The sequence below is a fragment of the Nitrosomonas supralitoralis genome (genome assembly GCF_003011925.2).
GTDB lineage: Bacteria > Pseudomonadota > Gammaproteobacteria > Burkholderiales > Nitrosomonadaceae > Nitrosomonas > Nitrosomonas supralitoralis.
Map to the genome: position 1 here is coordinate 1 of NZ_PXXU01000020.1, position 57,671 is coordinate 57,671.

At 45.4% G+C, this 57,671-nt stretch carries 43 protein-coding genes and 2 tRNA genes (1 of these 45 running past the window's edge); 22 read left to right on the forward strand and 23 right to left on the reverse strand.

The genetic code is table 11. The features are described 5' to 3' along the window. Window positions 1–196 precede the first annotated feature (196 nt). The 3 genes from C7H79_RS07985 to C7H79_RS07995 form a co-directional block, all read right to left on the reverse strand. Window positions 197–272 (reverse strand) — tRNA-Phe (locus tag C7H79_RS07985). A gap of 67 nt (window positions 273–339) precedes the next feature. Then, a tRNA-Arg gene (locus tag C7H79_RS07990) sits at window positions 340–416 on the reverse strand. 501 nt (window positions 417–917) lie between these two features. Then, on the reverse strand, window positions 918–1,679 hold the full coding sequence (locus tag C7H79_RS07995; RefSeq protein WP_106706762.1) for a DUF1499 domain-containing protein: 762 nt from the start codon (window positions 1,677–1,679) through the stop codon (window positions 918–920). A 207-nt stretch (window positions 1,680–1,886) separates the two neighbouring features. Here C7H79_RS07995 and C7H79_RS08000 point away from each other — a divergent pair, with 207 nt between their 5' ends. Further along, complete coding sequence (locus C7H79_RS08000; protein ID WP_242447201.1) at window positions 1,887–2,084, forward strand: hypothetical protein; 198 nt, start codon at window positions 1,887–1,889, stop codon at window positions 2,082–2,084. A 135-nt stretch (window positions 2,085–2,219) separates the two neighbouring features. Here C7H79_RS08000 and C7H79_RS08005 read toward each other — a convergent pair whose 3' ends face one another. The 3 genes from C7H79_RS08005 to C7H79_RS08015 are packed head-to-tail and all read right to left on the reverse strand — an operon-like array spanning window position 2,220 to window position 5,243. Beyond that, window positions 2,220–3,422, reverse strand: a complete 1,203-nt coding sequence (locus C7H79_RS08005) for an ABC transporter permease (protein ID WP_106706763.1) — start codon at window positions 3,420–3,422, stop codon at window positions 2,220–2,222. Beyond that, window positions 3,409–4,092, reverse strand: coding sequence for an ABC transporter ATP-binding protein (locus tag C7H79_RS08010; protein ID WP_106706764.1), 684 nt, complete (start codon window positions 4,090–4,092; stop codon window positions 3,409–3,411). The genes C7H79_RS08005 and C7H79_RS08010 overlap by 14 nt, the downstream gene beginning before the upstream one ends. 2 nt (window positions 4,093–4,094) lie before the next feature. Further along, complete coding sequence (locus C7H79_RS08015; RefSeq protein ID WP_106706765.1) at window positions 4,095–5,243, reverse strand: efflux RND transporter periplasmic adaptor subunit; 1,149 nt, start codon at window positions 5,241–5,243, stop codon at window positions 4,095–4,097. Window positions 5,244–5,381: 138 nt separating this feature from the next. Between C7H79_RS08015 and C7H79_RS08020 the strand changes: the two genes are divergently transcribed. Then, window positions 5,382–7,016: a MutS-related protein gene (locus C7H79_RS08020; RefSeq protein WP_106706766.1), complete on the forward strand. Its 1,635-nt coding sequence runs from the start codon at window positions 5,382–5,384 to the stop codon at window positions 7,014–7,016. A gap of 359 nt (window positions 7,017–7,375) precedes the next feature. On the opposite strand, the gene C7H79_RS08025 is transcribed toward C7H79_RS08020, so the two are convergent. Then, on the reverse strand, window positions 7,376–8,731 hold the full coding sequence (locus tag C7H79_RS08025) for a porin (RefSeq protein WP_106706767.1): 1,356 nt from the start codon (window positions 8,729–8,731) through the stop codon (window positions 7,376–7,378). Between the two features lie 184 nt (window positions 8,732–8,915). On the opposite strand from C7H79_RS08025, the gene C7H79_RS17910 reads away from it, so the two are divergent. Continuing rightward, the gene (locus tag C7H79_RS17910) at window positions 8,916–9,092 is read left to right on the forward strand and encodes a hypothetical protein (protein WP_172592385.1); all 177 of its coding nucleotides are present in this window, start codon (window positions 8,916–8,918) and stop codon (window positions 9,090–9,092) included. 161 nt (window positions 9,093–9,253) lie between these two features. After that, complete coding sequence (locus C7H79_RS08030; protein WP_106706768.1) at window positions 9,254–9,628, forward strand: hypothetical protein; 375 nt, start codon at window positions 9,254–9,256, stop codon at window positions 9,626–9,628. An 87-nt stretch (window positions 9,629–9,715) separates the two neighbouring features. Here C7H79_RS08030 and C7H79_RS08035 read toward each other — a convergent pair whose 3' ends face one another. From C7H79_RS08035 to C7H79_RS08060, 6 genes are all read right to left on the reverse strand, one after another. Beyond that, window positions 9,716–11,092, reverse strand: a complete 1,377-nt coding sequence (locus C7H79_RS08035; RefSeq protein ID WP_106706801.1) for a porin — start codon at window positions 11,090–11,092, stop codon at window positions 9,716–9,718. Between the two features lie 134 nt (window positions 11,093–11,226). Beyond that, window positions 11,227–11,694 carry a hypothetical protein gene (locus C7H79_RS08040; protein WP_106706769.1) on the reverse strand — a complete coding sequence of 156 codons (468 nt, stop codon included), beginning with the start codon at window positions 11,692–11,694 and terminating at the stop codon, window positions 11,227–11,229. A 126-nt stretch (window positions 11,695–11,820) separates the two neighbouring features. Beyond that, a complete protein-coding gene (locus C7H79_RS08045; RefSeq protein WP_106706770.1) occupies window positions 11,821–12,477 on the reverse strand; it encodes a response regulator in 657 nt (218 codons plus the stop codon). Between the two features lies 1 nt (window position 12,478). Beyond that, window positions 12,479–14,920, reverse strand: a complete 2,442-nt coding sequence (locus tag C7H79_RS08050; protein WP_242447202.1) for a sensor histidine kinase — start codon at window positions 14,918–14,920, stop codon at window positions 12,479–12,481. A 371-nt stretch (window positions 14,921–15,291) separates the two neighbouring features. Further along, on the reverse strand, window positions 15,292–17,478 hold the full coding sequence (locus C7H79_RS08055; RefSeq protein ID WP_106706771.1) for a primosomal protein N': 2,187 nt from the start codon (window positions 17,476–17,478) through the stop codon (window positions 15,292–15,294). 91 nt (window positions 17,479–17,569) lie between these two features. Further along, window positions 17,570–18,979, reverse strand: coding sequence for an adhesin (locus C7H79_RS08060; protein WP_106706772.1), 1,410 nt, complete (start codon window positions 18,977–18,979; stop codon window positions 17,570–17,572). Between the two features lie 223 nt (window positions 18,980–19,202). Between C7H79_RS08060 and C7H79_RS08065 the strand changes: the two genes are divergently transcribed. From C7H79_RS08065 to C7H79_RS08095, 7 genes are all read left to right on the forward strand, one after another. Next, on the forward strand, window positions 19,203–20,315 hold the full coding sequence (locus C7H79_RS08065; RefSeq protein ID WP_106706773.1) for an aromatic ring-hydroxylating oxygenase subunit alpha: 1,113 nt from the start codon (window positions 19,203–19,205) through the stop codon (window positions 20,313–20,315). Window positions 20,316–20,358: 43 nt separating this feature from the next. Further along, window positions 20,359–21,213 (forward strand): DMT family transporter, encoded by an 855-nt coding sequence (locus C7H79_RS08070; RefSeq protein WP_106706774.1) that lies wholly within the window; start codon window positions 20,359–20,361, stop codon window positions 21,211–21,213. A 91-nt stretch (window positions 21,214–21,304) separates the two neighbouring features. Further along, complete coding sequence (locus C7H79_RS08075) at window positions 21,305–21,655, forward strand: SpoIIAA family protein (protein WP_106706775.1); 351 nt, start codon at window positions 21,305–21,307, stop codon at window positions 21,653–21,655. A gap of 138 nt (window positions 21,656–21,793) precedes the next feature. Then, window positions 21,794–22,276, forward strand: coding sequence for a hypothetical protein (locus C7H79_RS08080; protein ID WP_106706776.1), 483 nt, complete (start codon window positions 21,794–21,796; stop codon window positions 22,274–22,276). A 2-nt stretch (window positions 22,277–22,278) separates the two neighbouring features. After that, a complete protein-coding gene (locus C7H79_RS08085; protein ID WP_106706777.1) occupies window positions 22,279–22,662 on the forward strand; it encodes a SirB2 family protein in 384 nt (127 codons plus the stop codon). Window positions 22,663–22,701: 39 nt separating this feature from the next. Next, window positions 22,702–23,214, forward strand: a complete 513-nt coding sequence (locus C7H79_RS08090; RefSeq protein WP_106706778.1) for a GNAT family N-acetyltransferase — start codon at window positions 22,702–22,704, stop codon at window positions 23,212–23,214. A gap of 63 nt (window positions 23,215–23,277) precedes the next feature. Further along, on the forward strand, window positions 23,278–24,258 hold the full coding sequence (locus C7H79_RS08095) for a Kelch repeat-containing protein (RefSeq protein ID WP_106706779.1): 981 nt from the start codon (window positions 23,278–23,280) through the stop codon (window positions 24,256–24,258). Window positions 24,259–24,392: 134 nt separating this feature from the next. Here the strand turns inward: C7H79_RS08095 and C7H79_RS08100 are convergent, their stop codons facing one another. Continuing rightward, entirely contained in the window at window positions 24,393–25,622 is a 1,230-nt protein-coding gene (locus C7H79_RS08100; RefSeq protein ID WP_106706780.1) for an EAL domain-containing response regulator, read from the reverse strand. Between the two features lie 161 nt (window positions 25,623–25,783). Continuing rightward, window positions 25,784–26,236, reverse strand: coding sequence for a hypothetical protein (locus C7H79_RS08105; protein ID WP_106706781.1), 453 nt, complete (start codon window positions 26,234–26,236; stop codon window positions 25,784–25,786). A 213-nt stretch (window positions 26,237–26,449) separates the two neighbouring features. Here C7H79_RS08105 and C7H79_RS08110 point away from each other — a divergent pair, with 213 nt between their 5' ends. The 5 genes from C7H79_RS08110 to C7H79_RS08130 all read left to right on the forward strand — a co-directional run bounded on the left by C7H79_RS08110 (window position 26,450) and on the right by C7H79_RS08130 (window position 30,417). Continuing rightward, window positions 26,450–27,112, forward strand: a complete 663-nt coding sequence (locus C7H79_RS08110; protein WP_106706782.1) for a hypothetical protein — start codon at window positions 26,450–26,452, stop codon at window positions 27,110–27,112. 3 nt (window positions 27,113–27,115) lie between these two features. Further along, on the forward strand, window positions 27,116–27,406 hold the full coding sequence (locus C7H79_RS08115; protein ID WP_242447203.1) for a hypothetical protein: 291 nt from the start codon (window positions 27,116–27,118) through the stop codon (window positions 27,404–27,406). 176 nt (window positions 27,407–27,582) lie between these two features. Beyond that, window positions 27,583–28,179 carry a TetR/AcrR family transcriptional regulator gene (locus C7H79_RS08120; RefSeq protein ID WP_106706784.1) on the forward strand — a complete coding sequence of 199 codons (597 nt, stop codon included), beginning with the start codon at window positions 27,583–27,585 and terminating at the stop codon, window positions 28,177–28,179. Between the two features lie 60 nt (window positions 28,180–28,239). Continuing rightward, complete coding sequence (locus C7H79_RS08125; RefSeq protein WP_106706785.1) at window positions 28,240–28,512, forward strand: DUF4242 domain-containing protein; 273 nt, start codon at window positions 28,240–28,242, stop codon at window positions 28,510–28,512. Between the two features lie 156 nt (window positions 28,513–28,668). Next, window positions 28,669–30,417 carry a tetratricopeptide repeat protein gene (locus C7H79_RS08130; protein ID WP_106706786.1) on the forward strand — a complete coding sequence of 583 codons (1,749 nt, stop codon included), beginning with the start codon at window positions 28,669–28,671 and terminating at the stop codon, window positions 30,415–30,417. A 282-nt stretch (window positions 30,418–30,699) separates the two neighbouring features. Here C7H79_RS08130 and C7H79_RS18845 read toward each other — a convergent pair whose 3' ends face one another. Together C7H79_RS18845 and C7H79_RS08140 are read right to left on the reverse strand one after the other, a co-directional pair. After that, window positions 30,700–31,563: a PEP-CTERM sorting domain-containing protein gene (locus C7H79_RS18845; RefSeq protein ID WP_242447205.1), complete on the reverse strand. Its 864-nt coding sequence runs from the start codon at window positions 31,561–31,563 to the stop codon at window positions 30,700–30,702. Between the two features lie 695 nt (window positions 31,564–32,258). Next, window positions 32,259–33,788 carry an NAD(P)H-hydrate dehydratase gene (locus C7H79_RS08140; RefSeq protein ID WP_106706787.1) on the reverse strand — a complete coding sequence of 510 codons (1,530 nt, stop codon included), beginning with the start codon at window positions 33,786–33,788 and terminating at the stop codon, window positions 32,259–32,261. 86 nt (window positions 33,789–33,874) lie between these two features. Here C7H79_RS08140 and purL point away from each other — a divergent pair, with 86 nt between their 5' ends. From purL to C7H79_RS08155, 3 genes are all read left to right on the forward strand, one after another. After that, window positions 33,875–37,861, forward strand: a complete 3,987-nt coding sequence (gene purL, locus C7H79_RS08145) for a phosphoribosylformylglycinamidine synthase (protein WP_106706788.1) — start codon at window positions 33,875–33,877, stop codon at window positions 37,859–37,861. A gap of 76 nt (window positions 37,862–37,937) precedes the next feature. Then, window positions 37,938–39,131 carry a ChaN family lipoprotein gene (locus C7H79_RS08150; RefSeq protein ID WP_242447206.1) on the forward strand — a complete coding sequence of 398 codons (1,194 nt, stop codon included), beginning with the start codon at window positions 37,938–37,940 and terminating at the stop codon, window positions 39,129–39,131. 72 nt (window positions 39,132–39,203) lie between these two features. Next, window positions 39,204–41,189 (forward strand): M1 family metallopeptidase, encoded by a 1,986-nt coding sequence (locus C7H79_RS08155; protein WP_242447207.1) that lies wholly within the window; start codon window positions 39,204–39,206, stop codon window positions 41,187–41,189. 57 nt (window positions 41,190–41,246) lie between these two features. Here the strand turns inward: C7H79_RS08155 and C7H79_RS08160 are convergent, their stop codons facing one another. From C7H79_RS08160 to C7H79_RS08170, 3 genes are read right to left on the reverse strand one after another with little or no spacing between them, the layout of a single operon-like run. Continuing rightward, window positions 41,247–44,411: an efflux RND transporter permease subunit gene (locus C7H79_RS08160; RefSeq protein ID WP_106706791.1), complete on the reverse strand. Its 3,165-nt coding sequence runs from the start codon at window positions 44,409–44,411 to the stop codon at window positions 41,247–41,249. Window positions 44,412–44,413: 2 nt separating this feature from the next. Then, the gene (locus C7H79_RS08165) at window positions 44,414–45,586 is read right to left on the reverse strand and encodes an efflux RND transporter periplasmic adaptor subunit (protein ID WP_106706792.1); all 1,173 of its coding nucleotides are present in this window, start codon (window positions 45,584–45,586) and stop codon (window positions 44,414–44,416) included. Next, window positions 45,583–46,851: a TolC family protein gene (locus tag C7H79_RS08170; RefSeq protein WP_106706793.1), complete on the reverse strand. Its 1,269-nt coding sequence runs from the start codon at window positions 46,849–46,851 to the stop codon at window positions 45,583–45,585. The genes C7H79_RS08165 and C7H79_RS08170 overlap by 4 nt, the downstream gene beginning before the upstream one ends. Before the next feature lie 314 nt (window positions 46,852–47,165). On the opposite strand from C7H79_RS08170, the gene C7H79_RS08175 reads away from it, so the two are divergent. Continuing rightward, window positions 47,166–49,157: a di-heme-cytochrome C peroxidase gene (locus tag C7H79_RS08175; RefSeq protein ID WP_242447208.1), complete on the forward strand. Its 1,992-nt coding sequence runs from the start codon at window positions 47,166–47,168 to the stop codon at window positions 49,155–49,157. Window positions 49,158–49,207: 50 nt separating this feature from the next. Here C7H79_RS08175 and C7H79_RS08180 read toward each other — a convergent pair whose 3' ends face one another. Next, the gene (locus tag C7H79_RS08180; RefSeq protein WP_106706795.1) at window positions 49,208–49,600 is read right to left on the reverse strand and encodes a DUF3579 domain-containing protein; all 393 of its coding nucleotides are present in this window, start codon (window positions 49,598–49,600) and stop codon (window positions 49,208–49,210) included. A gap of 538 nt (window positions 49,601–50,138) precedes the next feature. Here C7H79_RS08180 and C7H79_RS08190 point away from each other — a divergent pair. Both C7H79_RS08190 and C7H79_RS08195 read left to right on the forward strand, forming a co-directional pair. After that, the gene (locus C7H79_RS08190; RefSeq protein ID WP_258577626.1) at window positions 50,139–51,230 is read left to right on the forward strand and encodes an aminopeptidase; all 1,092 of its coding nucleotides are present in this window, start codon (window positions 50,139–50,141) and stop codon (window positions 51,228–51,230) included. Between the two features lie 161 nt (window positions 51,231–51,391). Then, window positions 51,392–51,910, forward strand: coding sequence for an FxDxF family PEP-CTERM protein (locus C7H79_RS08195; protein WP_106706797.1), 519 nt, complete (start codon window positions 51,392–51,394; stop codon window positions 51,908–51,910). Between the two features lie 188 nt (window positions 51,911–52,098). Here the strand turns inward: C7H79_RS08195 and rluB are convergent, their stop codons facing one another. Then, complete coding sequence (gene rluB, locus C7H79_RS08200) at window positions 52,099–52,929, reverse strand: 23S rRNA pseudouridine(2605) synthase RluB (protein ID WP_106706798.1); 831 nt, start codon at window positions 52,927–52,929, stop codon at window positions 52,099–52,101. Between the two features lie 200 nt (window positions 52,930–53,129). After that, window positions 53,130–57,671: part of a beta strand repeat-containing protein coding region (locus C7H79_RS08205; protein ID WP_106706799.1), annotated on the reverse strand (this coding region is incomplete at its 5' end). The annotated region continues 792 nt past the right edge of the window; the window shows 4,542 of its 5,334 annotated nt.

The following is a 57,671-nucleotide window of genomic DNA, read 5'->3' on the forward strand; positions in this document are numbered from 1 at the left end:
AAAGCTTAAATTCCATCAAAACCTCCCGGATGAAAAATATACATCTAGAAAACAGCTTTAATTTACCAAAATATGCTTATTTATAACAGCTTATTCTAATGGCTTCCATTAGAAATCAAACCTAATGGGAAATCTGGATTTATTTGGAAATTTAAAAAGCACTTAGCCTATTTACATGCTAAGTGCTTTATTTATTTGGTGGCCAAGGGCGGAATCGAACCACCGACACAAGGATTTTCAGTCCTCTGCTCTACCGACTGAGCTACTTGGCCATTTGTGAAATGACTGGAAAAAGCGGATAAGTCTGTTTATTGAATTGTAATAGATTATTCGATGAGTTGGCGCGCCCGGCAGGATTCGAACCCACGACCCCTTGGTTCGTAGCCAAGTACTCTATCCAACTGAGCTACGGGCGCTTAAATACCATCGAATTACTTCCAGCTTGTTAAGCAACCGGGGGATTATATCAGATTGAAGCAAACACGGGATTCGAAGTTGTTGCATTTTGCTGCTGTTCCGGTGCTTTCAAACTGTAATCGACTAAGCCGATTGTTTCTCTTTCTTTATGAATCATCACAATTTCATTTTCGGGGGCGATAATGGTGTATTTAGCTCATCTTGTCAAGATTAAACTCCATTCTTACTGATTCTTGACAAGTCGTTGAGAACTGTCTGCATCCCTGTTGCGGCTTTAGAAAAGTGCTGAGAGCGCCTATTGATTAGCATAAATTGTGCATTTCCGTTTGTTTTTAATTTGCATCAACCTGTGCGAAAAACGTGCTTAACAATTTGCCAGGATTAGGAATAGTAACAAAAAGTGTGATCATCATGCACCAGACGTCGCTAACTTCAATGATATGTGTGCTGACGATAGTCGTTGATTGTGAATGTCACACTACTAAAGTTTTACATTTTAATTATGTTGCTACTTTACTGTTGAGGTCGGCTAAGAACGCTTTAATACGCGCAGCATTGGTACCCATGTCGCTAATGCCAATACGGGAAGCGGAACGCATATCTACGATCGTTTTATCGTCTTTAGCGGATACGCGAATCACAACATCATCCTTAAAGCCCATGATCCTGGTTGTATCAGTCGCTTCGATGATGCCATTTTCTGCAGAGTCAGTAATGATGTCCCAACCACGCGCCTTGACGAGTGCAACCGCTTCTGCAAAGACTAAACTCGGATCTTTATCGATCAACAAAGGGCCGAGGTCGGGGTACCCTGCTTGCTGAAGTTCAGTAAGATTAGCTGGAGTTTTCCGGTCAACCGAGTTGTGCTCCGTTGTTCGCAAAGTAAGAACGGTTCCAAAGCTGGGAGGATTTTGCAGGTCGGTGGTGATGTCGTGAATGCGCGGTACTTTATATCCCGCCTGAATGGTGAGAAAAACAGGCACCACAACTGCAAGGCCAAGCGCCAGTCCAGCGAGTGCCGATAGCGTACCCGTTACTTTGGTGTCGACGGCTGTAATGATGGCGAGAATGCTGACAATGGCGGAAAGGATGGCCATCATACCCAGCGCGGCTCCTCCGAGAATAATTATCAATGCCACCTGGTAATTCATCAGGCCAAAACGATATCCCATAACAGCCAGAGCTGCGATCGCAGCGGACAAGCACGCATGCTTGAAACTCCAGCGCGCAAACTCCGAACGTTCTCTTATTTTTGCTTTCATTTTTTAATTACCTCGAATTGACCCCGATACAAAATTATAACAGTCGTGATCCGACGGTTTCTCGCATTTCAGAAAAGCGACTGAATAGACAATATAATGATTGCTGCTGAGCAACTTATTCTGCTAAATATTTCCATATATTAAACAATAATTTCATATCTGCGACATAATTAGATTAAGCTAACGTTTCATGCGCAGGAGAATAAAATGATGATGATAAAATATTTATTCATGGCTGTACTATTTTCAACCTGGGTGCTTGCTGCTTGTAATGAACCAAAAAGAACACCTGATGGGCATCTGATGGATAGACCGAAAATGTCAGCCTATGGACCGGATGATGTTACAAAACATGATACAGATGCTTCTGGTGCTGACGGTGAATTGGCTGAGGACAAGCAGTGATTTTTATAATGGTGGGCAATGGGTTGATTAAGCTTGATCCAATTTTGTAGACGGGTAAGTCGCCGCTAAGATCGGCAAACTTTGAGCGTTGGGTTGACTGCCAACAAATAAAAAAGCGAAGCATGCCTATGAAGTTTATTTTTTCCCCAGTGCATTCACTGCATTCAGTTTGGCTGCTTTGCTGGCGGGCATCAAACTGGCCAGAACTCCGGTTATCAATGCGACCGTAATCCCTGCAATAGAAGCCCATGCTGGCGGCCAGGCGGGAAGCTGGGGAAACGCCAGACGTAACATCAAGCTGCCAAATTGTCCTAACAGAAATCCTAAAATAGCGCCTGCCAACGACAATAAAAGTGCTTCGGCAAAGAACAAGCGGCGGATATCTGCGGAGGTTGCTCCGATGGCTTTCAGCAGGCCGATCTCTGCGGTGCGTTGACTGACCGCAACCAGCATTACATTCATCACCAGAATACCGGCAACAATCAGACTGATCGCGGCAATCCCCGCGACTGCCAAGGTCAGTGCCTGCAGGATGCGGTCAAAGGTCGAGAGAATGGCATCTTGCGTAATCACGGTAATGTCTTCTTCTCCATCATGACTCTGTTTTACAGTCGCTAATATCGCTTGCTTCGCCGGCTCGATTTCGCTGTGACTCTTGGCTTCAATCAGGATGCGGAATAGTGAAGTAGTATTAAACATTGTCTGGGCATAGCCAATCGGGATAATGACTATTTCATCAGTATTGTATCCCATGGTTTCTCCTTGTGCCGTCAGAACACCAGAGACCAGGAATCGGCTATCACCCAGTCGAATGCGCTGACCGATGGCTTGAGTGCGAGGAAAGAATTCATTGGCTATTTTTGCGCCTAGAACGATCTGAGCATTACTCGCAGTGCCCTGCGCCAAAAAACTCCCTTGCGCTAGTTTCATGTGTCGGATCGGTATCAGGTTGGCGTTACTGCCGAGCACTGTCACTTCGCGCAGGCGATTGGCTGCAGATAGCTCTGCCTCGCCGACATTGAGCGGTGCATAGCGCCGTACTTGCGGCAAACGGCCGATCAATTGCGCATCTTTTAACGTCAGATCGCGCGGTGTCTGGCCTAGCACTGCGCCCAAGAAGGCTCCCGAAGTTTCTGCCCGCCCGGGTAATACCACCAGCAGGTTGGTACCGATGGAAGAAAATTGATTGATTACATAGTTTCTTGCGCCATCACCCAGTGCTGTCAACACCACTACAGCGGCTACGCCCAATGCCATCGCGAGTACGATCAGCAATGAGCGGATGCGATAGCTCAGCACTGTTTTAAATGAGACTTGTAAAGTATCAACCAGCGTCATCAGTTTGATCTGTCAAAATTTTTCCATCGCGCATGCCGATCTGACGAAGCGCACGCGCACCCAGTTCCCGATCGTGCGTAACGACAATTAATGTGGTTCCATGTTGATGCAGATTTTCCAAGAGTGTCATCACTTCTGCGCCGATTTGATGATCCAGGTTTCCGGTGGGTTCATCCGCCAGAATGACACTGGGCTGCATGATGGTTGCGCGCGCAATTGCTACGCGCTGGCGCTGTCCGCCGGAAAGCTCCGCCGGGCGGTGATGCGCGCGTTCTTTTAGCTCGAAAGCCTGCAATGCCTCATTAACACGGATTTGCCGCTGCTCATTTGGTATGCCGCTGAGTATTAATGGCAATTCGATATTTTCTGCGGCAGTCAGGCGTGGAACAAGATGGAACGATTGAAACACAAAGCCGATTTTTTCACGGCGGATTTGTGCTTGCTCGGTTTCTGATAAATCGGTAATCAATTTTTCATCCAGTTCGTAACGCCCGTTATCGGGTTTATCCAGTAAACCGAGAATATTCAGCAACGTGGATTTTCCCGAACCGGAAGGTCCCATGATCGAAACATACTCCCCAGATGCAATTTGCAGATTGATGTCATTCAGCGCATACACCGCCTGGTCACCCATATAAAATGTGCGAGTTATCGCGGTCAGGCGTATCATGATTATTGTGGCTTGGGTTGCACGGCAACGCCCGCTTTGATATCGTCCTGATCAAAGGACATCAGAACTTGATCCCCTGCTTTCAACCCGCTGCGGATTTCGGTAAAACTCCAATTGCTCAAACCGGTTTCCAGTGATTGCTCAACTAATCGATTTTTTTCATCCACCGTCCAGACTTTATTATTTTGCCGGATGGCTTGCGTCGGGATACGCAGGACATTTTCCTTGCGTTCAAGGATCACTTCCACATCGGCGCTGTAACCGACGAGCAAGGTATCCGTTGGAATCTGCAGAAAATCCATTTCGATATCCACCGTGCGCGCCTGTTTCTCGATTTCAGTCACATAAGGCGCAATGCGCCGTATTTTGCCGGGAAAGACTTTTTCCGGCATGGCATCCAGCGTGATGCGCGCTTCCTGCCCCACCCTGATTTTGGGCGCATCGACTTCATCCATCGGAGCGGTGACATACAGACAACTGTCATCGATCAGATCGATCGTCGGCGGGGTAGGGATACCGGGTGGCGAAGGCGTGGTGTATTCGCCTAATTCGCCGGAAATTTTTCCAATCACGCCGGAAAACGGCGCGCTGATAATAGTACGGTCAATTCCGGCCTGGGATACGTGAATCTGCGCTTCGGCACGCTTGATGTCGGAAATGGCCGCTTCGCAACTGGCCTGACGGGAACGTGCGTTGGCATTGGTATCGTCGGCGCGCTGCGAGCTGACAAAACCCTTTTCCACCAATTGTTGAGTACGGATTGATTCGCGTCGGGCATTTTCCGCCAGAATGCAGGTTTCGCGGCGACGTTCTTGCGCCATTGCTAGTTGACGTTGTGCCAGTTCGCGTTGTGCCAGCAGATCCTCATTCCATAATTCCAATAAAATCTGGCCCTTTTGCACATGATCGCCTTCTTTTACCCTGATTTTTGCGATCTGCCCACCCGTCATGGGTGCAAGGTTGGATCGCTGGCAGGATTTGATCGTGCCAGCGCGCGTGTTGACAATCGTGGTTTCTACATTGCCTTTGGCGATGAGGGCTAAATCCACCTCTAGTGGTTTAGGTCGGGTGTAATGCCAACTTGCAAACGCAATTGCGCTTGTTATGGCGATAAAACTGACCCATCGGAACGGTTTGTTAATGAATGGCATCGTCAGAAGCAATGTGTGGATAGACAGGAAATGTCATCGTGTTGTGTTTCACTGCAAAAATGCGTATTTTACACGTTCAGTTAGCGTTGCTCGCTGACAACTCATAAAAACCGATAAAACCTTTAACAGACATTCCGTATGATCAATATTTGGCGCAAAAAATTCATCTTATCCCATTCCGATCAGCCCACAACGGTCGAGGATATCCGTCCCACCGAAAATGATTATGAGACACTGGATGCAAAAACCTTTGAAGCAATTGAGGCGGAAGCCCTGTTTCATGCGATCAACCAAACCCAAACAGAGACCGGCCGGCTGACGCTGTATCGCTCCATCGCCCGTCCGGCTCAGGATGCGATAATGTTGCAACAGAAGCAGATAGCGTTGCGTGAAATGGAATCGGATCCGCAATTGTATGATGCGATCACAAAATTTGTGAGTAAAACGGCTTCTGGAGAAAAATCATTGAAATATCTGTTGTATGGTGAATTTGTCGGCGGCCTGACGACCGAGGATCCGAGCAGTCGCACGGATAAGCTAGAATTTGGCGGCTATGGTTATCGGCAATACGTCGACGGAACCGAATTTGCCGTGGATCTGGTTGAAGGCGCTGCACAAATTCCGCAACCACAATCTCCCTATTTGCGCACACTGCTGGATGCTTTTCGTGATTTCGGCCGATCGCGCATTTATGCTTTGATGCAAGGTCCGGCTTACGTCTCCGGCAGCAAGTTCAAGAGCCAAAAAGAAAAATCGGCTTTTGATCTGTTTTCACGTTTCCGGCCTTCATTGTTTAAACTCGTGCCAATAGTAACTTTTTTTGCTGCGTCGTATGGCATTCTGTTTTTCTTTCAAAACTTCATGCCGCAGTTCAATGTATCTTACATCGGTTATGGCATTCTGGCGCTAACCGTTCCGGTATTCCCGATTTTGCTGCTGGCGATGGGCGTATCCGACCGTGATTCGATTATTTATCCGTTGCGCAAGCAATTCCGCGAAAGCCCGGAACTGGCCAAGACTGTCGAAGCATTCGGCATGCTGGATGAGTTATTGTCTTTTTGTCGCTATGGTCAGTCGCTTGTCGGCGACAAGGTATTGCCGCAGATTCTCGATGAAAAACAGCACCGCCTGACCGTCATTCAAGCCCGAAACCCATTATTGATCAAAAGCATTCCGGATTACGTGCCGAATGATATTCACCTCGATCAGGCAGGGCGCGTACTGATTATCACCGGCCCGAACAGTGGCGGCAAAACGGCATATTGCAAGACCGTGGTGCAAATTCAGCTACTCGGGCAAATCGGCTGCTATATTCCTGCCACACAAGGGCAACTGGTTCCAGCGGAACATCTCTATTATCAAGTGCCCGACCCCGGCCAGCTCAGCGCCGCAATGGGGCGTTTCGGCCATGAACTCCAGCGCACCAAGGAGATTTTCTTTAATGCCACCGCGCTCAGTCTGGTGGTGCTGGATGAATTATCCGAAGGCACAACGTTTGAAGAAAAAATGACCATTTCGGAATATATCCTGAAAGGATTCCATAAACTTGGTGCCAGCACTTTACTGGTCACGCACAACCATGAGCTGTGCGAACTGTTGCAAAAAGACAGCATTGGCCGCTATTTGCAAGTTGAATTTATGCCGCAAGGTCCGACGCACCGAATGATTGAAGGTATCTCCAAAGTCAGTCATGCGGATCGTGTCGCCAGTGCGATAGGATTTAGTCAAAGGGACGTGGAAGCGCATTTGGAAAGGCAGGGGGGGAATCATTAAGGCAAAATATGATTTGTCAAAGATGAAGTCGCGTATTGAAATTTTTTACCAAAAGGATCTTCCCACTATCAGCTTTCGTAGGCATGATCCTTTATGTTTAGATCTAAAAGTTCGCTTGAGGTAGTGTCAACGGGACGGGAACTCTTGATCGGATTATCATGTATTATTAAGAATCCAAATAGAATAAGTATAGCCAGTCCGGAAAACGCCAAATCAGGTTCTTTATCTCTCTGCGGAAGTATCATCTTGTTACTCCTCTTTTAAGTGGCTCTTTTTTAAAATCAACTTACTTTATATTGACTCTGGAAGCAATAATCCGATTTTCCGAGCGGATACAGCAATGCCAGTTATTCCAATCCCTAAAAGGGCAGCAAAAAATCGAGTGAAAACAGGATCTGATCTTTGTTGCCGCCGAACGGCCGGTATGCGGTTGTATGATACGCATCGGCCCGGTCATAGCGAATGTTCGGGCGGATCGTGAGTTTTTTCAGTGCATTCCAGGTCAGTTTAAGCGTTTTGGCGGCTTTCCAGTTTAAACCGAGCGTCACGTTATAATAATCGGCCGGAGCTGAGGTGACAACGTTGGGATTGCCAGCATAGCTGACGGTAGTGCCATTCACAACATTGGTGGCAGCGGCGATTCGGAATGGCGAGGGGTTACGAAAGCCTTCTTCGTCACGATACCATTCGCCACGTGCGCCGATCGATACATTGTCGGTCAGGTCATAGTAGAGATGGATGAGGGCGCTGAACCATTCAGCATCTTTGATTACGTTGGTATATTTTAAGTTGTTCAGCAGCACGCCGCCAGCATGGCCATAGACATGGTGTAAAACCAACAAGGTTCTGGGGGTGATTCTGTGTTTAAAGACGATATTGTAGAACCCCCAGATTTCACTGCTGCGCGCGGAAGTTTCACCATAGGTGCCAGATAGATGTAATGAAGTGGCTTGATTGTCGCTGGTCCAGGTGAATCCTCCCAATCCACTCCAACTGCTTAGTTGCCTATCCCAGCCAGCATCCCAGCCACCCGTTGCGCTGCCTGTTAATGGGCCTCCGATAATTTGCCAATTTGCGTTAGCTTGATAAGTGGCCAGCATTCCCGTATGAGTGAAAGGTTCACCGACATTCAAGGTATAAGCACGTGTATAGAAAAAGTTGTCGGGTGCTGGAACGGTTTCGAAGCCGGTAGGGGTATAGAAGTGACCTAATTTTACGTTGAGCCCGTTACCAACAGGTACATATGCTTCAAAAAATGCTTGTGGCAGAGCTATACCGTAGGTGCGAGTAGAGGCGCAGCATAGGTTGAGGTCCCAATTATTTCTTTTGAGCGGCGTTCCATCATTGACATCAAACGCTGGTACGCCAAACGCTTGAGTGAAAATAGCATCAGTTCCGAACATAAAATCGAAACGCCCGCCAAAGTCCCATGCTTTGCCTTCAGAGACGACCGAACGCCGCATAAACAGGTTAAATTGATTCAACTGAAACTTGTTGGCCTGATCGGCAAAAATGACAGGGCCATTAAACCCTCCGGATTGGCTGGGATTTAACGTTGCGCCCCCATGAATCCAGCCGCCGAAGTCCAGTTTATGACGGGTAAGGAATTCTTTAAAGCTGCTGGCACAAAGATTATCAGAATAGATTGAGCAAAGAAGGATGCCGCTCGTCAAGGCGAATATCAGCCATCCTGAACATTTCAAGTTACATTTCATTTTAAGGGTTATTAAATTAACGTTCTGATAAATATTGTCTTTCTAATAGCTTTTGTCTGAAAACTATTGTAGTTACAAAGACAAGGTTAATGGTTTCCATTGATAGAAAACAATGGTTTTGCCCAATATACGCCTAGCGTTTACCAAACTAAGATGATGCCATACCGTAAAACAGGAGGTATTCATGATGAAAACGTTGAAATTGTCATTATTGGCATGGGCGCTAGCTATTCTGAGTGCTTGTGCACAAATGAATTCATCATTGGTTGCACCCAATGGGATAGCAAACAATGATCCTGAATATCAGCCATCCCGGGTATTCCAAGTTAGATTGCATACTGCAGCTATTTCTTCAAATTAGTTCGTTAAACGTGACATTGATTTATTCGTAGTGATTTCTACGAGAGGTATTGTAATCACTATGGTTAATGGTTTCCATTAATAAAAAACAATAGTTTTCCCAATATACACAAGGTACTGATCAAATTATGATAGTGCCATATGTTAGAGGAGGTATTCATTATGAAAGCATTGAAAATATCAATAGGAGTGATAGCGCTGGTTATTCTGAGCGCTTGTGCACAAATGAATGCATCTTTGATTGCCCCGACAGGGATCGCAAATAATGATCATGAGGCTTTGGTTAATTATTATGAAACCGTAGCTGAAGAAGCAAGATCAAGACTGCAGAAGAATAAAAAAATCCTTGAAGCATATGAAGCACGCCCATACTATTATGGAAGAAGAGGTCTGGATTTGCAGTCACATACATCTGCGAATATTCGTGCGCATGAAAAAACCTTGCAAGAAAGTATAAAATTTGCTGAATTTCATAAAAGAATGGCGACAAAAGAAAGGAACGCTCCAACCAGTAAAGAAAAGATCAATTCAAATTAGTAGCTTGATCTTAGTTTAGTCTGGAGTAGTAAAAGTTAAAGATAAGACTTGTATTCGCATGACTTGTGTTTCTAAGTTGTTGGATCGCTAAAAAGGAATTACGAAATCAAGCGAAAACAAAATCTGATCTTTATTGCCTGCAAAGGGTCGATAAGTAGCTGTATGCAAAGCATCGACCCTATCATAACGAATATTCGGTCGGATGTTGATTTTTTTCACCGCTTCCCATTTAAGCTTAAGTGTTTTAGCGGCTTTCCAGTTTAAGCCAATAGTGGCCGCATAGTAGTCGGCAGGTGTAATGGTGACGCTGCTGAGATTTCCGGCATAACTCGTGGTTATGCCGTTTACGATGTTAGTTGCAGCAGCAACTCGAAATGGAGAAGGATTGCGAAATCCATCGCGATCCCGAAACCACTCTCCGCGCATACCTATCGATAAATTCTCCGTAAGATCATGGTATAAGTGCGTTACAAAACCAATCCATTCAGCATTCTTTACTACATTGGTATATTTTAGATTATTTAATAATACGCCACCCGCATAGCCATGAACATGATGCAGTACCAGCAGGGTTTTAGGATTTATTTTGTGTTGAAATACAATATTGTACATTCCCCATGATTCGTCGCTTCGTGTTGAAATCTTGCCATAAGTGCCGGTAGCGTTGAGTGAGGTGGCCTGGTTATCACTGGTCCAGGTAATACCCGCAATGCCACCCCAATTGCCGAGTTGTCTATTCCATCCACTATCCCACCCACCGGTTGCGCTACCGGTAACAGCACTTCCGGAGATAGACCAATTGTTGTTGACTATATAGTTTGCCTGTAATCCGGTGTGTGTGAAGGGTTCTCCAGCATTAAAAGAGTAAGCGCGGGTGTAGAAAAAATTGTCAGGAGCCGGGACGGTTTCAAAACCGGTTGGCGAGTAAAAATGTCCTGCTTTTAGGTTGAGTCCGTTTTTTCCAATCGGCACGTGTGCTTCCAAGTAGGCTTGCGGGAGTGCGATTCCATACGTGCGAGTTGATGAACAACATAGATGAAGATCCCAGTTATTGCGTTTGAGAGCTTCGCCGGAATTGACATCAAAAGTTGGTACGCCAAAAGCTTGTGTATAAATCGCATCGGTTCCAAACAAAAAATCAAAACGCCCGCCAAAATCCCATGTTCTGGTTTCCGATATTACTGGGCGTTGCAGAAACAGATTGAATTGATTTAACTGAAATCGATTGGCTCGATCAGAAAAAGCAACAGGCCCATTATAACCACCCGCTTGGCTGGGGTTAAAAGTTGCACCACCGTGAATCCAACCACCGAATTCAATCCGGCTATCTTTAAAATATTTTTTTAAATTGTTTGCGTAAGGAGTGGTTGCGTATGAAAAGGAAAAAAACGTGCTTCCTATTATAAAGACGATCGACAGCCATTTCAGGAATTTTTTTTTAGAGTGATGGTACGGTTCATTCATACATACAAATAGAAATTGCCAAAGAGACATGGAACGTATATTAACATTCCATGTCTCTTTGGCAATATATTAACAGCGATACTAACTCAAAAATATGATCATAAATAAACCGCCTCTTAAAATAAGAAAACGCTTTAATTTCTTTTCAAGTCGCTAGGTTCAGAACTGAGTCTCGCTTTGACTTTACGGTTTTCTTTTTGGTTCGGGCTGTCAAATGATTGTGCATATTCACTTTTCTTAAGCTCGGCAGCGATTTTGCGATGATAACCCGCTTGCTGAATGGCATCTGTCGCTGCTTCTTGGTAGTAGCGAATATTAGCCAATGTGTGTGATTTATAATCCTGCCCACGTCTGCCATAATGATTGCTATGATCTTCGTATTGTTCTAACAATACCTTTTTCTCTTCAACTTTTGCTGTCATTTCATTGGCCAGCTTGTCGTAGTAATTGGCTAAATTTTCGTAGTCATTGGACGTTTTGGCTTCTGATACAATCTTACTGTGATCCATATTGCGTGCTTCCATTGGGCTCATTTGCGCGCAGGCAACTAACATAGAAAGCATCGGCAAAACTGCAAGATATTTTCCTAATTTAATGTTCATAATGATAATACTCCAAATGGAATTGCACATGAAAACATCTTACGGGGGTTAATACTGAAATAATATTGGGGAATCCATTGTTTTTAAATAAGGGAAACCCTTAGGATTGATTGCGCCGTCGGTGATCTAATGTTCTTCAGAAATCCAGCGTGTGGCGTAGCGGATTAAGTCGGCACCATCCTTTAAATGCAGTTTGACGCGGATATTGAAACGATGCGTTTCAATTGTTTTGATGCTGCGGCAAAGTAATTTGGCAATTTCTTGGCTGCTATGTCCTTGTCCGATCATGTGAAGTACTTCAAATTCACTGGGAGTTAGTGTGTTGATGAGTTGTTCTGGCTCGGAGTGTCCCGATGCGATACGCTTCAGCAATTTATCATGCATTTCCTTACTTAAATAAACGTTACCTTTGAGTACTTCATGAATTGCCGCCAGGAGTATCTCGCCAGGTTCCTGTTTCATCACATAACCGCGAGCACCGGCACGTAAGGCACGCTCTGCATAAACGGATTCATCGTGCATGGATACAAATAGGACAGGAAGCGAGGGTATCAGTGCATGCATATTTTTAATCACTTCAAAGCCGGATACTGTTTTAAGCGTGACATCTAATAAAACAATATCGACAGGGCCATTCTTTTTCAGTATTGCCAATGCTTCGTTGCCATCACCGGCCTCGGCAAATACCTCCATATCGGGTTCCATATTAATCATCATCGCCATGCCTCGTCTTAACATGGCATGATCATCCACTAGCATTACTTTGTATTTATTTGTAGACATCTTAAGTCATCCGCATTTCTAATCGAACTTCAGTACCGCCTTCGTTACGAGAGAGAAAATTCAATTTTGCACCCAGTTGTTTGGCACGATATTGCATTATTTTTATTCCCATCCCGGAAGTTGTTTGTGATGCTCTATCCGTTTCAGTAAATCCGCTGCCATCATCGGAAATTGACAAACAAAGTATTCCTTCATCAGAAGATAAGGACAGGGTGATATGCTGGGCTTTACCATGGCGAATTGCATTGTTGGCAGCTTCCTGGGCAATTCGATATAGATTAAGTGCCAAAGTATTATCATGAATGATAATGCTATTCTTACATGAAAAATTGCAAGAGATGCTGTAAGTCGTTGATATTCTATTTGCCAGAGCTTGTAATGCAGCAATCAAACCATTGGCTTCTATTTCAAATGGAAGCAGTCCTTGTGCCAGTTGTTTGATTTGTATTACTGAGATTTGCGCTTGTGAAGCAATAGAGGCGGCAACTGTCGCCATACTTGTGTTTCCTGTAACTACAATTTGCTTTTCCAGCGCTCTGGCTTGATAGCCAATAGCAGCTATTTGCTGTCCGAGATTATCATGCAATTCCTGTCCAATGGTGTGTGCTTGTTCTTCAGCCACGAGTACTAGAGCTTGTTCTAATCGCTTGCGTTCTAACCAGCTTTCCAAGTCGCTGGCGATCGCGTTGATGAGCTTATGCTCTTCCACTACCAGATAAGGGTGGTCTATCGGGTAATAAACGCGTATATGACCGCACACATTACCATTCACATGAATCAAGCAGCAGCAGGTACATGCAGGATCTCGATCTATGCGCCAGAAACCGGTTTTTCTGTTAGTGATTTTGGTTTTTGACTGTAATCGATTTCCGGTTTCTGAATCAAACTTTCCGGAAGAATATCGCCAGCCGTTTAGTTCGATCACTGCGCTTGCAATTTTAGGGAATTGCATTGCCGGTATCAAATGCTCAAAAATATTCAGGCAAACATTGTCTATCGACGATTCCATACCAATGCCACGGCGAATTTCATAAAGGCAAGTGATTTCTTTAAGGCGTTCATGCAATAACTCATCGACTTGTTTGCGCTCTAACCATCGTGCTAGATCACTGGTAATCGCATCAATAAGCTTTTGTTCTTCCAGAACCAAGAAAGGCTTGTCTTGAGGATAGAAAACGCTTAGTTGACCACATATCTTGCCGTTTACATTGATTTTAGAATTTAATCTGTGCGTCATATTTTGTGTCGATGTCGTGGAAGAAATATTTTGTCCATCGAGTTCAATCGTCACTGAGGCATGTTCGGGATATTGCATAGCAGGTATCAGATGCGCAATTATTTGCTGACAAGCTTTGTCGACAGATAGATCGAGTCCAATGCTGCGGCGAATCTCATACAAACAAGTAATTTCTTTCAGGCGTTCGCGCAGTTCAATTTCTTTATGACTCAGTTCGATAGAAATCTGTTCTGCGGTTTCTTTGGCGTTGCGTGATTCTCTTTCGGATTTAATCAGCTTGCGAACAAACCAATTCAATAACAATATCTCAGCAATTATTAATCCGACAAGATAAAGAACGATGACTATTAATTGATTATTAACCGGCTCGAATAATTCCTCCTGATCCAATTTTAGAATCATCCCTAAACCAATATTCTGGAGTGGTGCATATGCCTCAATTACCGGTATGTGGCGATAATCTTTTGCCGCAATGACACCGCTCAAGCCATCAAGCGCAAGGCTTATTGGCAGTTTCCCACCTTCTCTCACATATCTCAGGTGTTTGAATTTCACACCATCCATTTGACTGATAAAACAGGCCATTACCTGTGTATTAGCGGTCGGAGGGGCGCAAAGTATGAATTCACCGGTTTTGCCAATGGATCTTATCTCGCTAAATCTGCGAGTCACATGTGGCAGGTGAATTTCTGTCACAATTCTACCGATAGGGCGCATCTCTGAATCTGTGATATCGATCTGAGTGCGCAAAATAAAGTTTTCATCCCATATAATGTGAGTGTTATTATAATTTGGTAATGATATTGATTGAGCCATATTATTAGAAAAATGGCCAATTTGAGATAATTTATTACCATTCACATCATAAACCACTGCAGCAGAAAAACCTGCCTCAAGAAGTGAGTTAACATTTCGTTCAAGATCGTGCACTGCGCTTTTATTTTCTGGATGAGCATTGAGCTCTTGTATTGATTGAATTAGGAATGGACGGAGAGTTAAAGCATGTGTATCAGCCATTCCTTTTTGAATTTGATTTTCTACGAGGTATGCCTTGCCCTGTAGCGCAACACGTAAACCTATGCCAAGTACCGATTCAATCTGTTGCCGCATTGCACTGTAAACAGCAATGCCGGTTGCTAATGTTAATCCCAGCAGGAGCAGGCCACCAATAATACTTATCTTGTGATCATCACGCGTATAAAGCAAGCTATCTCCTCGGTTGATTTATCGGTATATGATTTATGCCGATTATATTAAGCAACGATTATAGTAAGCAGATTTACTTCTTCAATTAACTTGAAGTGAGTACGCCATACTTGATTGAGGCAGCGAAAAGCACAGCTTCTGAATCAGCAGAGATTAATAATTTTTGATGGATCGTCATAGTTTATTCGCTTTATTAGCAAGGTTGTAAGTTGATTTTTTAACGTTGACCAAGTCACCAAGTTTACTGATATATTATTGAACTTCGCAAGTCGCCGTTTAATTTTCTGATTCTCAATACTTTCTGGGCTAAGGGTGCATGTTTTTCGGAATAATTCATCGAGTTTATTGCTCAATATAGATCCTGACGTGAGTCAAAACTCAATTGGATCAACATCCACTACCCAACGTACTTTACGGATAGCTAATGTACTAATTTGTACAGACCATTCAGTCAGAAATGCCTGTAACTGTTTACGTGAGCTAGATTGTATCAATAAGTAAGCACGTTCCATTCCTTTTAAACGTACCAGCTGAGCAGGCACTGGATCAAAGATTTGTATCGCCTGAGTTGGTTTCGCCAGATGTGCAGCTTGCTTCAGAAAGTTGAGTACAATTTTGATGTCGTGGGCTTCTGCACGTAATAGTGCTTGATAAACATAAGGCGGGAATCCGGCCATTTTTCTTTCCGTCAGCAGAGTCTGTGCGAGGACATCATAATCGTGTTGTTGCAACGAATAATACAGGGGATGATCAGGAAATTCAGTTTGAATTAGCACATGTCCTGCAGCATTGGCTCGGCCTGCACGGCCGGAAACTTGCATGAGTTGCGAAAATAAGCGTTCGCTGGCACGAAAATCCGTACTGTAGAGGGAAGTGTCGGCATTCAGAATGCCAACCAGTGATAAATTCTGGAAATCATGTCCTTTAGCTAGCAGTTGCGTGCCAATCAGAATATCGACTTGATGGGTATGAATGGTATGCAAAATTTCTTGCCAAGCATTTTTGCGACGGGTGCTGTCACGGTCGATGCGCAAAATCCGCGCTGATGGAAAATGTGCGATCAGTGATTCTTCCACACGCTGTGTACCTTGACCAAATGGTGCGATATCCTGATTGCCGCATTGCGGACAAGCGCGCGGAAAATTTTCTTCATGACCGCAGTGGTGGCAACGTAATTTTTTATCGCGTAAATGAACTACCAATCGACTGGAGCAACGCTGGCAGAGTGCGCTCCAAGCACATGATTTGCATAGCAGTACTGGTGCATAACCGCGTCGGTTGATGAAAATAAGAGTTTGGCGTTGCTCAGCCAAGCATTTTTCTATCGCTTTGAGCAGTGGGACGGATAATCCATCCTGTGATTTATGAATACGTGTGTCAATATATTGAATCATAGGCAACCTGGCATTTTTCACTGCGCGAGAAGCTAGGCGGATATATTGGTAACGCCCATTGATCGCATTGAAATAACTTTCCAGAGAGGGTGTGGCAGAGCCCAGGACTATAGGAATATTGGTTTCCCGTGCACGAAAAATTGCCAAATCACGTGCGGAATAACGCAATCCATCTTGCTGCTTGAATGAGCTGTCGTGTTCTTCATCGACAATGATCAAGCCTAGTTCAGGCAATGGTGTGAAAACAGCCAGTCGAGTACCTAGAATAATTTTAGCTTCGCCGCGCTGTGCTTGCAGCCAACCCGTTAGCCGTTCGGTGTCGTTGAGTCCGCTATGTAGATTGACCAGGGGAATGGTGCAAAATCGCGCACGAAAAACCGCTTCCAGTTGCGGTGTTAAGTTGATTTCCGGGATCAGTACCAGTGTTTGCTTCCCGCGGGACAATGCAGACTCGATTATACGCAAATAAACCTCGGTTTTGCCGCTGCCAGTCACCCCATGCAGCAACCAGGTATTGAATTGTTCAAGTCGAGCAGTCACGGTTGTTACTGCACTCTCTTGTTCGGCCGTCAAGGTAGGAATGATTGCAGTTTCAGATGGAGTTGTTTGTATTATTGGCTTTTCGGCTACCCATCCTAGTTGCTTCCATTCAATCAGCAACTTACTGGCACGAGGGGAAATTTGTTTGATTTGTTGAACCGTCAAATTGGTTGCATTCTGGAACTCCGTGAGTAACCGGCGAGCCACGCGATTGCGGGCAGGAATATTAGCAATGTCGACCTGTCTGCCTAAATCCGTAAGTCCCAATGGATGTTGCGCCCACCATTCTTTCAGTTTGACTGGTTTGTTGTTGCGCAGCATTGCGGGCAAGCTGTTCAAAATTACCATGCCGAGCGGGTGATGATAGTATTGACTGCAGAAATGGAACAAATTCAGTAATGCTGGTGGTAGCGGATTTATTTCTCGAAAAATACCGTAAGCGGATTTGAGTTTTTCGATAGGTATCTGAGTTTCCATACTGATCGCCATAATAATGCCGGTGATCTTTTTTTTACCAAATGGTACGCAAACACGTAGCCCAATATCGAGCACGTTAGCATCCTCGGCTTGATAATCAAATAGGGTGCCGACGGGAACATTAATAGCGACACGAATGATGGGCATAAGTAGCCAGAGTTATTGCGACTAAGAGACGTTATCCACCGGGTTTTGAGTTAATTCCAGCGGATAACGTATAAAGATTGGAGTAAAAAAATTATTTCGAAACGCGGTATAGCGTAATGGAAGGTTCGCCGGATTTTTCTAATTGAGCTGTAGTTCCATCAGAACTGATTGAGAAATTTGTGTTGCCTTCCTGATGGGAGAAACCTACACAACCATTCGTATTATAGGTAAAGCTCGATAAACTGAGCCTGCTGTTTCCCTTGTCGTAGGAATACGACGCAAACTCGATGCCGGGTTTTCCGCATTCTGCTTGATCTTCGCGTTGTGCTTCGCCAGTTGGGTCGAGCATCAGGAATTTACCGTTTGGAAAAAATACCAGCGTTTGTGTTTTGATGGTATTTTCGTCATAAGCCCAAGCCCCAACAATACCGGTCGCATCGTTATCAATTTTTGCGAAGCGTGTTTCCTTGATTTCTTTTTCTGCCACTTCATTTTCATTGCTGAGTTCTATTGGCTTGGCGATATGAAAGAGTTCACCGAATACACTGGTTTTTTCTCGTTCTCTTTGTACCGTCACGATATCAGAATATATCAACTCAGAGCCGTCGGTACGTACTCTGCGGGTTGGACCCGGATCGGATAAACCGGCTTTGATGTTGGTATCGATAGTGGGTTTTCCAATCAGCTTGAATCCACGACTGTCAAAATCAACCGCACTGGCAACACCTGCCTCGACGCCTGCCTGAAAAATGGTACGTCCACCACATACGCGATTTTCATCACAGGAATCATCAGGTCTTGCATCAGCGTGCAAATATTCCCCGCTGCTATCAGCTGCCACTCGCAGTACGCTGGCGGTTTGATTAGTATAGCTCACCCAGATTTGTGCGCTGAGCAGTGCGACACCTTGTGACAAGAAATGGTTGCCAGCCTCCTCAAGAGTTCTGACTTCGCCTTCTATGCCGCTAGCTTCCATGATATTTTTTAAATTGGCGGTTTCAGCAAATGTTTCCGGATTGCTATCCAGATTAATGGATTCTTTGACAGCAGCAGCTGTTTCGCGCGAAATGGAAATGCCATTGGATAAATCGTTATCAGCATCCAGGGATTGTAATAGGATCAATAAATTTTGTAATTTGTTGTTGTTATCTCCGGCCAGTTCAATCGGCGTTACAATTTGTGAACCTGGTATATTTCCCAGTGTCAAACTGCCCAGTTTGAATTCTATTTTGTCGCCATGGTTGAAGTTAAAATTACCTTTTTCATCGGTTGTTCCTGATTTTCCGGAAGAAGCATTATAGGTAACACCGGAAACGGGAGAATCAACTAAAATGCCAGCGGCCGGACCGGTTGATATGTTTCTTTTGGTAGCTGATGCAGAGGATGTCGAAGCTGTGGTGTCTTTTTCGCTGCTGCTATCACAGGCGACAAGTCCAACAATAAATACCGCAGATAATAAGGGTATCCATGAATTCTTTTTAAAAGGGTGTGTGGATTTCATTAAGATGCTCTCTTTTTGATTAATTAGAAATTCAGTCTCTTACAATTTTTACATTTTGTAGATGTCATAACGCTAAACGGTTAATGATATTTTACTATCAAGATTGCTATTATAGCCAAGCAATCGAATTTTCGTTTTTTACTTGCATAATTGGGTTTTAAATTTTTGTCTTTTCGTGTATTTTCGCCGCTAATTTTTTCTTGGGAGAATATAAGGTATTTATATGTCGAATATGGCTGAGATCTCACAACTGACGGAAAGGTCAGTGCAACTTCCCATTGACTGGTACCTGGATCCAAAAATTCTTGAAATTGAGAAACGTATCCTGTTTGATCAAGGACCAGGATACGTGGGTCATGAAGCAATGGTGCCAAATATCGGGGATTATTATGTACCGGAACGGATGGAGAAAGCCAAAGTGCTGGTACGTAATGAACAAGGAATTGAATTACTTTCTAATGTTTGTCGGCACAGGCAGTCTCTTTTACTGGACGGTAGAAGCAATACTAAAAGTATTGTGTGCCCGATTCATCGTTGGACGTATGCCTTGGATGGGAAATTGTTAGGCGCACCGCATTTTGATCAGAACCCTTGTCTCAATCTTGCAAAAACTCCGTTGCAAAACTGGAATGGCTTGCTGTTTTCTGGTAAGCGCAACGTATCGCAGGATTTGGCAAATCTAAGTGCCGATGTTCTTAAGGATTTTGATTTTTCCGGCTATTTGATGGATCGTGTACAGATTGAACATTACGATTGCAACTGGAAGACATTTATAGAAGTTTATCTGGAGGATTACCATGTTGATTCGTTTCATCCGGGCCTGGGCCATTTCGTCAATACCGAAAAACTTAATTGGGAATTTGACAGTAGATATAGCGCGCAAACCGTAGCTATTGATCGCGCACGTTTACAGAAACCAGGCAGTTCCGTGTATGCCAAATGGCATGAGCAAGTGTTGCAACAAACTGAAGGAAAGATGCCGTCAAATGGTGCCATATGGCTGTTGTATTTTCCTAATGTCATGCTGGAGTGGTATCCCCATACACTGGTCATTAGCACGATATTGCCAACGGGCATTGAAAGTTGCATGAATATCGTTGAATTCTACTACCCGGAAGAAATTGCGTTATTTGAGCGCGATTTTGTGGAAGCCGGGCAGGCTGCTTATGAGGAAACTGCACGCGAGGATGATGAAATCTGTCAATTGATGACGGCAGGTCGGCGTGCATTGTATGCTCAGAATCTCAGCGAAACTGGGCCTTATCAAATGCCAATGGAAGCTGGGATGAAACATTTTCATCAATTCTTGCGACGTGAGATCGGCTCATACCTTTGATGGCCGCTGAGTTGTAATTACAATATTTAAGGAATACAGAATAATGCGTTCAATGTGGATGCTGATTGCTGCATTTATGTTTGCATGCATGGGTGTGCTAGTTAAGCTCGGGGCTGCTTATTTTTCCAGCACCGAGTTGGTGTTTTATCGATCGCTGTTTGGTGTCTGGATGACCTATATAATCCTTCGTTTTTATCGCTTGTCGGTGCGTACACCTCATTGGCGGATTCACTGTTGGCGTGGAATAACGGGCTTGGTCAGCCTACTGATGTTTTTTTATTGCTTAACGCAATTGCCGTTAGCCACCGCTGTTTCGCTGAATTATACCTGGCCGCTTTTTGCCGCAATGTTTTCCACTCTGATTTTGAAAGAGCATATTCATTGGCCACTGGTCATTACCGTGATACTGGGTTTTATCGGGGTAATGCTGTTGTTGCGTCCTACCGTGACAGATGATCAATGGTTTTCGGGCGTAATGGGTATTGCTTCAGGTTTCTTTGCGGCAATTGCATACATCAATGTCAAGCAGTTAGGTAATCTAGGTGAAACGGAATGGCTCGTGGTATTTTATTTTACCTTGATCAGTACCGTGTTAACCGGCGTATGGCTTCTGTTTACCACATTCAGTCCGATTACGGGACATGGATTGCTATTGTTGCTCGGAATCGGTCTGGTTGCAACACTGGCACAATTGGCGATGACGCGTGCGTACCATCAAGGCGTTACGCTGGTGGTGTCGTCATTGGGTTATAGCACGGTGTTGTTTTCCACGCTTTGGGGAATTTGGTTTTGGAATGAAATTTTATCGCCGGTTGCTTGGCTGGGGGTGGGATTGATTGTTGCGGGGGGATTACTCAGTGGCATCTTAGGCTTTAGATTGACGCAGTCCGTTACCTAAAAATGATCCGGCAGACGGCAGTTGATCGGCAAAATTTGCACCAAACCGTTTAATTGCCTATCATGAGCTTGTTATCTTTTAGGGTGGAATCATGATTACTATTCAGAAAAAAAACAATCTGGTAATTGTTGCAGTTATTGGTGAATTTACTTTGACTGATTATCGTGAATTCGAGCAGCAGGTGCTATACAAGACGCACTTTGATGGCAAGGCAAACCTTTTGTTTGATTGGCGTGACATGTTGAATTATACCGTCGACGTAGCCTGGGAAGAAATCAAATTCATGCGTGATCATGGCAGTGAGTATAATCGGGTGGCGGTGGTTACGGATGACGAATGGCAAACTTGGGCTACTTGGGTTTTTAATTTGTTTGTTAATGCTAATGTAATGGTGTTTCATGACTATGAAGAAGCAGAGGCGTGGGTTTCCGAGAATGAATAATCCTCGAAATTATGGCATTCTCAACGATCTGTCGATGTGCAAGGACGGATTGTGTTGCTTAGGGTATCAGACACTTGCGCGATCAGATACGGAGTACTTTAATGCTTCTCAAGTTTGCATCTAACCGGTAATAATTAAATGAACGAATTGATACTTGCCAGAGTAATGCATGTGTTGGGTGTGGTCTTGTGGATTGGGGGTGTGGCGATGGTGACCTTGGTGTTGTTGCCGATGCTCGCGCGGATGTCATCAGCGGCGGAAGCCATGGAAATTTTTGCTCGTTTCAGACGGCGTTTTGCTGCACAAGCACGAATTGCTACATTGATTGTCGGTTTAAGCGGCTTTTACATGGTCTATGCATTGGATGTCTGGCAGCGCTTTTTACAGTGGCAATATTGGTGGATGCACACCATGGTTCTGATCTGGTTGGTGTTTAGCGTGATGCTGTTTGTCATGGAGCCACGCGCGCGCCGCCAAGCTGTTGCGCCGGTACAGCAAAATATCACACCAGAAATATTTGTCAAAATACAGCGTAAGCATATGATTTTATTGATTCTTGGATTGATAACTATTGCCGGTGCCGTGGCAGGAAGCCACGGATGGTTAATTCCTTCTAACTGACAATGGATTACGCATTATTAAAAATGATTCATGTCGGCAGCGTGATACTGAGTTTCTCATTATTTTTTTTACGTGGTATTTGGTTGATTCAGGATTCTGAAAATCTCAATCAGCGTTGGGTTAAGATCCTGCCGCATATCAATGATACGGTGCTACTGATCAGCGCCATTCTGTTGGCGACAGCGATCCAGCAGAACCCCCTGGAACATACTTGGCTGGCTGCCAAGGTGTCCGGCTTGCTGGTGTACATTGGGTTAGGCATGGTAGCGATGCGATTTGGCAAAACCCGCAAAACAAGAATCACTGCCTGGATCGCCGCTCTTTGTGTGTTTGCCTATATTGTCCTGGTCGCGTTAACCAAGAGCCCCACGTTGGGCATCAGTTAGACTTTATCAGCACTGCTTTCCAAAGAGTCTAGTAATCGAATGGATTTTTCTACTTTTCGTCTTGAAAAGGCCGGTTATCACCAAGCTCAAGCTATAAGTGATCTGATCAATCTGACCTATCGCGGAGAGACTGGCTGGACCACGGAAGCTTCCATTATTCAGGGCGACCGAACCGATCGACAGGAAATAGAAACTGCCATGACGAATCCTGATTCATGTTTTCTTGTTGCTAATCAGTCGTTTATGTTGGTTTCGTGTATTTATGTTGTGAAAGAAAAAGAACAAGCCTATATCGGTTTTTTCTCGGTTCACCCCAGTCTGCAACAGCAAGGGTTTGGTAAATATATGCTAGAACAAGCTGAAACATATGCCAGTCAAACGATGCGAGTGCGCAGATTTAGCATGTTTGTGGTGTCGCAGCGTTCGGAACTGATCGCATTTTACCAGCGCAGAGGTTATCGTCTGACCGGCCAGATCGAAGCATACCCATTGTATCTGGGGACGCCAAGAACTTCTGATCTGACGATTGATTATCTGGAGAAGGTTGTATAAGGTAAGATTGGGAGAATTGCAGTTATGTAGTTATCATTCAGCCAGATCATAAGGAAGAATGCCATGTCAAAATTTAAATTTCTGATCGTCCTGCTGGTTCTTTGCAAAACCGCGCTGTTACACGCGGAATCTACTGATCTTGGTGTTTGGCGTAATGCGGCACCGAGTCTGGAAAAACGAACCGAAATTGCTGCGGCCACGTTGGACGGTAAAATTTATGCGGTCGGCGGTTTTAGTCAACCGACTCTGAGCAATGTGCTGGATTTCGCCATCAGTCGCACGGTGGAAGTTTATGATCCTGCCACTGATACCTGGGCAGAAACAACGCCGCTGCCAGAAGGTCGCCATCATGCCGGAATTGCTGTCATCGATGGATATTTGTATGTGATTGGCGGTTTTACCAAGGGCGGATTGTCGGTTTGGCGTGCGGTGGCTACGCTCTATCAATACAATTCAGCTACACAAACCTGGCGCGAAATGGCGTCTATGCCATCTGCGCGTGGTGCACTGGGTGTCGCCGTGCATGAAGGCCGTTTATACGCCGTTGGCGGCTATGATGGTGCCAAAAACTCCAACGCGGTGGAAGTGTACGATCCGCAAGCCAATACATGGAAGTCTGTTGCCACCCTACCAACTGCGCGGGATCATCACGCGGTGGTGACTGCAGGCGATAAGATTTATGCCATTGGTGGCAGGCCAGAATTGAATTACCGTAAAAACATGGCTGTGGTAGAACAATATGATCCAACGATCAATCAATGGCAAACACGTGCCAGTATGCCAACCGCACGCAGCGGCATTGCTGCTGGCGTTATCGACGGACGCATTTATGTGGTGGGGGGTGAGTCCGGCGAAGGTACATTCAATACCCATGAAATGTACCTGCCAAATGAAGATCGCTGGGTGGCTATGACGCCGATGCCGACGGCCCGACATGGTTTAGGCGCGGCTGTAGTCAATGACCAGTTGCATGTTATCAGCGGCGGCCTGACGCCCGGTGCATCGTTTAGTCAAGTGCATGAAGTATTTTCGCCAGCACGTTAATCGTTCGATATTTGTGGGCATTAGAAATTGCAGCTGAGAACGCATTGTACGATCAATGCAGAGTTTGATTCATAACATCTTACACGGATAATGGGATTGTCTTGAGATTGATCCTGAATCACCCATCGGATCAACTACTTTGGCGCGACGATCAATTCAGTATGTACTTTATTTTGCCATTCTTCCATCCAACGAGGAAAATCATCAGGTAGCAACGGCTTGGAAATAAAATTTCCTTGGGCCATATCGCACCCTGTTTGCCGCAACAATTCCCAATCGTTACGATCCTCAACGCCTTCAGCTACAACATCCATGCCCAGTTGCTTGCCCATCGCTAAACTGGCGTCGTAAATAGCGCGTAATGTGTCATCTTCAGACGCGCGATGTACAAAGCCTTGGTCGATTTTGAGTTCATTGAACGGAATGTCGCGTAACTGCGATAATGATGAATGGCCGGTACCAAAATCGTCAATCGACAAATGAAATCTTTTAAGACGCAGCCGAGTTAGGATTTCCAGCGGTATTCGCGTATCGATTCCCATTAGCTGGCTTTCTGTGACTTCGAGTACGATTTTTTGTGGCGGTAAACCGTTTTCGGTCACCAGATTAACTACGAAATCCTGAAAATCCAGTGATGCCAGATTGTCCATTGAAACATTGATTCCAATCCGTAATGTCAACCCCTTCTCATGCCATTGCTTAGCCTGAGCTATGGCTTGTTGCAAAACTTGGTGTGTCAAATCGTTAATCAGATTATTTTCTTCCGCAATGCGGATGAACCGATCGGGCAATATTATTCCATCTTTCGGATGATGCCAACGAACCAATGTTTCTGCACCGATCACATCACCCGTTTCTACCGATACCTTGGGTTGGTAGTAATTGACTAATTCATGATGAGCAAGAGCGGATTGAATATCCGCCGCGTTATAAATTTTATTGTTGGGTTGCTGCGGAGTGACTGAAGAATCAGGTTCCCATTGTTGCAATATTTCAGAAAGTTTTTCAGGGTTCACGGGTTTGAGCAGATAGCCAAGCATGGGTATTTTGTGTGCATGAACCAGTCTTTCAGCAGTTTTCAGCATGCGCTCGTCCTCACCGCTGACTAGAATCAGTTTGCCGTGATACTGTCGGTCAACCAGATAGCGAACAAATTCGATGCCATCCATATCGGGCATATTCAAGTCGAGCAGAATCAAATCCGGACAGGTATCGGTTTGATCGATCTTTTTCAAAGCATCTGCACCGTTGTCGCAAGTGACCACAGAAGTATAACCCAGCTTGGCAAGCATACGCGTCAAGAGTTTGAGCATGAAGCTGTCGTCGTCGAGAATCAGTATCTTCACGTTGGATGCCCTAACCATGATTCGCCTTTTTTATTTTTCAAATTGGAAAGAGATACAGAAATTTAAATATTTGCGCACGATCATACACTGTGTCATATGAAAAATGATAGCAATCACTTTTCTGATACCTTAAGCCGAAAAAATGCGCTTGTATCCGCTTCATCATGTTGATTAATTAGTTAGTGTATTTGATATCCGATGACTTTGATGATCTTCCACTTGAAATCATGCACATGGACATCATCGCCCGTCAGCGGCATGGAAAGTGCGCCTTTCGTTACTGGTGGTAACTTCAGGTTAATCTGATGTTCCTTCGATTCATGCGACATATTCTCGTGCATATGATGATGATCATGAATGGGTGTCATGCTGACAACAAGTTGTGTTACATAGTAATGCTCATTGCCATTGTAAATAGTACCACTAAAGATTCCCCAGCCGAATCCGGCATCGATCTTAAGTTGTTGAATCACTTCCGCGGGTAATTCGATCAAATCAAATTGGTGTTGTGCATCAGATTGCTGACAACAGCCTACGGTGGCAGGATGTTCGCTAGCCATCGCCGGGAACGAAACAATCAGTAACATCATGATAAATACAGTGCATCTAATTGGTTTCGATAGATTAGCCATTCAATATCCTTAAAAAGATAACAGTTTAATAGTAATTAAGCAGGATTATAAATCAATGAATCTGATTTATTGGAACAGATGCTATGACAGTTGATCAGATTCGCATAAAGGATAGTGTCTACAGGTCTAATAAAATAAATATTTCTTGCGGTTAGATAGAATGTTGTTTCAGAATGTTAGGTGATGTTTAAACCATTCATCAAGGGGATGCTTATGAAACAGAAAATACTTTCAGTCATGTTGGCGGCACTGCTGCTATTGACGGGGTGTGCATCGATACCACCTGACGCTCCAGAACTTTCGGCGCAGCTCGGTACGCGAATTTCTTCGCTGGAAGCAGCGCATGTTCGGCTTATGCAGGAGTTTTTCCGTGAAAAAAGGCTGCGGATTGACGATTTTGTGCAAGATGTATGGGTGCCCATTTTTGCTCAAGAATTCTTCGGTGATCCGAAAGTCGATATGGTCTGGAAGCAGGTGGTTCAATCACAAGATGCAAAAGACCGTTTAAGGTTTCTTGTGCTTACGGGATCCAAACTTCAAGCGAGGATTAATCAAAAGCGCATTGAGCTTATTCAACCGCTGGATGAACTTGAGATGCAGATACGTAACAAACTTAAATTAGAGTATGATCAAGCAAGAGCAATCAATAATTCATTGACTGCTTTCCTGCAATCGGCATCAAGAGTTGAAGAAAACAGAAAGCGTTATCTCGATATGATGAGTGTAACAACCGCGGATATCGATAAATTCGTCAATCAAACCGATCAAGCTGTAACCGAATTAGTTGTTGCTGCCCGTGATATTGAAGATCGTGCGAAAGATGCGGAGAAATACCGTAAAAAGATCAGAGATATTCTTGATAAATTGCATAAATGAGGGATGATGATGGGAATCGACTGGGATAAATTTCGGAAAGAGTTGGATCAGGTCATTGATGAAGCAGGCGACAGAACAGATAATAAGCTTGCAGGGAAGATTTCAGCAATCACTAGATTATCAGATGCTGAAGTTGAGGATCTGTTTCCAGACCCAGCCGAAGTCAAAAAGCTTGCGGAGTTGATGGCGATTATTAAGCATTCTGGTGATCAAAACGATAAAATCAATAAAATTGTTGGTAATGCTGAGGAGTTTGGTGGGATTATTCTCAAACTGCTCACTAAATTCGTTTAACTGTAATAACTCACACCGAATATATTCACTTGTATCAAGGTAAAGAGAATTTCTCCCGGTCTGTTATTGCAGGCCTGTCCTGAAGCCTTGTCAAGGTGATTAGCCTATCCTAAGAAACCGACGGGGTATTTCATTCAAAAATTGACATTCAAGACAACCGGTCATATAATTTCTGAATGCCCAAGTCAACCAAAAAAGAATTTAATCGAGAGAGCTTGCTAAATCAGGGTGTTACCATGTTTATAGAACAAGGTTATCATGGCACCGGATTGCAGGAAATTCTTGATGCAGTGAGGATTCCCAAAGGTTCTTTTTATAATTATTTTGACAGTAAAGAAGATTTCGGGGCTGATGTCATCCAGCATTATCTCAATCCATTTATTACACAATTAGCCGCTTACTTGGATAATTCAGGTACGGATGCGCTCGGTGCAATTCGTTATTATTTTGAAGAGCTCATTGTAGAACTTGAGCAGAATGACTTTAAAGGGGGGTGTCTTTTGGGCAATCTGATGGGAGAATTGGGAGATTCCAGTGAAATCTGCCAGAAATCTCTTCAAACAGCAGTCAATTGTTACCGGGATGTGTTGCAGCGCGGGCTAACAAAAGCGCAGCAGCAAGGCACCGTTAGATCGGATATATCAGCTGAAGAAATGGCTAATTTGCTAATAAATGCTTGGCAAGGCGCTTTATTGCGAATGAAGATAGAAAAGTCATCTGCTCCTGTTAAACAATGCTGTCATCGTTTATTAGGAGATTATTTTATGCCTTAATTTTTTTTATTTAATTTAAAAACGACTGGTCATATTATTTTCTAATTTATTGGAGGAGCTATGCCAAAATATCTAATAGAACGTGAAATTCCTGGAGCGGGCGCATTAACACCTCAAGATTTGCAAGCCATTTCTCAGAAATCATGCGCTGTATTGAGTAATATGAGTCCACGGGTTCAATGGCTGGAAAGTTATGTAACGGATGATAAGGTCTATTGCGTCTATATTGCACCAGACGAAGCCGCCGTCAGAGCGCATGCTGAACAAGGCGAGTTTCCAGCCAATCGTATTTCTCGAATCAAAACTGTGATCGATCCTACGGCCGCGGAGTAGAATAAGTAAGTTACGGGGGTTCGTAAGAATTATTGTTTCCATGGAATTGTTAACAATCCCATGGAAAATGGACTCTATTAATTTTGCATTTCGGTAAGTGAAAGGTAAATGACCATAATCACTTAACGATGCCAATTTATTCAGGAGGGATATATCATGCAATTTTATACTGCAGTTCGCTCCACGTTATTTATTCCGATGCTGGTTTTAGCAAGCACTTGTGATTCATTTGCCGGAACTGTAGCGTCAGACATAACGCCAAAACATTTAGCTGCCGCAGAATCGGAAGATGGGCGTCAGCAATATGTGACATCCGAGTTGGCGCATAAACCAGGCCCGGATAGTCAGCTTGCTCCCAGGTTGCTTAATCTGGGTGCGCATACGTTCCCGGTTAGCACACGTAACCCGCTAGCGCAACAATACATCAACCAAGGACTCAATCTTGCCTATGCATTCAATCATGCCGAGGCACGTCGGGCATTCCGCGAAGCGGCAAGACTCGAACCCGATCTTGCAATGGCTTACTGGGGCCAAGCGTTGGTACTTGGTCCCAACATCAACGCAATGATGGAACCGAATGAAGAGCCTCATGCGTTAGAGATCGTGCAAAAGGCTAAATCGCTGATGGCGAATGCGTCGCCGAAGGAACAAGCTCTTATCAATGCCCTTGAAAAACGTTATTCGGGGCATACCGAGGATCGGGAAGTAAATAATAAGGCTTACGCGCAGGCCATGAGGGAAGTGCTTCAGCGTTTTCCGCATGATGAGGATATTGCGATGCTTTATGTGGAGTCCATGATGGATCTGCGCCCCTGGGGTTATTGGATGCTCGATGGTCAGCCGTATGAAGGAACAGCCGAGATCGTTGCGCTGACGGAAGAAGTGTTGCGGCGCAATCCGAAACATCCGGGCGCTCTGCATATGTATATTCACCTGATAGAGCCGACTAGCACTCCAGAGCGCGCGGAGCAAGCAGCTGATACGTTGCTGACGCTGATGCCCGCAGCGGGACACTTGATACACATGTCATCGCATATTTATCAGCGCGTCGGCCGCTACGCCGACTCAATAAAGAGCAATCAACTTGCAATCGCCGCGGATGAAGATTACATCACGCAATGTCAGGCGCAAGGTTTGTATCCAATGGTTTACTATCCGCACAACATTCATTTTCTCTGGTTTGCAGCGACGCTGGACGGTCAGAGCAAGCTTGCCCTCAGTGCTGCACAAAATACGGCCAGCAAGATTGATGATGATGTGCTGAAAACGATACCATTGACGGCAATATTCCGCGTAACCCCTTACTGGGCACTTGCGCGATTTGGTCACTGGCAGGAAATACTTGTGCTGCCTGCGCCCCCTGCAACCAATCTGTTTTTAACCGGAAGCTGGCATTATGTGCGTGGTCTCGCATTTGTCGCAACAAAGCAATTACAGCATGCTGGAAAGGAACTGGAAGCGCTGCGCAAAATTATGAAAGATCCGATGCTGGATAGTCCGCTGCTTTCAAAAAATACGACCAAGACTGTACTGAATGCTGCACCTGAAGTTCTTGCAGGAGAGATTGCCGCTGCGCGTGGACAATTTGATCAGGCCATTGCACATCTTGAAAAAGCTGTTCGCCTGGAAGATGCTTTGGTGTACACCGAGCCGTCGGAATTTCACTTGCCGCCTCGGCTTGCATTGGGCGCTATCCTCCTGGAATCAGGACGACCCCAAGAAGCAGAAACAGTCTATTGGGAAGATTTGCGACGAAATCGCAACAACGGATGGGCACTTTATGGCTTAGCACAGGCATTGCGAGCGCAAAACAAACATGATGAGGCTGCAGTTATCTCGGCACGTTTTGAGCAAGCCTGGGCACGTGCCGATATAAAACTGCAGGCATCCCGTTTTGGACGCTAATGATAATTATATGCGCCGTTAAAATTCTGACGGTCATCTAACAAGCTATTGAAAAGCGTTTTTGAGGCAACTGATACAAAGAAAAAGCGGGCGAAAAACGCAGTTTATGCTTAATAATTGGGTATTTTGAGCCTGTTTTTAAAACCGTAGCAGCAACGCAGATAGGTTTTTAACAGCTTGTTAAGGCGGCCCAATATCGAAGGCTTCTTCTACCCATCTGAGAAATCAGGAAGGATAACTTCGTCACTGGGACGAAGTTATCTTGAATGCAGTTATATAAAGTTAAACGCTTCTTTTTTGACGTCGTGCGCTGAATCCTAATAATCCCAGTCCAGCCAGCAACATTGCGTAAGTTTCTGGTTCAGGTACGGGTGAAGTAACAACATCATCAATTTGGAAGGTGCTGGAGAAAAATAAGCCGAACACATTATCGTCATTGCTTGGGTTAATGGTTCTTAACTCGACGAATGTATCGCCCACCTGCAGAAAAGGAGTCGCGTCAACACCATTACCTAAAGCAAGATTGTAAAATTCATCGTCATAGCTTGCACCGTGCAGTGATGGATCCGCCGGATTCAAAGGACTATCGCCGATACCGCCAGCAGTAATCAATGCGCCGTTTGCATTCTCAAAACTTCCATCATCATTACCACCAGCAGCGCTGGTCAAAGTGCGTGAAGCTGTGGAACTGGTTGTTACATCGATAGTAGTGAATTGATTGTCACCAAAGCTGAAGCTGCTTGCCAATGACATAAAGGCATCACCGCTGGTATAGGGTGCAGCAAAATCAAGACGAACCGTATCACCGGCCGTGGATAATCCACCATCCAGAATAATCGCGCTACCACCAGCAGTGCTGGCATTCTGGTATGCCACCACCAGTACTTCACCATCGGTAAAACCATTTTCGGCAATTGACCAGTTTTGCAACCCGCCAGCACTTGATTCGATTGCAGGTTTCATAAAGCTTGTAACATCATATACTCTTGTATGCGTTGGATTGCTTGATGGCAGCAAAGAACCTGAAGCACTTGATAAAAAAGTTCCGTTAAGTGTTACGTCTCCGGCTACGCCACTACCAAAAACATCAGAACTATAAAGATAAGCGCCCAGTACGACAGATCCGAGAGGTATGTCAGTTTGCAAGAGACCACTGCTAGCGCTTTCGCTACCCATGCATCGATGGATAAAGCAGCATCTGCAAAGATAGAACGCACAGACATATTAGCTGCTGCCGGGAGGCTCACAGCCATTCCCATTACCGCAACAGCAGCCGATAGAGAGATAAAATTGTTTTTCATAATATGAATTCCTCTTTTTATTAGATAAGTTAGCGTATTTGTTAAATACAAATACAGCCAGATATTATCTAGTTAGGTAATCAAATTAAATAGTAGATATCTCCTATTCAGCTAGGACGTTTGTCCTAGGAGTGAGGCATATTGATGTATGAGAAGAGAAGAAAGCTGAGTAGCTTGGAGATAAGGATCTGTTTGGACTCAACTATCTGACGTACTCGTGGTCCATAAATTATAGGGCATTGATATATATAGAAATAATCTATAACTGCAGATTGCATTGAGGTATTGGCAGCGACTGTCTGCAAGCAGAGAAAAGCCTGCTTGAGACGCGACAGATTCAAGACCACACAGGCGCATTGAACTTTGGTAACGACGCATTGGCGTTTCTGGTTCGATGATGTTGAAGCGATTGCACTTATTATTGCATGTTTCCATGGAGTTAACGTTAAGGAAAATTAGATGCGTTACAGGAATTGCATCAACTCAATCCTGGCGCCATGCCATCAATGGCTTGGAATCACAGCATTGCATTCCTGCTACTTATGAAAGGGTTTTTTTCTTTTGGTAAATCCATTTATTGAGTAATAGTCGCGCCATATTGATAATCTCCGACGCAACCATACCTAGTGGTCCCTGATTTTGCTGCAACAAGTGATCTGCTGCAGCGCCATGCAAGTAAACTGCAAGCATCAGTGCCTGGCGGGGATTCAAATCTTGTGCAATCAGAGCGCCGATTATTCCGGTTAATACGTCGCCGGTTCCAGCGGTACTCAATCCAGGATTGCCGCTGGTGTTCAAAAATCGTTTGCCCTCAGGGAAACAACAAATGCTGCCAGCACCTTTCAGTACGATATGACAATTGAACTGCTGTGAGATTTGATACGCGGCATTCATGCGATCGTTTTGTACGGTGGCAGTGTCGGTATATAAAAGCCGCGCAGCCTCAGCGGGGTGAGGTGTCAGGATGGTGGAAGCGTTGCGCTGACTGAGTCTTTGAGCTAAATGTTGATGTTGTGCAATCAAGTTGAGCGCATCGGCATCAAGCACTAGCACGTGTTCATCATTCAGTGCATGTTCCAGCCACGACAATGCTTCCTTAGATTGTCCCAAACCGGGACCGATGATCAAGCAATTCAAGGATTCTAACGTGAATAGCTCAGATGGATGACGTAGCATCAATTCCGGTTGCGAAAAATCGACTGGTGGTACGCTCTCTGCCAGTAAGCCGAGATAAACGCGTCCCGCACCCAGATACAAGGCTGTTCGTCCTGCCAACAGTGCGGCACCAACCATACCGGTGGAACCGCCGAGGATCGCTACATTGCCGAATGAGCCTTTATGGCTGTTAACAGGACGAGGTGGTGGTAATAGCGATTGCGCAAGATTTTGATTCAACAGCCAGACGTGCGGTTCGGGTGGCGAAGGTAGCAGGATATTCAGGTCGCGCAACACAATCGTGCCGCAGCATTCCGGTCCGAAATTGGTGAACAGACCGGGTTTGAGTCCAATAAATGTTACGGTGGTGGTGGCGCGGATTGCAGTGCCATAAATGCAACCGTCATCGCTGCCGAGACCGGATGGAATATCCAGCGATACAATGGGAGCATTCATTCGATTGACGGTATCCACCCATTCTCGATACTTGCCTTCAATGGGTCGGCCTCGGGATTGATCCAGACCGATGCCAAACAGACCGTCTATCACTGTGTCCCAGTTTTGATCGCCGTCGGGTATGTCAGCTAGAACCTCACCGCCGATATCCAACCAGGCTTGTATGGCTTGTTTGGCATCTGGTGGAACGCGATTAAGGTCACCGTTGAAAACTACAGTAACCGCATTTCCCCATTCCTTCATGTGGCGTGCCACCACGAAGGCATCGCCGCCGTTGTTGCCCGGACCTGCGAGTACCAATATGTGATAGTTAGGGTTTTTGTGCAATTGATCACGCACAATCTGCGCGGCGGCCAAGCCCGCTTTTTCCATTAATCGAGGGGGCGTGGGTAGTAGGGTGATTAGATGTTCTATTTCGCGTATTTCTGCAGTAAGAAAAATCGGTTCAGCAGTCAACATATTCTTCACACTCTCGGGATGATCAGCGATAAGTATATCTTCTCGTGTAAAATTGCAATCTTTAAATAATTACTTTATTTCCTCTGATGCTCCAATTTTGTGGTGGACGTGCACTTTCTCCGTTTCGTCTGGAAAAATTACTCAAAGAAATTAGAACCCTCAACCTGCCAGTAACAGCAATACATTCTGAATATTGGCATTTTTGCTCGGTGACACGAAGTTTGTACGATAACGAACTGAGTGTGCTGAGAAAAATACTTAATCACGATCAGGTACAGGAAAGTGTGCGCCATTCAGGTGAGATGTTTTTAGTCTTGCCGCGCCCAGGCACAATTTCTCCCTGGTCTACAAAGGCTACGGATATTGCCCAGCATTGCGGTTTAGCCGTTACCGAGCGGATTGAGCGAGGGATTGTGCATTATATCCAATGCGGTGCGGAACTCTCGTCTGATGACAAAGCCCGTCTGGTACCTTTGCTACATGATCGCATGACAGAAGCTGTTTTTGCTTCGCTTGATGATGCCGCTAAATTATTTGAACATTTTCCATCGAAACCGCTTGGCACGATAGATGTAATGTACGGTGGTATCAAGGCTTTGTTACAGGCAAATCAAGACATGGGGTTGGCCTTGTCACCGGATGAGATTGAATATTTGTTGCATCATTTTCAACGCATACACCGAAATCCGACCGATGTTGAATTAATGATGTTCGCACAGGCCAATTCCGAGCATTGCCGCCATAAAATATTTAATGCAGATTGGATTGTTGATGGCAAGCCCCAGGATAAATCGCTGTTTGCCATGATACGCAACACACATCAAAGTCATCCGCAGGGAACGCTGGTGGCGTACACCGACAATGCCAGTGTCATAGAGGGAGCAAAAATCAACCGTTTTTATCCAGACAGTCAGCGAGCATACGGTTACGCCGAGGAAAGAACGCATGTGTTGATGAAAGTCGAAACGCACAATCATCCGACTGCGATTTCGCCGTTTCCGGGTGCTGCAACGGGTGTTGGTGGGGAAATTAGGGATGAAGGCGCAACGGGTCGGGGCGCAAAACCAAAAGCTGGATTGTGCGGTTTCTCGGTATCCAATCTGACTATTCCGGGGTTCGTGCAACCGTGGGAATATGATGGAGCCGATAATCAGTCAGTCTATGGTAAACCTGGGCGCATTGCGTCGGCGTTACAGATTATGCTGGAAGGTCCGATTGGCGGGGCGGGATTCAATAATGAATTCGGGCGTCCCAATTTGGCGGGTTATTTTCGAACTTTTGAAGAGCGCTTAGCCGGAGAGATGCGAGGGTATCACAAGCCAATCATGCTGGCGGGTGGTATCGGGCAGATTTCAGATCTGCATGTGCGTAAAGAAAAATTCCCTGCAGGCGCTTTGCTGATTCAACTGGGTGGACCGAGTATGCTGATCGGTCTGGGCGGCGGTGCGGCTTCCAGTATGGATACTGGCAGCAATACCGAAGCATTGGATTTTGATTCGGTGCAGCGCGGTAATCCGGAAATGCAGCGGCGTGCACAGGAGGTCATCGATCGCTGTTGGCAACTTCAGCGAGGCGGTGTTGAGAATCCGATTTTATTCATCCATGATGTAGGAGCCGGTGGTTTGTCCAATGCGTTTCCTGAATTGGTGCACGACTCCGGTCGCGGTGGGCGTTTTAATTTGCGCGATGTTCCTTCTGAAGAAACCAGCCTGTCACCGATGCAGATTTGGAGTAACGAGGCTCAGGAACGCTATGTTTTGGCGATCAAGCCGGAATCTTTGGTGCTGTTCCAAAGCATTTGCGAGCGCGAGCGCTGCCCGTTTGCTGTAGTGGGTGAAGCCACCAGCGATGAACAACTGGTGGTAACCGATCCACAATCCTCCACTCCACCAGTCGATATGCCGCTGCCGGTGCTGCTTGGCAAACCGCCGAGAATGACGCGCGACGTTGCCCACAAGTATCGGATACTTCCGACACTTGATTGGCAGGGGGTGAATTTAACTGAAGCTGTCTACCGGGTGCTACGCTTGCCTGCGGTGGCCGATAAAACTTTTTTAATCGCCATCGGTGATCGCAGTGTCGGCGGCTTGTCGGCGCGTGATCAGATGATCGGCCCATGGCAGATTCCAGTTGCCGACGTTGCGGTGACCAGCATGGGGTATCAGACCTACTTGGGTGAGGCGTTTGCCATTGGTGAACGCACACCATTAGCTTTGATAGATTTCAAAGCGGCTGCGCGCATGGCGGTAGGCGAAGCAATTACTAATATTGCTGCGGCATCGATTGGCAAGATCGAAAAGATTAAATTGTCGGCCAATTGGATGGCCGCAGCTGGACATGCGGGAGAAGACGCCGGATTGTTCGATGCAGTGCATACCGTTGGGATGGATTTATGCCCGCAACTGGGTATTAGCATACCGGTTGGAAAAGATTCGATGTCAATGAAAACCGTTTGGGAAGAATCGGGGCTGCGTAAGGAAGTTACGGCACCATTGTCATTGATTATCACCGCTTTTGCAACAGTGATGGATGTGCGCAAAACCCTCACACCAGAATTACGCACAGATTGCGGTGACACTGAATTGGTTCTGATTGATCTGGGGCGAGGGCAGAATCGGCTAGGCGGCTCAGCATTGGCTCAAGTGTATAAACAAGTCGGCAATGTGGCACCGAATATTGACGGCGAAACCGGTGCACAGCACTTGAAAAGTTTTTTCAAAGCGATTCAACAGCTCAACGATATGGACAAACTGCTCGCATATCACGATCGTTCCGATGGCGGTTTATTCGTAACGTTATGCGAAATGGCATTTGCCGGTCATACCGGCCTGACCGTAAATCTGGATCAGTTATGTTTTGATCCACATAGCTGTGATATCGATGGATCGGAATTGCAACCTGAACAATTGAGTGGGCGTTTTCTGGAGCGCCTTCTAACGGTGCTTTTCAATGAAGAATTAGGTGCTGTGATTCAAATTGAAGTCGCACAGCGACAAGAGGTGTTGCAGGTGTTAACTGAAGCCGGATTGCGTGATGTCAGTTTTCTCATCGGTCAATTAAACGGCACCGATGAAGTCCGCTTGATGCGCAATAATAAGCCAGTTTTGGCAGAGAAACGAGTAGATTTACAGCGTGCCTGGTCGGAGACCACGTATCAGATGCAAAAGTTGCGTGATAATCCAAATTGTGCGCAACAGGAATACGATCGGCTTCTCGATATTACTGATCCAGGACTCCAGGTAAGATTAAGTTATGATGTTGATGACGATATCGCTGCGCCCTTCGTTCAAACTGGGATGCGTCCACGTTTAGCGATATTACGCGAGCAAGGTGTCAATGGACATATGGAGATGGCGGCGGCTTTTGACCGTGCTGGCTTTACTCCAATCGACGTGCATATGAGCGATATTCTGTCAGGTCAATTGTCATTAAGCGATTTTATGGGACTGATTGCCTGCGGCGGGTTTTCTTATGGTGATGTGTTGGGTGCGGGCGAAGGCTGGGCTAAATCGATTTTATTCAATCCACGTGCCCGCGAAGAATTCGAGGCTTTTTTTCAGCGTAGCGATACATTTGCACTGGGTGTATGCAACGGTTGTCAAATGATGAGTAATTTGCATGAAATCATACCGGGTGCTGAGCGTTGGCCGCGCTTTACACGCAATCTGTCAGAACAATTTGAAGCGCGCTTTGTCATGGTGGAGATACAACGCGGCCCATCGCTGTTTTTTGATGGCATGGCCGGAAGCCGAATGCCAATCACAGTAGCGCATGGCGAAGGCAAAGTTGAGTTTTGTTCCGGTGTATCTGACGATGTTGCATCATTGGTGACCATGCGATTTGTGGATAATCACGGACAAGTAACCGAGCAGTATCCTTATAATCCGAGCGGATCGCTCCAAGGCATCACCGGATTAACGACCCCGGATGGACGTTTTAATGTGTTGATGCCGCATCCGGAACGAGTGTTTCGAGTGACGCAACATTCCTGGTATCCCGATGCTCGTTCTGCTCTGGTGGAGGATGGGCCTTGGATGCGTTTGTTCCGAAACGCGCGTAAATGGATTGGATAGATCACTAATTTTATGAATCTGTTAACTGGATAATCAAAAAATGACAAATTTTAGTTTAACCCGCTGTAGCAGAGCTATGAGCGTGACTTTTTTGCTGCTGAGTCTATGTGTAAATAACGTAATGGGAGTCACCATCCCAGCAAAAAAACCGGCGCCAAATAATTGTGTGCCACTGGGAGATTGGATTGTTCCAGGCTTGGGTAAAACCACACAACAGGAAGTCATCGCGCAGGCAGCGAAAGCATCGGTAGTGTTGTTGGGAGAGACGCATGTTAATGCGGATCATCATCGCTGGCAGTTGCAAACATTGGTGGCTTTGCACGCCGTGCGTCCGAATATGGTGATCGGATTTGAGATGTTTCCCCGCCGAGTGCAAGCAGCGCTGGATAAATGGATTTCCGGCGAGTTGGATGAAAAGGATTTCCTTCGAGAATCTGAATGGGATCGGGTTTGGAATACCGACGCCAATCTCTATTTACCGTTGTTTCACTTTGCACGCATGAATCGTATCCCTATGATCGCATTGAATATTGAGACTAAGTTACGTCATCAGGTGGCGGAAAAAGGTTTTTATGGGGTACCGCTGGAAGAGCGAGAGGGATTGACGCGACCGGCGGAACCAAGTCAATCGTATATTGATTATTTGCTGCCGATTTATAAACAACATGACCGTAAAGACAAAAAAACAGGCGAAATTACGCAAGATGATTCAGATTTTCGGCGCTTTATCGGTGGGCAGCAATTGTGGGATCGTGCCATGGCACAGATCCTGCAGCAAGCTGTAACAGAATCTACCGATCCGGAGAAACCGCTGGTTGTGGGGGTAATGGGTGCGGGACACGTACTGAATGGTTTTGGAGTAGCGCATCAATTACACGACTTGGGTATCCAGAATGTTGCTGCATTGCTACCATGGGATAGCAGTAAGTCCTGCAAGCAGTTAGTTAAAGGTGTGGCCGATGCTGTTTTTGGCGTAATGCCGCATGTTTCTGAATCCTTCAGACCACAATTTCAGCGCTTGGGAATCCGCTACGAAATGGGGCGAGGCGGTGCTGTGGTGCTACAAGTTGAAAAAAACAGCATTGCCGAAGTTGCGGAGCTCATGGCTTCGGATGTGATTCTGGAAATGGCGGGTGTACCGATCAGACTTACCGAAGATGTGATCAATATTGTAAAACGACAAGCGCCCGGAACTTGGTTGCCAATCAAAATAAAACGAGATGATCTGGAAATGTTAATCATCGCCAAATTTCCAGCTTTGAGCCTTTAATTATTTTTGTTTCAAATTATGACAGTTGATAGTTTAATTAAAAGTTGTTTTTTATTTCTGCTTTCTTGCTTTATGTCAGAGCAGGTATTATCGATGCCTGTGCCGATGAAGTTTAATGACGTCGAATACGATATCACAGTGAAAATTGATCCTGTGAATCGTACCATCGAGGGGAAAAATCTTATTACCGTAAACAATCCGAGAGAGTTGCAGTTGATGTTAGGGGCGGCATATGAGGTGACTCAGGCGGAATTCAATGATGGACCATTGGGCGTTGGCCGTGAGCAAGCTAACCGAGCACATATTTGGAATATTCCATTTTATTTCAGGCATCAGATCCAGTTTCTAATACAGTGGAGAGGGACATTAGCTTCATTGGATACTTCTCTGGATCATCAGCAGACACTCGGCAGACCGGTCGCAGCGGGTGGAGAATCCGGTTCGTTCTTGCCGGATGCGTCGAATTGGTATCCTCGCGTAGTCGGACAATTGGCGCGATATAAAGTCAGCATCGAATTGCCGTCCGGTCAGAAAGGCCTGGTGGCAGGTCGATTGGTGGAAGAAAGAGACACGGGGCAGGCTTATCAAGCATCTTTTGAGTTTCCTCATCCAGCCGAGGGGATTGATCTGATGACCGGACCCTATGTGATTGAAACGCAAACGCACCAGAGTATTAATCACAAACCGATTCAGCTACGCACTTATTTCCATCCACAAGTTAGTAGTTTATCGAAGGATTATCTTGATGCGGTGAAGCGATATTTAGATCTCTACGAATCCTGGATCGGCGAATATCCCTATATGGAATTCAGCGTAGTTTCAAGTCCCACACCAACCGGATTTGGCATGCCTACATTAACTTATCTTGGAATCGATGTGTTGCAATTGCCGTTCATCCGCGATACTTCGTTGGGTCATGAAGTGTTGCACAATTGGTGGGGTAACGGGGTTTACCCAGATTACTCGAGTGGAAACTGGTCGGAAGGATTAACCACATTCATGGCCGATTATGCCTATAAAGAACGTGAAGGCAGTGAAGCCGCGCGTGAAATGCGGCTGGGGTGGATGCGCGATTTTGCGGCATTGCAGCCGGGGCAAGATGCGCCATTGACAGTATTTACTTCACGTACGCATGGCGCATCCAAAATTGTCGGCTATAACAAAGCCGCAATGTTTTTCTTTATGTTACGAGATTATCTGGGAGACACAGTTTTTCAACGCGGCATCCAAGGGATATGGAAAGTGCAGCGCTTCAGAATCACTTCGTGGCAGGAATTGCAGAAAATATTTGAGATGATTTCAGGGCAGAATCTTCACTCATTTTTTTCTCAATGGCTGGAACGTACCGGTGCACCAGCTATCACGATTAGCGATGTAAAAAATATTGCGATGGATTCCGGTTACGAATTATCAATTACACTGAAACAATCCGAACCGGCATATCAACTGCGTGTCCCGGTAGCGATTGAAAATTCTACGGGCACAACTACACATATACTTGATTTGCAACAAGAACAGCAGGTTTTTACACTGAAATTAACAGATAAGCCGTTATCGGTTTCGCTTGATCCGGATTTGCGCCTATTTCGTCAACTGACACGGGGTGAAGCGCCACCGATTCTACGCGAGGTAATGGTTAATGCCACTACGCAGACAATTTTATTATCCGCTAAAGTCGATATTCGTAAAATCGCTGAAACCCTTACGGGTAAATTGCAAGACCGCAAACCACAAATTGCTGCGCCGGACGAACCGCTTTCTGCGGCATCTACGTTGGTTATTGGTTTGAAACCGGAAGTTGATGCCTGGCTTGCTGCCAACCAACTGCCCGCCAGACCGGATGAAATCAACAACAAAGGTACTGCACAGGTCTGGACCTTGGCTCGCGCTGAAGGAGCCTCCCTGGCGATCATTTCCGCACGAGATGCCGCATCACTCGAGGCTCTGATCCGTCCGCTGCCGCATTACGGACGGCAAAGCTATCTTGCGTTTGATGCTCAGCAAGTAATAGAAAAAGGCATTTGGCCGATGCAGGTGCAAAAGGTAGCGGTCAAATAATGTCATTGGATACTACAATCGATAATCAGTATCACATAGTTACTTAGTAAATTACTATCATGCAACCGGAGGAGACAGTTTCTCAGGTTGAACTGGCGGTACTTTATCAGATTTATCATCAAACCATCGATAGAGCATTGGCATGACCACCATGGTCATCATTGTCGCTGTTGTTAGTCCGCATATGACCACGATAGCCAAGGGTTTTTGTACTTCAGAACCCAATCCAGAGGCTGCCAAAAACGGCGCCAGGCCTAGAACGGTTGTCGCTGCAGTCATCATGACGGGCCGGAAGCGCTGCTCGCACGCTTTTCTGACCGCTTCTTCGACAGTTAAGCCTTTATCCCGCAGTTCCCGCACAAAAGAGATAAGGACCACACCATTTAATATCGATGTGCCCCACACAGCAATAAAGCCTACTGACGCTGGCACCGAAAGGTACTGACCGGAAACAAAAAGTCCGACAACACCGCCGACAGAAGCAAACGGTAAAACCAGATAAATCAACCCAGCCAGCTTGATTGAATTGAATAACATGAACAACAAGAAGAAAATGACTGCCAGCGTAACCGGCACGATCACGGAAAGTGTTGCCATTGCGCGTTGCATATTTTCAAATTGCCCGCCCCAGACAAAATAATATCCCGTTGGCAGTTTGATTTCTTTCGCGGTACGTGCCTGTAATTCTTCCACAAATCCTCCCATATCGCGACCGTGCACATTAGCGCCAACTACTACGCGACGCTTGGCGAATTCGCGCGAGATGATCGCAGGGCCATCGACTACTTTAATGTCTGCCACAGCGCTGAGCGGGACTAACATACCGCCCTGTGCCATTTTACCTTGTGCTGCCGTATTATTAACTGGCCTTAATATGAGATCTTTGATGGCTTCCACATCATAACGAAATTTCTCTGGGAATCGTAAAAGCAGCGTGAAACGACGCTCACCTTCAAAAACCTGAGTAACGGCTTTGCCGCCGATTGCAGTGGAAATCAATTCGTTGACATCCGAAACATTAATACCGTGCCGTGCAATGGCCCGGCGATCAATGTTTATGGTTAACTCTTGTTGACCGGATAAGCGCTCTATACGGATATCTCTGGCTCCTGGCGTCGATTTGACGATACGTGCCACCTGTTCAGATAACTTGCGCAATTGTTCCAGGTCATCGCCAAAAATTTTAACGGCTACTTGCGATCGGACACCGGTCACCATTTCATCCACGCGTTGCTCAATAGGCTGGGATAATACGACATTGACGCCCGGTATTACGTCCAAAGCCTTACGTATATCTTCTTCAATCTCTACTTGTGTGCGTCCAGAGTGTTCCAAATCCAGAACCGCGATCGGATCGGATTCATTTTGCGATGCTGGATCTGCGGGTGTATCTCCACGTCCAAGTTTAGATACCACGAATTTTACGCCTGGAACGGTTGTAATCAATTGCAGTGCCTCAGTTTCCAGTTTGATTGCTTCTTCCAGCGATATAGAGGGTGCGCGGATGATTACCGGCGTTACAGCACCTTCTTTCATTACCGGTATGAAGGATTTTCCCAGGAATGGAAATAATGCAAAAGCAAGCATCAGAGCACTCACCGCGATAATCATGGTTTTTTTCTGATTGCGCATTGCCAGGTTAAAAACTCGAAGGTAGCTTCCTTTTAGCGCCACGACAATTTTTGTATCCTGCTCACCTCCGCCTTGCAGAAGAAAATCACTCAATACTGGTGATATTAGTAATGATACAAAGAGCGAAACAGCCAAGGCGATAACAATTGTCATCGCCAACGGGCTGAATGTTTTTCCTTCCATACCTTCAAGAGTTATCAGTGGCAGGAAAACAAGAATTGTAACGAATACGCCGAAAATAACCGGTGTTCCGACTTCAGAAACCGCATTAACAATTACATCAAACTTGGACTGTCCTGTGCCTTTTGCCTGGCCCAGGCGCTGATAAATGTTTTCAACGACGACTACGGTGGGATCAACCATCATACCTAGTGCAATCGTTAATCCGCCCAATGACATCAAATTGGCCGGCATGCCATAATAATTCATCACCATAAAAGTAATTAGCGGTGTGATAATCAGGGTGAAACAAACGACGATACTGGTGCGAATAGTTCCCAGAAAAATCGATAGCACCACAATGACCAGAATCAGAGATTCCATCAGTGTGGTTTGCACCGTAGATAATGCGCCATCCACCAGGTCGGTGCGGTCATAAAACGGCACAATTTGCAAACCATCTGGCAGCAATCCCCGTTCATTGATTTCAGCAACTTTTTCCTTGATTCGGCCGACAATTTCTTTGGCATTACCACCGCGCAGCATCATCACAATACCTGCAACAGATTCGGTATAGCCATTCTTGATGCTGGCACCCTGGCGAACTTCTCCGCCAAATGTCACTTCGGCGACATCGCGGACATAAACCGGTACGCCGTCCATTTGTCGCAGCACAATATTACGAATATCGTCCAGCGTAGCAATCAGACCCACGCCGCGGATCAGATATTGCTCATAATGTAATGCCAGTATATTTCCGCTGGCATTGGCATTATTGCTGGCCAGAGCGCGATCTACATCCGTCAGTGTCAGATTGTAGTGTCGTAACTTGTTGGGATCGGCGTAGACCTGATATTCCTTGACGTGCCCACCCATTGAATTGATTTCCGCAACACCACGTATTGATCGTAATAATGGACGAACCACCCAGTCTTGAATTGTACGGCGTTCAGTGAGTTCTTCAACGGTTAGAGTTCGTGTGCCATCATTCGGATGCTCGATAGTATATTGATAGACCTCGCCTAATCCAGTGGTAACCGGTCCAAGTACGGGTGTAATACCAGGTATCAAGCGAGGTGTGACATCAATGATGCGTTCCATCACCAACTGGCGCGCGAAGTAAACATCAGTTTGGTCAGTGAAAACCAGGGTGATCAATGATAATCCGCTTTTATTCATTGAGCGCATTTCGACCAAACCCGGCAGACCGGTCATGGCGATCTCAACCGGTACCGTGACTAATCGCTCCATTTCCTCAGGACTGCGGCCAATGGCTACCGTGGCTACTTGTACTTGAATATTGGTAACATCAGGAAATGCATCTACCGACAGATTTCTCGCGGCAAATCCACCTGCGATACACAGTATCAGGCCGAGTACCAACACTAGTAGACGCTGGTTTAATGCCGCACGTACAATAGCAGCCATCATGATTATTCCAATTCAGCCAGCTTGCGCTCGCTATCTAAATGGAAAGCACCTTCCATCACAATCCGTTGATCAATCGAGAGCCCTTTTAGCACAGGACGGAAATCGGCCACTTCAGGGCCCAGTTCGACAGGCACGCGTTGAAATTGATTATCACTGATCGCGACAAAAACATAATCCTGGTTTAATTCTCGAACAATCGCTGCTTCCGGGACGACCAGGGTTTTTTGGCGTGTATCGGTAATGTGCATATTGGCCAGCATGTCCGGCTTCAATTTTCGCTCCGGGTTTTCTACCATTACCCGGGTCATTACAGTACGAGTCAGACGATTAACTGTATCCGAGACAAATATTATGACGCCATCAAATTCATCACGACCTATCGCGGGTACATTGATTTCTACATGCTGTTCCACTTTCACGTCACGCGCTATTTGTTCGGGTACATCACCAACCACCCAGACGGATGAAAGATCAGCGATTTGAAATAGTGGGTCAGAAGGTTGTACTACCTGGCCTACAATCACATTCCGTGCAATTACAGACCCTTCCCGGGTTGCTTTGACGTCCAGCCACGGAAGAATTTTTCCCTTTTTGGATAATTCTTTTAACTCAGCGTCAGTCATTCCAAATAATCTTAATTGATCAGTGGCGGCGCCCAATTCAGCCTGAGCAATTTCCAATTCTGATTGACGTCGTTCCACTTCAGCCTGAGCGATCGCATCAGCAGCAAACAAAAGATGCGCGCGTTCAGCTGCTTTCTGGGTTACAACCACGCGCGAAGAAGCGCGCAAATATGCCAGTTGAGATTGTGTTAAATCGGGGCTGGTAATGCGGGCTAACGACTGACCTGCCGTAACGTAATCACCTAAGATGACAAACAGGTTGATAATTCTTCCGGTTACATAGGAGCCAATCTGCGCTGTTCTTTCCTCATCGACTTGCACTCTGCTCGGAACAAGTATTTTATCAGCGAGATCAATTAAGGATGGTTGTCCGATTTCTAACCGGCTTGCTAGCTCGGGTCGGACAGTAATTCTATTGATATCTCGGTTTTCTTCGAATTCGCTTTGAATTGATTCTTTATCGGAAGTTTTGGTTGGTCCGCTATTATCGCACCCTGATAGCACTAGTGCAGAAAAAACAATGCAGTTGAAAAAAATTAGTTTGAAACTCATTCTGGAATCAGCTCCTTGGGATAATGTGCGCGCAGACGATCAATTTCGGCGACGGCCGATTGCAGATCAAAACGTGCTAGCAAGGCATCACCCAGGATTCCCCGGAGTATACGTTGCGAATCTAAAAATTCAATCAAACCTCGTTCACCAAATTTGTAAGCGGCTTCGGCAACTTTTACTGCATTTTCTGCTTCCTTGATCAGGCCACCCTCAAACATATCCACTCTGCGTTGCGCAATCTGCAGGGACTGCCATGCTGCTTCAAACAATTGACTAATTTCGTAACGGCGATATTCAAGTGTTTCCCGTATTCGCGCGGAGTCATATATAGCGGTGTCAATTTCACCACGACGCTGATAGAGTAAAGGAATTCTAACGCTCACGCCCGCAAGGTTGGAAGCAAACTGCGCGTCTTGATAATTGGTATACAAAAAATTAATTTGCGGTAGCACCGAAGCTTTTTCCTGATCGATTCGTAACTTGGCACGTTCTTGCTCAGCCTGCAAACGGATGATATCCGGGTTCACAGACGGTAGTTCCTGACGTAAACTATCCAGTGAAGGTAAGTTAATCGGATCTTTCAGAGAGGCTTGAATTTCAAAGTTATTCGGAATAGCTCCTGCGGTCAGTTGCAGTAACACTACTCGAGCGCGTTGTGCTGTTAGCTGTGCGGCTTCCATGCGATTGGCCGCGCTTTGTAGTTCGGTATCTGCCCGGATGAGTTCAAAACGCGCGACTTCACCTCTTTCGACATTGACAGCAATACGGCGTCGCACTTCATTTAATAGGTCGTAAATATTCTGCTCCAAAGCAGCTTGTTCTATTCGTAGCAATAACTCATAAGCTCTGACTTTCAGTTGTGCCGCTAAGTCTGCACGTACTTGATCAAAACTGGCGCGACTCGCGTCGACTCCAGCTTCTGATGCGCCAATGCGAGCATTTCGCATGAAAGGATTTTCAATTCCCTGGTTCACCGTTAGAGTGCGCTGCATGGTTCCAGGTCCAGTAAGATCAAAAGGAAGGCGCCTGTCATCTGGACCAGCGATTACAGTTACTTCGGGGTTGAGAAATGCAGATGCGGCTATTACACCTGCTTTGGCCATATTTACTTGTGAACGAGCGGCCTGCACAAGACCATTTGCTTGTAATCCAACACGCTGCAACTCTTCAACCGTAAGACGAACTGTTGCTTGAGCATATACAAATGGCGTTAAGAATATTAAGTGAATGACTAGTAAAAAATTCCAAAATGAGAAAATCTGCATCGAGTCCTTCATAATTATTGATAAATTTATTTTCTATACATATTTTTCACATAAAATTGACTGGCAATCATATATGAAAAATAAGATTCAGTTGTACTAATATTAAACATAATAGGACCTTAAATCGTTGTTTTGAAGCAATACCTGCATAATTAACTCTTGCTGGCTATTCGGATGCTCTGGATTTAATCAGATAAAACCTGAATGCTTGCTGAACAATTACAATTCACCGCATGAAATTTAGGTTTATTAATTACTTCTTTTTCCTCAAGCTATTAGTGGTAATTCTTGCCTTATCATTGATGATTTGGCTGATGACCGGAATAGCCTTATGGATGTATGAATTTCGTGATAATGATTCTGATCGTGGTGCCATTTCGAAAGGTATCGATAAGTTTGGCGATCAATTCTCTCAAACAGTTTATCTTGATCAGGGTTGGTCGCCATCCGATAGTTTGTGGTTTTACAATACGACGCAAGGCTCTAATTTGTTACCGTACAGTTTTTTTCTGGTATTGGAGCAACCTGATTCATCCGCTTTATTCCGTAGCGATGAAAACATTGATCGTTATGGGTATTTGCCACAACGTCCAACCATAAGCAATCCGGATGGCTTGCCCGTTGGCATGGTGCGGGATGAGTATCAAGGCAAGTCATATATGGGATTTACCTGCGCAGCTTGCCATACGACTCAAATCAATTATCAGGGCACGGGAATACGAATTGATGGTGGTCCGGCTAATTCGGACCTGGAAACTTTTATGGTTGATTTGGCAGAAGCATTGCATGCCACTCTGGAGAACTCGGAGAAGCGTGGCCGTTTCGTTGCTAATGTTTTGAAACAAAATCAATATGAGAATGCAGACGATGTGTTGGCAGATCTTAACAAATTCGCCCAGCGAATCAAGACTTATACCATCATCAATACCCCCAGGGATCCCAAGCGACCGTTAACTCACTACGGCTATGCTCGACTGGATGCGTTTGGAAGAATCTATAACCGCGTGCTTGAGCACATCATGAGTGCAAGACAATTGCGCGAATTGCTCGCCGATATTCTTACCCCTGAAGAGTTGATTGAAGTAATGTCAGACGTAGAGCCCGTTCTCAGCAGCACTAATCGAGACCATATTATTGAAAGAATTCAAGGATATTTGACCTATAAGCAGATCATTCGATTACGCAACAAAATCTATAATCCAGCCGATGCGCCGGTTAGTTATCCTTTTCTGTGGGATGTTCCGCAACATGATTATGTCCAATGGAACGGGAGGGTTGATAACAGTGGATTAGGACCCATGGCCAGGAATGCAGGTCAATTGATTGGTGTATTTGGTACGCTTGACTGGCAGGAAAGAGATGGTTTTACGTTATCTTCTGTGCTTGGCGGACAAGGGATTGGTTCAAAGCATATTGATTTCCGATCTTCAATCGATATTCGGAATTTACGCCGAGTGGAGAAACATCTGCGCAAATTAACTTCGCCGCAATGGCCTGAGCATATTTTGCCTAAAATTGATAAAGCACGAATGGTTAAAGGTGAGAAGTTGTTTTTCAGATATTGCGCAACCTGTCACAGTCAAATTGACCGTATTGACCCAGATCGTCGCATTGTGGCCAAAATGATTGCTGTTTCGTCGGTTGGAACAGATTCTAAAATGGCGACCAACGGCATTGAGTTTTCCGGTTATAGCGGTATTTTGCAGAATCAATACGTCAGTGTCAGTACGGGAAACATGTTACTGCAACGCGAAGCGCCAGCGGTAGCACTATTATCATTAGCTACGCGCAATGTGGTGACGACGCCTGATTCAGACAAATGGGTTGTGCGGAGATGGATTGAGCGATCGCTTGATTTTGCCCATACATTTTTTGATAACGAAATACAATCTTCCCTGAAGCATGGCAATTATGTTCCTGATACAACTGTCAGACCTTTCGCTTCAATTTTGGCTTATAAAGCTCGCTCACTCAACGGCATCTGGGCAACTGCTCCTTATTTGCATAATGGCTCTGTTCCAACACTGTATGATTTGCTTTTGCCCAAACGGCAGCCTGGTGATCCTGCAGAAGGTGAATATCGACCCGATGAATTCATGGTGGGATCGCGCGAGTTTGATCCAGTGAAAGTTGGGTTAAAATCGACTGGTTATGATGGCTTTTTGCTTCGTACACATATTTGGGGTAACCATAATGGTGGTCACGAGTTTGCTTCCGGCAGGATGCCTCAGCCTGATGGCACATTTCTTCCAGCCTTAAATAAAGAACAACGACTCAATCTTGTTGAATACCTTAAGTCACTTTGAAGGATATTTGGAGAATTGATTCTGCTTGTGATAATACTCAGCACTAGCGCTTAATACACAATTTTCTTGAATCTTATTTTCCATTGATGCAGTAACAGCGCAAGTGTCAGTCTTCTTACAGACCATGCCACTTCTGTTACTTCAGGGAATTCTTCCAAGTAAATGACTTCTCCCGTTGGAATTATTTTGAGATGATTATGGCAAGCAAAATCCATTATAAATTGATACATGACTGGATTGATGTCTTTTAACGAGTTTTTTACATGGATACCTGTTTTTCCCTCATATATAACAGGCTGAGCATATTCTGAGTATTCCCAGCGACCATTGCAATTATAAGTGGCAAGTGCCCCACAGAGGCGTTCCGACCAGTCACTTGGCCGAAATGGACGGCCTTCGATGGTAATCCCTAGAATCAATAATTCTTCATGTTTGGTTTTCATGAATGAAGTAGCAAAACGAGGAAAGATAAAAGTATAGAAACACTATCAGGCCGCTGAGAAACTATCTGCGTTGCCGCTGCGGTGTTAAGAGCAGGCTCAAAGTGCACATTTATTAAGTATAAACTGCGCTTCTTCGCCTGCTTTTGCCTTGTGTCAACTGCCTCGAAAACATTTTTCAACGGCCTGCTATGTAACCGATTTCTGTTAGTTGGTTTGGCTTGTGGTTTTGTGTTGAGATGATTTATTTTATAAGCGTGCCAGGATTTCATTATTACGGATTGTTTCCATTAGAATTTATGCTGACATATCGGCAAAGCTTTAGAAAAATGAATGACACTTTGAATAAAAGCTAAAAATTATTGTGGAATTAATTTTGGGAAACATAATCTTACTATTCGCAGGCTAGTGTAGTCAGGCTTAGAGTAGCTTGGAAAGAATGTAAATCTTTTGTAACAATTAATGAAAAATTGAGTAATCCGATGTTCAGGTTGTTAAATTTAATTTTTATTTCTGGAATGCGATTTCTTTATAAGTCAAAGTGATATTGCGAATTTTATATATCTTAAAGGTTAGTTTTGTTGTAATTCAGATTGGTTGGCTCAGTGCTTGCGCCAATCTCTCTTATTATGCACAAGCTGTCGATGGACATTTTAAAGTGATACACCGTGCGCAACCGATCAGCACAATGATTGAAAATCCGGATCTTGAGCCAAAACTAAAAGATTCTTTGATTAAGGTTATGCAGTTACGCGAATTTGCTAGCCGAGAGCTGAAGTTGCCGGATAATTTAAGCTATACCAGTTATGCGGATTTGGAGCGCCCTTTTGTGGTATGGAATGTTTATGCCTCCCCCGAGTTATCGCTTAAACTCAAGGAATGGTGTTTTGTGCAGGTTGGTTGCGTCAATTACCGTGGTTTCTTTTCGCAAGCAAAAGCTGAGCGCTATGCTGAAGAACTCAGGCAAGAAGGATACGATGTGCATGTCGGCGGGACTCGTGCCTATTCCACGCTCGGTTGGTTCAGTGATCCGGTGTTGAATACGTTTATTGGTTACTCCGAAATAGATCTTGCCCGGTTGATCTTTCATGAATTGGCGCACCAAGTTGTTTATGTCCCGGGTGACACTGCTTTTAACGAATCTTTTGCAACGGCAGTCGAGCATGAGGGTGTCAAACGCTGGTTTAAAAGCAATGGAACAGCGTTCGAACAAACGACATTAAGCGTTCGACGAGAACGGGAAGAGATTTTTACCCGTTTGATATTCAAACATCGAAAAAGACTGCAAGAATTGTTTCATTCAAGTATGAGCGATTCTGAGAAGCGTGTCTGGAAAGTTCATATTTTTGATCAATTACGCGATGAATTTTTGCGCTTGAAAGCCGACAAAAGCGAACTTGGCAGTTATGATCGGTGGTTTGGGCAAAACTTGAATAATGCCCTGCTGGCTACTGTTTCGATTTATACCCAGTTGTTACCGGCATTTCAAGGGTTACTCAAACAACAGGACCAGGATATGGCGCGTTTTTATCATGCGGTGATAAAGCTCAGCAAGTTACCGAAAGATGAACGGAATTTTGCACTGCAAAAGGCTGCTGAAGGCTATCAGCATTGGAATGTCGTAGAACGATAGCCTTTATTCAGTAACAAGTTTGTATATAATATAGTACACTTATAACAAGGGTTATAGTACAGATGTCCTAATAATTCAGGAAGCATGTGCTATAGATTTAATTGGCATTAATAGATAGTATTAATGAGAGGGCTTACAACTAATTTTTTCGAGGATAAATTATGAAAAGTATAATATTCAAAAAACTAGCCGTAGCAGGCGTATTCGCTATCGCATCAACTGGGGTTTTCGCAAACAATGTTAACAACACAATTGATATTGTTGGTGGCACTACATTTTTCGGAGCTTTACACACAGACAATTTTGATTTTACTGATGTTTTTACATTTAACGTTGCAGGCCCGGTTGCGACAAGCGCAAGTTTGATCACTATTGGAGCGGGTCTTAATAACATTGATTTTTTGACTGCTGATCTAAATGGTGTTTCACTGACCTTAAGCTCCACAGGCTTTATGGAAACAGCAGTAACAATGTCCGAGCTTAATCTGACAGGGCCTCTGATCCTCACAGTAACAGGACATAGTGGTGCTGGCGGGGGGACTTTTGCTTCATATTCAGGTACGTTGAATGTTAACGCCGTGTCTCCAGTACCAGAGCCAGAAACATACGCCATGCTGTTGGCCGGCTTAGGTATAATGGGAATGTGGGCGCGTCGCCGCAAATCACTCAATGTTATCTAACATTCAGGTGTTTATCGAATAAAAAACGGGCGATTGCCCGTTTTTTATTCGATTGTGATATCGTGTATTTATGGACTATAAAGTCTATTTGCAACTTTAGCATCTTAGACTCAGACCCTACATAAGGTATCAATGCCCATATCTTGAACGTTGAACTTGTCAAATGGTTAAGCGGACAAAAAAGCAAGCTACTTAATCAAATTCAACAACCGCCGAATTTCTTTTTCATCCAATTCCAGCCATTGTCCGCGTTTGATTCTTGGCGGCAGATTGATCGGACCAAAACGTACGCGCATCAGGCGGCTTACCGTCAATCCAATGGCTTCAAACATGCGCCGTACTTCACGGTTTTTCCCTTCTTTTAGAATCACGCGATACCAGTGATTAACGCCTTCCCCGCCTTGATCAGCCAGATAGGTGAATGCCGCCTGACCGTCGTCTAATGCCACGCCGGTGGTAAGTTGCTGCATTTGCTCTTCGGTGAGTTCACCAAGGATTCGCACGGCATATTCTCGCTCCACTTCATAACGCGGGTGCATCATGCGATTGGCCAACGCGCCATCGTTGGTGAAAATCAGTAGTCCGCTGGTATTGAAATCCAGGCGGCCGATGGCTATCCATTTGGACGATCGTAAATACGGCAGTTTATCAAAAACGGAAGGGCGGTCTTGTGGATCATCGCGGCTTACAATTTCTCCTTCCGGTTTGTGATACAGCAGGACCTTGGGTAAACTTTCTTCAAGGTTGAGACGAATTACACGTTTTCCGATGCGCACAACATCTGATACGCCAACCCGGTCGCCTACTACTGCAGTTTTGCCGTTTACACTGACTTCACCGGAAGCAATTAAGGCTTCCATTTCCCGTCGTGATCCTAATCCCTTTTGTGCCAGAAGTTTTTGCAGCTTGAAGGTGGGTGTTGACGGTGAGTCGGAAAATGCTGATGTTTGTTCCGCTTCATCAGATTTTACAGCGGATATTTTTTTCTTTATTGGCCTAATTGGCCTGTTTACTTTCATGAGTGTTTGAATCCGGGGAAATGTGCTGACATAACGATCATTAGATAAAACGTGATAGGGTGAATTTTAACTCATTCAGTGTTCAATCATGAACTATCCGTCACTATTCTAGCAAGGTTAGAACTTAATACAGTGGATGATCATTCGCTTGCCAAAAGAAAGTCACAGATATTGTCAATGTTTGAGCCGGCTCATGCTTCCTAGAATGTCAGATCATTGGCTGCCAGACCTGTACCATCATTATGCGTCACGATACCCAGAATCTGGATATCCGTTGAAACAATTATATCGTCGCCGCCAATTCCGGCGGTATAGAGTACCAGCGCAGTTTGTGTGGGGGAAAAATTCATGATAAATAGGTGTTCTTCTCCGGTTGCAATCGCAGTAAAGTCGATTTCCTCTCCCAGTTCAGCAATCAAGTTGGCTAGTCCGACAGTAGTGAAGTCGGCCAGTACAACTTCTAACTCTGCATCGAGCAATACGGTAGCTTCCTGATTAGCGCCACCGATAATGGCTTGGTTTCCTAAATCAACACCGTCGCTCACTGAATAATCCAGAATGCCATCGCTATTGTCATCGAGTAATGTTCTAAAAGTGCCAGTAATTTTAATTAAATCATCCGTACCAGTATTAGCATTGGCGTCAAACTGGGTAATTGTATCGGCGCCACTGCTCGCACCTGCCGCAGCGCCATCAGAAGTAGAACTATAAATTACCGTTTGTTGGATATTGTCATTGCCGCTGCTACCCAGTGTGATCGTGTCAGCACCTGTGCCGCCTGTAATGCTATCTGTGCCGGCACCACTAGTAAGGCTGTCATTGCCCGCGCCGCCGATTAGCGTATCGTTACCGGCTCCACCGGTAATAATGTCATTACCGGTTCCACCCGTGATATTGAAGGCTCCGTCGGTTTCTGCGGCTCCATTGAATGTCAGTATTCCCGAATTGGCAGCATTTGAAAGCGTTAGAGTGGCTCCCGCTGCTACTAGGGTATCCTGCGTAGTAATTGTGACAGCTTTGTTGGTATTGCCTACTGTAATGGTTTCAATGTTCTGAACATTATCAAAATAAGTGGCTGCCGCGAAGGCTGTATTGCCCGTCAAGGCAACCGTGTCCGTACCTGCTCCGCCATCCACGACATCTGCACTGGTTAATCCGGTGACTGCTGCAAATGTAAAAGTGTCATTACCTCCTCCCCCGGCAATAGTATCTATACCTGTTCCGGCAACAATGCTGTCAGCGCCAGCACCGCCGGTAATCGTATCATTGGAGAGTCCGCTACTAGTAATATTGAAGGCGCCATCTGTTTCTGCTGCGCCGTTAAATATCAATCCACCTGTGTTAGCCGTCGATAATGTCAAAGTGGCTCCCGCTGCCACGAGGGTATCTTTCGTAGTAATTGTGACGGCTGTATTGGTATTGCCTAATGTAACGGTTTCAATGTTCTGAACGTTGTCAAAATCATTAGCTGCCGTGAACGCTGTATTGGCGGTCAAGGCAACCGTGTCCGTACCTGCTCCGCCATCCACGATATCTGCACTGGTTAATCCAGTGACTGCTGCAAAGGTAAAAGTATCATTGCCTGCATCGCCAGATAGGGTGTCGTTACCCAATCCAGCGGTTATACTGTCGTTACCATTGCCTCCAGACAGTGTGTCATTGCCCGCTCCACCGGTAATGGCGTCATTCGCGCCTCCTCCCGTAATAATGAAAGCACCATTTGTTTCTGCGGCGCCATTAAATGTCAGTACGCCGGTAGTCAGTGAGATTGCCTGAAACGTTAAGACAGCCCCGGCGGCAACCAAGGCATCTTTGGTTGTAATGGCGACATTTGTTGTTGTATGTGTTACTGAAATGATTTCTATATTGCTGACATTGTCAAAATTAGTCGCAGCAACTGTCGTGGTGCCGGTCAAAGCAACTGTGTCCGTACCGGCACCTCCATCTACGACATCTGCGCTAGTTAGACCAGTACCTGCAGCAAATGTAAAAGTGTCATTACCTCCTCCCCCGGCAATGGTATCTGTACCTGTTCCGGCAACAATGCTGTCAGCGCCAGCACCGCCGGTAATCGTATCATTGGAGAGTCCGCTACTAGTAATATTGAAGGCGCCATCTGTTTCTGCTGCGCCGTTAAATGTCAATCCACCTGTGTTAGCCGTCGATAATGTCAAAATGGCGCCCGCTGCCACCAGGGTATCCTGCGTAGTAATTGTGACAGCTGTATTGGTATTGCCTAAAGTGATGACCTCAATATTCTGAACATTATCAAAATCATTGGTTGCGGTAAAAGCTGTATTGCCGGTCAAGGCAACCGTGTCTGTGCCTGCTCCGCCATCCACGATATCTGCACTGGTTAAACCAGTGACTGCTGCAAAGGTAAAGGTATCATTGCCAGCATCGCCAGATAGCGTGTCGTTACCCAATCCAGCAGTCATGCTATCGTTACCATTGCCACCCGTAATAATGTCGCTTCCTGAACCACCGGTAATAATGTCATTACCAGTTCCACCCGTAATATTGAAGTTACCATCAGCTTCTGCGGCACCGTTAAATGTCAATACACCTGAATTGGCAACATTCGATAACGTCAAAGTGGCGCCTGCCGCAACCAGGGCATTAACTGTAGTGATGGCGACAGCTGTATTGACCATGTCAGATAATGTAATGAGTTCAATATTGCTTACATTATTGAACTGAGTTGCGGTTACTGCTGTGGTTCCCGTCAGCACGACTGTATCGGTTCCGGTGCCGCCATTGACGGTATCAGTTGTCAATCCCGTTCCGGCGACAAAAGTGAACGTATCGTCACCCGCACCACCCGCGAGTGTATTATTTCCTGCACCAGCGATAATGTTGTCATTTCCAGAACCACCGGTGATATTGAATGTGCCATTTGTTTCTGCGGCACCATTAAATGTCAGCACACCTGAATTGGCAGCATTCGTAAGCGTCAAGGTGGCCCCTGATGCAACCAGCGTATCCTGCGTGATAATCGTGACGTCTGTATCGGTATTCTGCAACGTAATAACCTCGATATTTTTAACATTATCAAAATCATTGGTTGCCGTGAAGGCGGTGTTTCCCGTCAAGGCAACCGTATCCGTTCCTGTCCCTCCATCTACAGTATCTGCGCTGGTTAAACCGCTGACTGCAGCAAACGTAAACGTATCGTTACCCGTGCCACCAGACAGCGTGTCATCACCCAATCCAGCCGTTATACTATTTGCACCGTTTCCTCCAGACAGTGTGTCATTTCCAGAGCCACCGGTAATAATGTCATTACCTGAGCCACCGGTAATGTTGAAGGTGCCATCGGTTTCTGCCGCACCATTGAATGTCAGTATTCCCGAATTGGCAGCATTTGAAAGCGTTAGAGTGGCTCCCGCTGCCACGAGGGTATCTTTCGTAGTAATTGTAACGGCTGTATTGGTATTGGCTAGTGTAATGGCTTCAATATTCTGAACATTATCAAAATCATTAGCTGCCGTGAACGCTGTATTGCCGGTCAAGGCAACCGTGTCTGTGCCTGTTCCGCCATCCACGATATCTGCACTGGTTAAACCAGTCACTGCTGCAAAGGTAAAGGTATCATTACCTGTATCGCCAGATAGCGTATCGTTACCCAATCCAGCGGTCATGCTATCGTTACCATTGCCACCCGTAATAATGTCGCTTCCTGAACCGCCGGTAATAATGTCATTACCGGTTCCACCCGTAATATTGAAGTTACCATCAGCTTCTGCGGCACCGTTAAATGTCAATACACCTGAATTGGCAGCATTCGATAACGTCAAAGTGGCACCTGCCGCAACCAGGGCATTAACTGTAGTGATGGCGACAGCTGTATTGACCATGTCAGATAATGTGATGAATTCAATATTGCTTACATTATTGAACTGAGTTGCGGTTACTGCTGTGGTTCCCGTCAGCACGACTGTATCGGTTCCGGTGCCGCCATTGACGGTATCAGTCGTCAACCCCGTTCCGGCGACAAAAGTGAACGTATCGTCACCCGCACCACCCGCGAGTGTATTATTTCCTGCGCCAGCAATAATGTTGTCATTTCCAGAACCACCGGTGATATTGAATGTGCCATTTGTTTCTGCGGCCCCATTAAATGTCAGCACACCTGAATTGGCAGCATTCGTAAGCGTCAAGGTGGCCCCTGATGCAACCAGCGTATCCAGCGTGATAATCGTGACGTCTGTATCGGTATTCTGTAACGTAATAACCTCGATATTTTTAACATTATCAAAATCATTGGTTGCCGTGAAGGCGGTGTTTCCCGTCAAGGCAACCGTATCCGTTCCTGTCCCTCCATCTACAGTATCTGCGCTGGTTAAACCGCTGACTGCAGCAAACGTAAACGTATCGTTACCCGTGCCACCAGACAGCGTGTCATCACCGAGTCCTGCGGTCATGCTATCGTTACCGTTATTACCTGTCAGCGTGTCATTTCCAGAGCTGCCGGTAATGTTGTCAATTCCAGAACCACCGGTGATATTGAAGGCGCCATCTGTTTCTGCCGCACCGTTAAATGTCAGCGCACCTGAATTGGCAGCATTTGAAAGCGTCAGAGTGGCGCCCGATGCCACCAGGGTATCCTGCGTAGTAATTGTGACAGCTGTATTGGTATTGCCTAAAGTGATGACCTCAATATTCTGAACATTATCAAAATCATTTGTTGCGGTAAAAGCTGTATTGCCGGTCAAGGCAACCGTGTCTGTACCTGCTCCGCC

Bases quoted from the DNA above. Each gene is read 5' to 3' on its own strand.
- purL (WP_106706788.1), top strand. From the start codon at position 33,875: ATGCTCCAATTTTGTGGTGGACGTGCACTTTCTCCGTTTCGTCTGGAA.
- C7H79_RS08020 (WP_106706766.1), top strand. From the start codon at position 5,382: ATGATCAATATTTGGCGCAAAAAATTCATCTTATCCCATTCCGATCAG.
- C7H79_RS08120 (WP_106706784.1), top strand. From the start codon at position 27,583: ATGCCCAAGTCAACCAAAAAAGAATTTAATCGAGAGAGCTTGCTAAAT.
- C7H79_RS08005 (WP_106706763.1), bottom strand. From the start codon at position 3,422: ATGACGCTGGTTGATACTTTACAAGTCTCATTTAAAACAGTGCTGAGC.
- C7H79_RS08060 (WP_106706772.1), bottom strand. From the start codon at position 18,979: ATGAAATCCACACACCCTTTTAAAAAGAATTCATGGATACCCTTATTA.
- C7H79_RS08155 (WP_242447207.1), top strand. From the start codon at position 39,204: ATGTCAGAGCAGGTATTATCGATGCCTGTGCCGATGAAGTTTAATGAC.
- C7H79_RS08140 (WP_106706787.1), bottom strand. From the start codon at position 33,788: ATGTTGACTGCTGAACCGATTTTTCTTACTGCAGAAATACGCGAAATA.
- C7H79_RS08090 (WP_106706778.1), top strand. From the start codon at position 22,702: ATGGATTTTTCTACTTTTCGTCTTGAAAAGGCCGGTTATCACCAAGCT.
- C7H79_RS08070 (WP_106706774.1), top strand. From the start codon at position 20,359: ATGCGTTCAATGTGGATGCTGATTGCTGCATTTATGTTTGCATGCATG.
- C7H79_RS08130 (WP_106706786.1), top strand. From the start codon at position 28,669: ATGCAATTTTATACTGCAGTTCGCTCCACGTTATTTATTCCGATGCTG.
- C7H79_RS08100 (WP_106706780.1), bottom strand. From the start codon at position 25,622: ATGGTTAGGGCATCCAACGTGAAGATACTGATTCTCGACGACGACAGC.
- C7H79_RS08015 (WP_106706765.1), bottom strand. From the start codon at position 5,243: ATGCCATTCATTAACAAACCGTTCCGATGGGTCAGTTTTATCGCCATA.
- rluB (WP_106706798.1), bottom strand. From the start codon at position 52,929: ATGAAAGTAAACAGGCCAATTAGGCCAATAAAGAAAAAAATATCCGCT.
- C7H79_RS08105 (WP_106706781.1), bottom strand. From the start codon at position 26,236: ATGGCTAATCTATCGAAACCAATTAGATGCACTGTATTTATCATGATG.
- C7H79_RS08080 (WP_106706776.1), top strand. From the start codon at position 21,794: ATGAACGAATTGATACTTGCCAGAGTAATGCATGTGTTGGGTGTGGTC.
- C7H79_RS08125 (WP_106706785.1), top strand. From the start codon at position 28,240: ATGCCAAAATATCTAATAGAACGTGAAATTCCTGGAGCGGGCGCATTA.
- C7H79_RS08170 (WP_106706793.1), bottom strand. From the start codon at position 46,851: ATGCAGATTTTCTCATTTTGGAATTTTTTACTAGTCATTCACTTAATA.
- C7H79_RS08000 (WP_242447201.1), top strand. From the start codon at position 1,887: ATGATGATGATAAAATATTTATTCATGGCTGTACTATTTTCAACCTGG.
- C7H79_RS08010 (WP_106706764.1), bottom strand. From the start codon at position 4,092: ATGATACGCCTGACCGCGATAACTCGCACATTTTATATGGGTGACCAG.
- C7H79_RS08165 (WP_106706792.1), bottom strand. From the start codon at position 45,586: ATGAGTTTCAAACTAATTTTTTTCAACTGCATTGTTTTTTCTGCACTA.
- C7H79_RS08040 (WP_106706769.1), bottom strand. From the start codon at position 11,694: ATGAACATTAAATTAGGAAAATATCTTGCAGTTTTGCCGATGCTTTCT.
- C7H79_RS08110 (WP_106706782.1), top strand. From the start codon at position 26,450: ATGAAACAGAAAATACTTTCAGTCATGTTGGCGGCACTGCTGCTATTG.
- C7H79_RS08035 (WP_106706801.1), bottom strand. From the start codon at position 11,092: ATGAATGAACCGTACCATCACTCTAAAAAAAAATTCCTGAAATGGCTG.
- C7H79_RS08055 (WP_106706771.1), bottom strand. From the start codon at position 17,478: ATGCCCATCATTCGTGTCGCTATTAATGTTCCCGTCGGCACCCTATTT.
- C7H79_RS08180 (WP_106706795.1), bottom strand. From the start codon at position 49,600: ATGAAAACCAAACATGAAGAATTATTGATTCTAGGGATTACCATCGAA.
- C7H79_RS08025 (WP_106706767.1), bottom strand. From the start codon at position 8,731: ATGAAATGTAACTTGAAATGTTCAGGATGGCTGATATTCGCCTTGACG.
- C7H79_RS08115 (WP_242447203.1), top strand. From the start codon at position 27,116: ATGATGATGGGAATCGACTGGGATAAATTTCGGAAAGAGTTGGATCAG.
- C7H79_RS08085 (WP_106706777.1), top strand. From the start codon at position 22,279: ATGGATTACGCATTATTAAAAATGATTCATGTCGGCAGCGTGATACTG.
- C7H79_RS08045 (WP_106706770.1), bottom strand. From the start codon at position 12,477: ATGTCTACAAATAAATACAAAGTAATGCTAGTGGATGATCATGCCATG.
- C7H79_RS07995 (WP_106706762.1), bottom strand. From the start codon at position 1,679: ATGAAAGCAAAAATAAGAGAACGTTCGGAGTTTGCGCGCTGGAGTTTC.
- C7H79_RS08195 (WP_106706797.1), top strand. From the start codon at position 51,392: ATGAAAAGTATAATATTCAAAAAACTAGCCGTAGCAGGCGTATTCGCT.
- C7H79_RS08160 (WP_106706791.1), bottom strand. From the start codon at position 44,411: ATGATGGCTGCTATTGTACGTGCGGCATTAAACCAGCGTCTACTAGTG.
- C7H79_RS08065 (WP_106706773.1), top strand. From the start codon at position 19,203: ATGTCGAATATGGCTGAGATCTCACAACTGACGGAAAGGTCAGTGCAA.
- C7H79_RS08150 (WP_242447206.1), top strand. From the start codon at position 37,938: ATGAGCGTGACTTTTTTGCTGCTGAGTCTATGTGTAAATAACGTAATG.
- C7H79_RS17910 (WP_172592385.1), top strand. From the start codon at position 8,916: ATGATGAAAACGTTGAAATTGTCATTATTGGCATGGGCGCTAGCTATT.
- C7H79_RS08095 (WP_106706779.1), top strand. From the start codon at position 23,278: ATGTCAAAATTTAAATTTCTGATCGTCCTGCTGGTTCTTTGCAAAACC.
- C7H79_RS08030 (WP_106706768.1), top strand. From the start codon at position 9,254: ATGAAAGCATTGAAAATATCAATAGGAGTGATAGCGCTGGTTATTCTG.
- C7H79_RS08075 (WP_106706775.1), top strand. From the start codon at position 21,305: ATGATTACTATTCAGAAAAAAAACAATCTGGTAATTGTTGCAGTTATT.
- C7H79_RS08175 (WP_242447208.1), top strand. From the start codon at position 47,166: ATGACCGGAATAGCCTTATGGATGTATGAATTTCGTGATAATGATTCT.